The 56196-nt window shown below is 70.7% G+C and carries 55 protein-coding genes, 5 tRNA genes and 1 pseudogene; 40 read left to right on the plus strand and 21 right to left on the minus strand.

All coding sequences use genetic code 11. From position 1 onward, the window contains the following. The first annotated feature begins 106 nt into the window (after positions 1-106). Positions 107-304, plus strand: coding sequence for an acyl-CoA carboxylase subunit epsilon (locus AB0J57_RS30905; RefSeq protein WP_366131672.1), 198 nt, complete (start codon positions 107-109; stop codon positions 302-304). Positions 305-573: 269 nt separating this feature from the next. Here the strand turns inward: AB0J57_RS30905 and AB0J57_RS30910 are convergent, their stop codons facing one another. From AB0J57_RS30910 to AB0J57_RS30945, 8 genes are all read right to left on the minus strand, one after another. After that, the gene (locus AB0J57_RS30910; RefSeq protein WP_069978110.1) at positions 574-1155 is read right to left on the minus strand and encodes an ATP/GTP-binding protein; all 582 of its coding nucleotides are present in this window, start codon (positions 1153-1155) and stop codon (positions 574-576) included. Further along, on the minus strand, positions 1136-1717 hold the full coding sequence (locus AB0J57_RS30915; protein ID WP_366131673.1) for a DUF742 domain-containing protein: 582 nt from the start codon (positions 1715-1717) through the stop codon (positions 1136-1138). The genes AB0J57_RS30910 and AB0J57_RS30915 overlap by 20 nt, the downstream gene beginning before the upstream one ends. A gap of 97 nt (positions 1718-1814) precedes the next feature. After that, entirely contained in the window at positions 1815-2228 is a 414-nt protein-coding gene (locus AB0J57_RS30920) for a roadblock/LC7 domain-containing protein (RefSeq protein WP_006127847.1), read from the minus strand. 10 nt (positions 2229-2238) lie between these two features. Then, the gene (locus AB0J57_RS30925) at positions 2239-5460 is read right to left on the minus strand and encodes a nitrate- and nitrite sensing domain-containing protein (RefSeq protein WP_366131674.1); all 3222 of its coding nucleotides are present in this window, start codon (positions 5458-5460) and stop codon (positions 2239-2241) included. 340 nt (positions 5461-5800) lie between these two features. Next, complete coding sequence (locus tag AB0J57_RS30930; RefSeq protein WP_366131675.1) at positions 5801-6388, minus strand: ATP/GTP-binding protein; 588 nt, start codon at positions 6386-6388, stop codon at positions 5801-5803. Beyond that, positions 6369-6776: a DUF742 domain-containing protein gene (locus tag AB0J57_RS30935; protein ID WP_366131676.1), complete on the minus strand. Its 408-nt coding sequence runs from the start codon at positions 6774-6776 to the stop codon at positions 6369-6371. Before AB0J57_RS30935 ends, AB0J57_RS30930 begins: the two co-directional genes overlap by 20 nt. A gap of 121 nt (positions 6777-6897) precedes the next feature. Continuing rightward, positions 6898-7320, minus strand: a complete 423-nt coding sequence (locus tag AB0J57_RS30940; protein WP_338015572.1) for a roadblock/LC7 domain-containing protein — start codon at positions 7318-7320, stop codon at positions 6898-6900. Continuing rightward, the gene (locus tag AB0J57_RS30945; protein ID WP_366131677.1) at positions 7321-11013 is read right to left on the minus strand and encodes a nitrate- and nitrite sensing domain-containing protein; all 3693 of its coding nucleotides are present in this window, start codon (positions 11011-11013) and stop codon (positions 7321-7323) included. It abuts the gene before it with no gap. A 588-nt stretch (positions 11014-11601) separates the two neighbouring features. Here AB0J57_RS30945 and AB0J57_RS30950 point away from each other — a divergent pair. The 10 genes and pseudogenes from AB0J57_RS30950 (at position 11602) to AB0J57_RS30995 (ending at position 15748) form a co-directional block, all read left to right on the plus strand. Next, the gene (locus tag AB0J57_RS30950) at positions 11602-11784 is read left to right on the plus strand and encodes a hypothetical protein (RefSeq protein ID WP_366131678.1); all 183 of its coding nucleotides are present in this window, start codon (positions 11602-11604) and stop codon (positions 11782-11784) included. Between the two features lie 80 nt (positions 11785-11864). Beyond that, positions 11865-12641 (plus strand): fumarylacetoacetate hydrolase family protein, encoded by a 777-nt coding sequence (locus AB0J57_RS30955; RefSeq protein ID WP_366131680.1) that lies wholly within the window; start codon positions 11865-11867, stop codon positions 12639-12641. Further along, complete coding sequence (gene gltX, locus AB0J57_RS30960) at positions 12634-14109, plus strand: glutamate--tRNA ligase (RefSeq protein WP_366131681.1); 1476 nt, start codon at positions 12634-12636, stop codon at positions 14107-14109. The genes AB0J57_RS30955 and gltX overlap by 8 nt, the downstream gene beginning before the upstream one ends. 184 nt (positions 14110-14293) lie before the next feature. Beyond that, positions 14294-14428: pseudogene (locus AB0J57_RS30965) on the plus strand (DUF4241 domain-containing protein); the annotation flags it as partial. 10 nt (positions 14429-14438) lie between these two features. Beyond that, entirely contained in the window at positions 14439-15158 is a 720-nt protein-coding gene (locus AB0J57_RS30970; protein ID WP_366131682.1) for an HAD family hydrolase, read from the plus strand. 89 nt (positions 15159-15247) lie between these two features. Further along, positions 15248-15319, plus strand: a tRNA-Gln gene (locus AB0J57_RS30975). A gap of 39 nt (positions 15320-15358) precedes the next feature. Beyond that, positions 15359-15431, plus strand: a tRNA-Glu gene (locus tag AB0J57_RS30980). Between the two features lie 60 nt (positions 15432-15491). Then, a tRNA-Glu gene (locus AB0J57_RS30985) sits at positions 15492-15567 on the plus strand. 15 nt (positions 15568-15582) lie between these two features. Next, a tRNA-Gln gene (locus AB0J57_RS30990) sits at positions 15583-15654 on the plus strand. An 18-nt stretch (positions 15655-15672) separates the two neighbouring features. Continuing rightward, positions 15673-15748 (plus strand) — tRNA-Glu (locus AB0J57_RS30995). Between the two features lie 130 nt (positions 15749-15878). Here the strand turns inward: AB0J57_RS30995 and ndgR are convergent. Beyond that, on the minus strand, positions 15879-16595 hold the full coding sequence (gene ndgR / locus AB0J57_RS31000; protein ID WP_366131683.1) for an IclR family transcriptional regulator NdgR: 717 nt from the start codon (positions 16593-16595) through the stop codon (positions 15879-15881). Positions 16596-16784: 189 nt separating this feature from the next. On the opposite strand from ndgR, the gene leuC reads away from it, so the two are divergent. The 4 genes from leuC (at position 16785) to AB0J57_RS31020 (ending at position 20198) form a co-directional block, all read left to right on the plus strand. Then, complete coding sequence (gene leuC, locus AB0J57_RS31005) at positions 16785-18209, plus strand: 3-isopropylmalate dehydratase large subunit (RefSeq protein WP_366131684.1); 1425 nt, start codon at positions 16785-16787, stop codon at positions 18207-18209. A 6-nt stretch (positions 18210-18215) separates the two neighbouring features. Continuing rightward, complete coding sequence (leuD, locus tag AB0J57_RS31010; RefSeq protein WP_366131685.1) at positions 18216-18809, plus strand: 3-isopropylmalate dehydratase small subunit; 594 nt, start codon at positions 18216-18218, stop codon at positions 18807-18809. A 357-nt stretch (positions 18810-19166) separates the two neighbouring features. Then, positions 19167-19394, plus strand: coding sequence for a hypothetical protein (locus AB0J57_RS31015; RefSeq protein ID WP_366131686.1), 228 nt, complete (start codon positions 19167-19169; stop codon positions 19392-19394). A 141-nt stretch (positions 19395-19535) separates the two neighbouring features. Continuing rightward, a complete protein-coding gene (locus AB0J57_RS31020; RefSeq protein WP_366131687.1) occupies positions 19536-20198 on the plus strand; it encodes an HU family DNA-binding protein in 663 nt (220 codons plus the stop codon). Positions 20199-20294: 96 nt separating this feature from the next. On the opposite strand, the gene AB0J57_RS31025 is transcribed toward AB0J57_RS31020, so the two are convergent. Continuing rightward, positions 20295-20498 (minus strand): hypothetical protein, encoded by a 204-nt coding sequence (locus AB0J57_RS31025; RefSeq protein WP_366131688.1) that lies wholly within the window; start codon positions 20496-20498, stop codon positions 20295-20297. A gap of 10 nt (positions 20499-20508) precedes the next feature. Beyond that, positions 20509-21195 (minus strand): 2-phospho-L-lactate guanylyltransferase, encoded by a 687-nt coding sequence (gene cofC / locus AB0J57_RS31030; protein ID WP_366131690.1) that lies wholly within the window; start codon positions 21193-21195, stop codon positions 20509-20511. 165 nt (positions 21196-21360) lie between these two features. Here cofC and AB0J57_RS31035 point away from each other — a divergent pair, with 165 nt between their 5' ends. The 3 genes from AB0J57_RS31035 (at position 21361) to AB0J57_RS31045 (ending at position 24371) form a co-directional block, all read left to right on the plus strand. Then, positions 21361-22113, plus strand: coding sequence for a lysophospholipid acyltransferase family protein (locus tag AB0J57_RS31035; RefSeq protein ID WP_366131691.1), 753 nt, complete (start codon positions 21361-21363; stop codon positions 22111-22113). After that, positions 22110-23159 carry an NAD(P)H-dependent glycerol-3-phosphate dehydrogenase gene (locus tag AB0J57_RS31040; RefSeq protein WP_366131692.1) on the plus strand — a complete coding sequence of 350 codons (1050 nt, stop codon included), beginning with the start codon at positions 22110-22112 and terminating at the stop codon, positions 23157-23159. The genes AB0J57_RS31035 and AB0J57_RS31040 overlap by 4 nt, the downstream gene beginning before the upstream one ends. Before the next feature lie 63 nt (positions 23160-23222). Beyond that, positions 23223-24371 (plus strand): D-alanine--D-alanine ligase family protein, encoded by a 1149-nt coding sequence (locus tag AB0J57_RS31045; RefSeq protein ID WP_366131693.1) that lies wholly within the window; start codon positions 23223-23225, stop codon positions 24369-24371. A gap of 84 nt (positions 24372-24455) precedes the next feature. Here AB0J57_RS31045 and AB0J57_RS31050 read toward each other — a convergent pair whose 3' ends face one another. Next, positions 24456-24947, minus strand: coding sequence for a DUF3515 domain-containing protein (locus AB0J57_RS31050; protein ID WP_366131694.1), 492 nt, complete (start codon positions 24945-24947; stop codon positions 24456-24458). 20 nt (positions 24948-24967) lie between these two features. Next, positions 24968-25201: an Lrp/AsnC ligand binding domain-containing protein gene (locus AB0J57_RS31055; RefSeq protein WP_028802415.1), complete on the minus strand. Its 234-nt coding sequence runs from the start codon at positions 25199-25201 to the stop codon at positions 24968-24970. A 203-nt stretch (positions 25202-25404) separates the two neighbouring features. Between AB0J57_RS31055 and AB0J57_RS31060 the strand changes: the two genes are divergently transcribed. Together AB0J57_RS31060 and thiD are read left to right on the plus strand one after the other, a co-directional pair. After that, complete coding sequence (locus tag AB0J57_RS31060; protein ID WP_366131695.1) at positions 25405-26367, plus strand: thiamine-phosphate kinase; 963 nt, start codon at positions 25405-25407, stop codon at positions 26365-26367. Beyond that, positions 26367-27158, plus strand: a complete 792-nt coding sequence (gene thiD / locus AB0J57_RS31065) for a bifunctional hydroxymethylpyrimidine kinase/phosphomethylpyrimidine kinase (RefSeq protein ID WP_366131696.1) — start codon at positions 26367-26369, stop codon at positions 27156-27158. The genes AB0J57_RS31060 and thiD overlap by 1 nt, the downstream gene beginning before the upstream one ends. 137 nt (positions 27159-27295) lie before the next feature. On the opposite strand, the gene rpmB is transcribed toward thiD, so the two are convergent. Then, complete coding sequence (rpmB, locus tag AB0J57_RS31070; protein WP_064070327.1) at positions 27296-27481, minus strand: 50S ribosomal protein L28; 186 nt, start codon at positions 27479-27481, stop codon at positions 27296-27298. 241 nt (positions 27482-27722) lie between these two features. Between rpmB and AB0J57_RS31075 the strand changes: the two genes are divergently transcribed. The 9 genes from AB0J57_RS31075 to mutM all read left to right on the plus strand — a co-directional run bounded on the left by AB0J57_RS31075 (position 27723) and on the right by mutM (position 36715). Further along, positions 27723-29333 carry a DAK2 domain-containing protein gene (locus AB0J57_RS31075; protein ID WP_366131697.1) on the plus strand — a complete coding sequence of 537 codons (1611 nt, stop codon included), beginning with the start codon at positions 27723-27725 and terminating at the stop codon, positions 29331-29333. 46 nt (positions 29334-29379) lie between these two features. Continuing rightward, a complete protein-coding gene (gene recG / locus AB0J57_RS31080; protein WP_366131698.1) occupies positions 29380-31566 on the plus strand; it encodes an ATP-dependent DNA helicase RecG in 2187 nt (728 codons plus the stop codon). A gap of 69 nt (positions 31567-31635) precedes the next feature. Beyond that, positions 31636-32220 (plus strand): 16S rRNA (guanine(966)-N(2))-methyltransferase RsmD, encoded by a 585-nt coding sequence (gene rsmD, locus AB0J57_RS31085; protein WP_366131699.1) that lies wholly within the window; start codon positions 31636-31638, stop codon positions 32218-32220. 26 nt (positions 32221-32246) lie between these two features. Next, positions 32247-32729: a pantetheine-phosphate adenylyltransferase gene (gene coaD / locus AB0J57_RS31090; protein ID WP_366131837.1), complete on the plus strand. Its 483-nt coding sequence runs from the start codon at positions 32247-32249 to the stop codon at positions 32727-32729. Between the two features lie 96 nt (positions 32730-32825). Beyond that, complete coding sequence (locus AB0J57_RS31095) at positions 32826-33893, plus strand: ATP synthase F0 subunit B (protein WP_366131700.1); 1068 nt, start codon at positions 32826-32828, stop codon at positions 33891-33893. Between the two features lie 171 nt (positions 33894-34064). Beyond that, on the plus strand, positions 34065-34670 hold the full coding sequence (locus tag AB0J57_RS31100) for a DUF177 domain-containing protein (RefSeq protein ID WP_366131701.1): 606 nt from the start codon (positions 34065-34067) through the stop codon (positions 34668-34670). Between the two features lie 2 nt (positions 34671-34672). Next, positions 34673-34846 (plus strand): 50S ribosomal protein L32, encoded by a 174-nt coding sequence (gene rpmF, locus AB0J57_RS31105; protein ID WP_030496967.1) that lies wholly within the window; start codon positions 34673-34675, stop codon positions 34844-34846. 20 nt (positions 34847-34866) lie between these two features. After that, positions 34867-35769, plus strand: coding sequence for a ribonuclease III (gene rnc / locus AB0J57_RS31110; protein WP_366131702.1), 903 nt, complete (start codon positions 34867-34869; stop codon positions 35767-35769). Between the two features lie 70 nt (positions 35770-35839). Then, positions 35840-36715, plus strand: coding sequence for a bifunctional DNA-formamidopyrimidine glycosylase/DNA-(apurinic or apyrimidinic site) lyase (gene mutM, locus AB0J57_RS31115; RefSeq protein WP_366131703.1), 876 nt, complete (start codon positions 35840-35842; stop codon positions 36713-36715). Here mutM and AB0J57_RS31120 read toward each other — a convergent pair. After that, positions 36673-37065 carry a helix-turn-helix domain-containing protein gene (locus tag AB0J57_RS31120; RefSeq protein WP_366131704.1) on the minus strand — a complete coding sequence of 131 codons (393 nt, stop codon included), beginning with the start codon at positions 37063-37065 and terminating at the stop codon, positions 36673-36675. The two genes, mutM and AB0J57_RS31120, sit on opposite strands and share 43 nt — an antisense overlap. A gap of 311 nt (positions 37066-37376) precedes the next feature. Here AB0J57_RS31120 and AB0J57_RS31125 point away from each other — a divergent pair, with 311 nt between their 5' ends. Both AB0J57_RS31125 and AB0J57_RS31130 read left to right on the plus strand, forming a co-directional pair. Beyond that, positions 37377-37685 carry a helix-turn-helix transcriptional regulator gene (locus AB0J57_RS31125; protein ID WP_366131705.1) on the plus strand — a complete coding sequence of 103 codons (309 nt, stop codon included), beginning with the start codon at positions 37377-37379 and terminating at the stop codon, positions 37683-37685. Next, positions 37685-38290: a DUF2314 domain-containing protein gene (locus tag AB0J57_RS31130; protein ID WP_366131706.1), complete on the plus strand. Its 606-nt coding sequence runs from the start codon at positions 37685-37687 to the stop codon at positions 38288-38290. Before AB0J57_RS31125 ends, AB0J57_RS31130 begins: the two co-directional genes overlap by 1 nt. A 350-nt stretch (positions 38291-38640) precedes the next feature. Here AB0J57_RS31130 and AB0J57_RS31135 read toward each other — a convergent pair whose 3' ends face one another. Next, positions 38641-39873 (minus strand): XRE family transcriptional regulator, encoded by a 1233-nt coding sequence (locus AB0J57_RS31135; RefSeq protein WP_366131707.1) that lies wholly within the window; start codon positions 39871-39873, stop codon positions 38641-38643. 155 nt (positions 39874-40028) lie between these two features. Beyond that, complete coding sequence (locus AB0J57_RS31140; RefSeq protein WP_366131708.1) at positions 40029-40400, minus strand: GntR family transcriptional regulator; 372 nt, start codon at positions 40398-40400, stop codon at positions 40029-40031. 254 nt (positions 40401-40654) lie between these two features. On the opposite strand from AB0J57_RS31140, the gene AB0J57_RS31145 reads away from it, so the two are divergent. The 4 genes from AB0J57_RS31145 to AB0J57_RS31160 are packed head-to-tail and all read left to right on the plus strand — an operon-like array spanning position 40655 to position 43753. Beyond that, positions 40655-40909, plus strand: a complete 255-nt coding sequence (locus AB0J57_RS31145) for a hypothetical protein (protein ID WP_366131709.1) — start codon at positions 40655-40657, stop codon at positions 40907-40909. Beyond that, positions 40906-42321, plus strand: coding sequence for a replication initiator protein RepSA (gene repSA, locus AB0J57_RS31150; protein WP_366131710.1), 1416 nt, complete (start codon positions 40906-40908; stop codon positions 42319-42321). The genes AB0J57_RS31145 and repSA overlap by 4 nt, the downstream gene beginning before the upstream one ends. A 2-nt stretch (positions 42322-42323) precedes the next feature. Further along, positions 42324-42518 (plus strand): helix-turn-helix domain-containing protein, encoded by a 195-nt coding sequence (locus AB0J57_RS31155; RefSeq protein WP_360027661.1) that lies wholly within the window; start codon positions 42324-42326, stop codon positions 42516-42518. Further along, positions 42518-43753 carry a site-specific integrase gene (locus tag AB0J57_RS31160; RefSeq protein WP_366131711.1) on the plus strand — a complete coding sequence of 412 codons (1236 nt, stop codon included), beginning with the start codon at positions 42518-42520 and terminating at the stop codon, positions 43751-43753. The genes AB0J57_RS31155 and AB0J57_RS31160 overlap by 1 nt, the downstream gene beginning before the upstream one ends. Positions 43754-43776: 23 nt before the next feature. Here the strand turns inward: AB0J57_RS31160 and AB0J57_RS31165 are convergent, their stop codons facing one another. Beyond that, positions 43777-44634 carry a CAP domain-containing protein gene (locus AB0J57_RS31165; protein ID WP_366131712.1) on the minus strand — a complete coding sequence of 286 codons (858 nt, stop codon included), beginning with the start codon at positions 44632-44634 and terminating at the stop codon, positions 43777-43779. A 155-nt stretch (positions 44635-44789) separates the two neighbouring features. On the opposite strand from AB0J57_RS31165, the gene AB0J57_RS31170 reads away from it, so the two are divergent. The 4 genes from AB0J57_RS31170 (at position 44790) to AB0J57_RS31185 (ending at position 51097) form a co-directional block, all read left to right on the plus strand. After that, entirely contained in the window at positions 44790-45071 is a 282-nt protein-coding gene (locus AB0J57_RS31170; protein WP_366131713.1) for an acylphosphatase, read from the plus strand. A gap of 410 nt (positions 45072-45481) precedes the next feature. Continuing rightward, complete coding sequence (locus AB0J57_RS31175) at positions 45482-45694, plus strand: hypothetical protein (protein WP_126884705.1); 213 nt, start codon at positions 45482-45484, stop codon at positions 45692-45694. A gap of 218 nt (positions 45695-45912) precedes the next feature. Then, positions 45913-49467, plus strand: coding sequence for a chromosome segregation protein SMC (smc, locus tag AB0J57_RS31180; protein ID WP_366131714.1), 3555 nt, complete (start codon positions 45913-45915; stop codon positions 49465-49467). Between the two features lie 211 nt (positions 49468-49678). Continuing rightward, positions 49679-51097, plus strand: a complete 1419-nt coding sequence (locus tag AB0J57_RS31185) for a sugar porter family MFS transporter (protein ID WP_366131715.1) — start codon at positions 49679-49681, stop codon at positions 51095-51097. Between the two features lie 40 nt (positions 51098-51137). On the opposite strand, the gene AB0J57_RS31190 is transcribed toward AB0J57_RS31185, so the two are convergent. Both AB0J57_RS31190 and AB0J57_RS31195 read right to left on the minus strand, forming a co-directional pair. Continuing rightward, positions 51138-52118, minus strand: a complete 981-nt coding sequence (locus AB0J57_RS31190) for an LLM class flavin-dependent oxidoreductase (protein ID WP_366131716.1) — start codon at positions 52116-52118, stop codon at positions 51138-51140. A gap of 61 nt (positions 52119-52179) precedes the next feature. Next, positions 52180-53622, minus strand: coding sequence for a cytosine permease (locus AB0J57_RS31195; protein WP_366131717.1), 1443 nt, complete (start codon positions 53620-53622; stop codon positions 52180-52182). A 138-nt stretch (positions 53623-53760) separates the two neighbouring features. Here AB0J57_RS31195 and ftsY point away from each other — a divergent pair, with 138 nt between their 5' ends. Continuing rightward, positions 53761-54987 carry a signal recognition particle-docking protein FtsY gene (gene ftsY, locus AB0J57_RS31200; RefSeq protein WP_366131718.1) on the plus strand — a complete coding sequence of 409 codons (1227 nt, stop codon included), beginning with the start codon at positions 53761-53763 and terminating at the stop codon, positions 54985-54987. Between the two features lie 146 nt (positions 54988-55133). On the opposite strand, the gene AB0J57_RS31205 is transcribed toward ftsY, so the two are convergent. Then, positions 55134-55784 (minus strand): bifunctional DNA primase/polymerase, encoded by a 651-nt coding sequence (locus tag AB0J57_RS31205; RefSeq protein ID WP_366131719.1) that lies wholly within the window; start codon positions 55782-55784, stop codon positions 55134-55136. Positions 55785-56196 lie beyond the last annotated feature (412 nt).

The raw sequence follows: 56196 nt of genomic DNA on the forward strand, positions 1-56196 counted from the left end.
CGAGACCCGCTCCGTGCTCATCGCCTCACTCGCGATGCTCCGCACGAAGCACGCCGACCTGCCGTCCCGCAAGCACGGCAACCCGCCCCAGTAACAGGAGCCCCACGTGACCGACACCAACCTGCTCCGCGTCGAAAAGGGCCACGCCGACCCCGAGGAGCTGGCGGCCATCACCGCGGTGCTCCTCGCCCGCGCCTCCGCCCGCCCGGCGGCCACCCCGGCCCGCCGCGTCCGCTCCACGGCCGGCTGGCGCCGCCTGGAGCGCCAGCCCGGCTTCCGCGCCCCCCACTCCTGGCAGGGCTGACCTCACGGTCCCGAAGGGCCCCGCACCACTCCGGTGCGGGGCCCTTTCGCGTCCCGCCGCCGGCCGCGCCCGCGCTCGCCCGGCGCCGGGGCCCCGGGCCCCCTCGCGTCCCGCCGCCGGCCGACGAGGTCACACCGCCCGGCCACCGGCGGCCCGCGGCGCGAAGCTGCCGCGAGCCGGGGCGTGGGGGGGGAGCCCCCACAGGAAACCCCCGCTACGACAAAGGCCCGCACACCGTCAGGTGTGCGGGCCCTCGTGCGTCATGGGACCTACCGGAGGCGGGCCATCAGGGCGTGTTCCACGAGCGTGATGAGGGCGCTCTTGGCGTCGGCGCGGTGGCGGGCGTCGGTGGTGATGATCGGGGTGTCCGGGCCGATCTGGAGGGCCTCGCGGACCTCGTCCGGCGTGTACGGCTGGTGGCCGTCGAAGCCGTTCAGCGCGATCACGAACGGCAGGCCGCTGTTCTCGAAGTAGTCGACGGCCGGGAAGCAGTCGGCGAGACGGCGGGTGTCCACCAGGACGACCGCGCCGATGGCGCCGCGTACCAGGTCGTCCCACATGAACCAGAAGCGGTCCTGTCCGGGCGTACCGAAGAGGTACAGGATCAGGTCCTGGTCCAGGGTGATTCGGCCGAAGTCCATGGCGACCGTGGTGGTCGTCTTGTCGCCGGTGTGGGTGAGGTCGTCGATGCCCGCGGACGCAGACGTCATGACGGCCTCGGTACGCAGCGGGTTGATCTCCGAGACAGCGCCGACGAACGTGGTCTTGCCCACGCCGAATCCGCCCGCCACCACGATCTTCGCGCTGGTGGTTGAGCGGGCTGCACCGCCGCTAGAGCTTGCGAAGTCCACTGAGCACCCTTTCGAGCAGTGTCACGTCTGGCTGGCCGCCGGCGGACTCGTCGCCGCCGGGCTGGTGGATGGCGACAAGTCCGGCCTCCGCCAGGTCGGCGACGAGGATCCGGGCAACGCCGAGGGGGATGGAGAGGAGTGCCGAGATCTCGGCGACCGACTTGATCTCGAAGCACAGCCGGCAGATCCGCTGGTGCTCGGGCAACTGCCCTTGCAGCCGCGACGGATCGGCCGTGGTGGACACCAGCGCCTCGATGGCGAGCTGGTACCGGGGCCTCGTCCGGCCGCCGGTCATGGCGTACGGACGGACCAGCGGATTATGGGTGTTGTTGCCCGACGTGGGCGACGGCTCCGGACGCCGCCGCTGCTGCACCGGCTGGATGCGCGGCGCCTGCGGCTGGACGTAACTGGGACCCGGCTGCGGCTGCTGGTAGGGCTGCGGCTGCTGCATGCCGCCCTGACCGCTCGGTGCGGAAGGGAAGTTGAAGCGGTTCTGGGCGTTCTCACCCTGCGACTGGTGCGCACCGTCGTATGGGTGGTGTCCGCCTGGGGGTGTTGCCACTTTTCCTCCTCCGACTGCCGTTCACCGGTTCCATGTCCCTGTGGAGCCGCGCCACCGCACCCTATGGTGCGGTGGCGAGAAACGCACGGTCTGTCTGCTAGTTGAGAAGACTTCCCTGGAGTTCGGCGCGGAGGTCCGGGGTGAGGACGCTGCCCGCGCGGTCCACCAGAAGGGCCATCTCGTAGCCGACCAGACCGATGTCGGCGTCCGGGTGGGCGAGGACGGCCAGCGAGGAGCCGTCCGAGATCGACATGATGAAGAGGAAGCCGCGCTCCATCTCCACCACCGTCTGGTTGACCGCGCCGCCCTCGAAGATCCGGGACGCCCCAGCCGTCAGCGACGTCAGTCCCGACGCCACCGCCGCGAGCTGGTCGGCACGGTCACGGGGGAAACCCTCGGACATCGCCAGCAGGAGTCCGTCGGCGGAGACCACCACCGTGTGGGACACCCCGGGGGTGTTGTCCACGAAGTTGGTGATCAACCAGTTGAGATTCTGCGCCGCCTGGCTCATCGGGCTCACACTAACGCTCCTGGTTGTAGGTACTACCCGGGCCGAGGCCCGATCCGTTCGTGTCCGTTCCCGCGTTGCGTCCCTGCTGGACACCGCGCCGCAGGTTGCTCAACCTGCCACGCACGTCCTCCGGGGCACGGGAGACCTGTGGGCCGCCCTGCGGGGTCTGCTCCGCCGTCCCCTCGACCAGGTTGGCCTTGGGAACGCGCCGCGGGAGCCCGGACGGGGTGACCCCGCCGGCCTTGGGCTCGCGGAGCTTCTCGGCCCGCTGCCAGCGCTCGTCATTGGTCGAGCGCCAGCCCTCGGAACCGCTGTCCTCACTGCTGCTCTGCGAGACCCGCTGGACCGGCTGCGTCTGCTCCGCCTGAGGAACCTGCTGCTGCGGGGCCGGAGCCTTCTGCTGGCTGCCGCGGCGCGGCAGGCCGGCGTCGGTCAGCTCGTGACCGGCGCTCGGGGTGGGGCCCGAGGAGAAGCCTACGCGTTCCCGGCCGTTCGCGGGAGCGCCCTGCGCAGATTCCGATTCCGCTCCGTACCCGGAGGCGTAACCGCCCTCGTACGCGCCCTGATCGGCCCACTCGCCCTGGTGGGGCTGGGGGTCGAACTGGTTGTCGTACTGCGGCTGCTGGGTCTCCTGAGCCGGAAAACCGGATTCCGCATAGGACGGTTCAGCGTACTCGCCCGACGCGTAGTCGCCGCCGCCGTACTGGTCGTACGCGGGCTGCTGCTGGTGCTGCTGGTGCTGCTGCTCGTAGCCCTCGTAGCCGTCCTGGGCGTACGCGTCCTGCTGCTCGTACCGCTGCTGCTCGTACCCGTACTGCTCCTGGCCGCCCTGCTGCTCGTACGCGGGGGCCTGCTGCTCCTGGGCCACCTCGTCGCGGAACATGGGCCGTTCGGCCTCGGAGGCGCCGTGGAGCTGCGCGCCCAGTGCGGCGCGGCGCTCCTCGCGCATCCGGGAGCGGCCCACCGGGTCCAGCGTGGCGCCGTCACCCGACGGCTGCTCGTACCGGGAGTCGTCGAAGCCGAGCTCCGCGGCCGTACGCAGCGGGGCCGCCTCGAAGGCCTTCTGCTCCGGAATGATCTGGGAGACGGTGAAGTCGGACTCCATGGCCGGGTCGCCACCACCACCATGGGTGATCGCGTCCGGCAGCATGACCAGCGACGTCGTACCGGCCTGCTCGCCCGAGGGGCGGAGCTGGACGCGGATGCCGTGCCGGTCGGCGAGGCGGCCGACCACGAACAGGCCCATGCGCTGCGAGATCGCGGCGTCCACGGTCGGCGGGTTGGCCAGCTTGTGGTTGATGTCGGCGAAGTCCTCGGCCGTCAGGCCGATGCCCTTGTCGTGGATCTCGATCATCACGCGGCCGTCCGGGAGACGGGTCGCGGTGACACGGACCTTGGTCTGCGGCGAGGAGAACGTCGTGGCGTTCTCCAGCAGCTCGGCCAGCAGGTGCACGAGGTCGGTCACGGCCTGGCCGTGGATCTCCGACTCCGGTACGCCGGTGAGCTCGATGCGCTCGTACTGCTCCACCTCGGAGGAGGCGGCGCGCAGCACGTCCACCAGCGGGACCGGCTGGTTCCAGCGGCGGCCGGGCTCCTCGCCCGCGAGGATGAGGAGGTTCTCGCCGTTGCGGCGCATACGGGTCGCGAGGTGGTCCAGCCGGAAGAGGTTCTCGAGCTGGTCCGGGTCGGCCTCGTTGTTCTCCAGCTCGGTGATCAGGGTCAACTGGCCCTCGATCAGCGACTGGTTGCGCTGCGACAGGTTGGTGAAGATCGCGTTGACGTTGCCCCGCAGCAGGGCCTGCTCGGCGGCGAGCCGGACGGCCTCGCGGTGCACCTGGTCGAAGGCGCGTGCGACCTCGCCGATCTCGTCCTGCGAGTCGATCGGGATGGGCTGCACCCGGGTGTCGACCCGGCCCGGGTCGGTGCGGGAGAGCTGGTCGACCAGCATCGGCAGGCGCTGCTCGGCGATGCCGAAGGCGGCGCTGCGCAGCCGGCTCATCGAGGTGCTCATCTGGCGGGCCATCATCCCGGCCAGGATGAACGCGGCCAGCAGGGCGACCACGACGATGGCGCCGTTGACGATGGCGTCGGTCTTGGCGTCGCTGGAGATCTCGGCGGCCTCGTCCACGGCCTTGTTCACAAGATCCGTGCTCACCTCGCCGTAACCGTCGAACTTGGACGTGGATGCGGCCATCCAGGTCCTCGTGGCGATGCCCTTGGCCTCGAGTTCCTTGATCGCGTCCGCGTCCTCGGCGTTGCCGATCTCCTGCGCCATCGGCGCGAGGACCGAGCCGTTCTCGTCCTTCGGCAGGGTGATGCCCGCGGCCTTGAGCCGCTCGTCGCCCTCCAGCGCCCGGCGCTTCATGACCGCCTTGAGCTTGGCCACGTCCTCCTCGGTACCGCCGGAGTTGTACTCGCCGAGGGCGATCTGCTCCAGGTAGTTGTACGAGTTGAACGCCCTGCTCTGCGCGGCGAAGGTGGCGTCGTTCTTGCTCGGCCGGACCAGCATGTGCGTGCCGATCGAGCGCTGGAGCGACCCGGCCGCCTGGGCGAGCTGAATGGCGTAGACCATACGGCCGTAGGAGGTGACGTTGCCGGTGCCGAGCCCCAGCTCGTTGGAGAACTCCATCAGGTAGTGCTGGACCTTGACGTAGCCCTCTTCGGTCTGCACCGGGTCCAGGGCCTTGGAATAGGCGCCCTCGCGCAGCTTCTCGAGGTTGGGCTCCTCGGCGCGGAAGAGCTCCAGCCGGCGCTCCAGGCCCTGCCCCGACGGCATGTCCTGGACGGCCGCGTCGAACTTCTGCTTCGCGGCCTCCGTGGCCTCGTGCGCCTTGACGACGTCCTGGTCGTCGCGCCCCTTGCCGGTCAGCAGGGGTACGGCGGTGAGGTCACGCTCGTTGAGCAGCGCCTGGCCGTACTCGGAGGCGGCGCGCACGATGAGCGCCGTCTTCTCGGCGTCCTGGGCCTCGTCCCAGGTCTCGATCGACGTCTTGACCTGGAAGCCGCCCATGACGAGCCCGACGAGCACGGGAACGAGGAGGATGGCGTTCAGGCGCGTCGCCACGCGCCAGTTGCGCGGGGACAGCTTGCTGGAGCTGCCAGCGCCACCGCTGCCGCCGGAGGCGGCCGGTGGCGTTCCGGGCGTATCGGCAGGCGGCACCGCTGTGCGTGCGGGCGGGGTGAAGTTGCCCCGCGCCTGCTGCTCTGCGGCGCTTTTCGTGCTTCGCCTCACTCGACCAACAACCTCTCGGCGCCGGCACCTAGGTTGTGCCGTTTTTCTGTTCAGGGCCGTACTACTCGGGAGTTCGTCGCATTGCAGCATGTAAAGCGGCCGCGTTCCAAACCCCCCGATCGGGTCATGACCAGTGGTTCAGACCTCAGATAAAACGGGCATAAAGAGCGAGCCCCGCCAAAAGGCGGGGCTCATGTGCGCACAGCGGCACCATACGGATGCGTCTCGTGTCCGAGGCCCCGCAATTCTCTGTCGAAACGTTATGAACACCGGGGCCGACCGTGTCAAAGGACACACCAGGCCCTTGTTCGTCCCTACGACAACTGCCGTATGACCACGTCTACTTGAGGCGGGCCATCAGGGCGTGTTCCACGAGCGTGATGAGGGCGCTCTTGGCGTCGGCGCGGTGGCGGGCGTCCGTAGTGATGATCGGGGTGTCCGGGCCGATCTGGAGCGCCTCGCGGACCTCGTCCGGCGTGTACGGCTGATGCCCCTCGAAACCGTTGAGGGCCACGACGAAGGGCAGGCCGCTGTTCTCGAAGTAGTCGACCGCCGGGAAGCAGTCCGCCAGCCTTCTCGTGTCGACGAGAACCACCGCGCCGATGGCGCCGCGGACCAGGTCGTCCCACATGAACCAGAAGCGGTCCTGTCCGGGCGTACCGAAGAGGTACAGGATCAGGTCCTGGTCCAGGGTGATACGGCCGAAGTCCATGGCGACCGTGGTGGTCGTCTTGCCACCGGTGTGGGTGAGGTCGTCGATGCCCGCGGACGCGGACGTCATGACGGCCTCGGTACGCAGCGGGTTGATCTCCGAGACGGCGCCGACGAACGTGGTCTTGCCCACGCCGAATCCGCCCGCCACCACGATCTTCGCGGAGGTGGTCGAACGACCGCCTCCCCCACCGCCGCTAGAGCTTGCGAAGTCCACTGAGCACCCTTTCGAGCAGTGTCACATCCGGCGTTCCGCCGGCCTCTCCATTGCCCGGCTGGTGGATCGCCACCATGCCCGCCTCCGCCAGGTCGGCGACGAGGATCCGGGCGACGCCCAGCGGCATCGACAGCAGCGCCGACACCTCCGCCACCGACTTCACCTCACGGCACAGGTGGCAGATCCGCTGGTGCTCGGGAAGCAGGCTTCCCAGGTGGGCCGGGTCGGCCGTGGTGCTGACCAGCGCCTCGATGGCGAGCTGGTAGCGCGGCCTCGTCCGGCCGCCGGTCATGGCGTACGGCCGGACCAGCGGCTGATCGCCTTCATGCCCGTACCCGGTGTCCATGGGGACACCGTACGGATCGTGAGAGGCGGGGGGCGGGGTCATTGATCCTCCAGTGACAGCAGGTGGTCTGCCTGTCGTCTGACTGGGCCGGTGGGGGGCCGGAGGGGGCGGCCGACGATGAACAAGGCATGAGGGGGGACGGTACGGACTGGGGCGTACCGCCTCAGTGGAGCAGGCTTCCCTGGAGTTCCGCGCGCAGGTCCGGGGTGAGGACGCTGCCCGCGCGGTCCACGAGCAGCGCCATCTCGTACCCGACGAGGCCGATGTCCGCGTCCGGGTGCGCGAGCACGGCCAGCGAGGAACCGTCCGAGATGGACATCAGGAAGAGGAAACCGCGCTCCATCTCCACCACGGTCTGGGCGACGGCGCCGCCCTCGAAGATCCGGGACGCCCCCGCGGTCAGCGAGGTCAGCCCGGACGCCACGGCCGCGAGCTGGTCGGCGCGGTCGCGGGGGAAGCCTTCTGACATGGCCAGCAGGAGTCCGTCGGCGGAGACCACCACTGTGTGGGACACCCCGGGGGTGTTGTCCACGAAGTTGGTGATCAACCAATTCAGGTTCTGGGCCGCCTGGCTCATCGGTCTCAACTAACGCTCCTGCTGGTGAGTGGGGCCGGTATGGAAACTGCCCGTGGTGGAGCTGCCCGCCTGGCGCCCCTGCTGGATGCCCCGGCGGAGGTTGGTCAGGCGGCCGCGTACGTCATCAGGCGCACGCGAGACCTGCGGACCGGACTGGTGGGTGGACTCCTGCGCGGTCCCCGGCACCAGGTTGGCACGCGGGACCCGGCGGGGGAGGCCGGAGGTGGTGACGCCGCCCGCGGCGGGCTTGCGGACCCGCTCGGCCTGGCGCACCAGCTCGTCATTGGGGGAGGTGCGCCACGACGTGGCCGCGTCGGAACCCTGACCGGCGCCCTGGGCGTCGCGGCGCGGCGGCAGCGACGGTGCGGGTCGCTGCTGCGACGGCCGGGCCGGCTGCGCGGGCTGCGGTACGGCCGGGGTCGGCATGGTCTGGTCGTGGGCGGGGTACTGACCGCCGCCGGAGCCGCGCTGGGGGCGGCCCTGCTGCGGCTGCTGCTGGGCCTGACCGTTCTGGTGGAACCAGTTGGTCTCCAGCGTGTCGTACAGCGGCGTACGGCCGTCCCCGGCGCCGGGTGCGGCCGGCAGCGCCTCGGTCTCCGGGCGCCCGGCGTCGTAGTCGGGGCGGGCGAACTGGGCCGTGGAGGCGGGGTCCTGGCGGGCGTACTGCCCGGTGGTCTCCGGCTCGTCGTGGCCGCGCGGCACGTCGGCGCCCCAGCTCGTGGTCTGGGGGCGCTGCGGGCGCTGCTGCTGGGAGTGCTGGGCCTGCTGCTGGGGCTGCTGCGGCTGCTGGGCCTGCTGCTGCCCGGGCTGCTGCGGGGCGGCGCCGGGAAGTTCGGCGCGCGGCCCGCCGGCGGGAGGGAGCTGCTGACCGGCGCGGGCACCCTGATCGGCGGGGCCGTTCTGCCAGACGTCCGAGCGCGTCGGGATGCCGTTGTCGCCGGCACCCCGGCCGCCGCCGGCGCCGCCGAAGGCGCCCGCCACACCGGCGCCCTGACGCTGCGGGTCCTGCGGCTGCTGCTGGGGCTGCTGCGGCTGACCCGCCGGGCCCGCCTGGCCCGGCCGGCCCTGGCGCCCGGGCTGACCGCCCTGGCCGATGCCGGCGCCCTGGCCCATGCCGGCGCCCTGGCCGGGTCCGCCCTGACCCATGCCGCCCTGGCCGGGGCCGCCCTGGAGCCCGCCCGGTCGCCCGGCCGCGTCGTCCCGGCCGGGCAGCGCGGCCCGGGGCCCGGAGCCCGCACCGACCTGGCCACGGGCACCGCCGGCGCCCGCACCCGCGGCGGCACCCGAACCGGCGCCGAGACCCTGCCGGGCCGTGGGCGCACCGCCGGGGCCACCCGGACCGCCGGTCAGACCCGGGCGGCCGCCACCGGCCGCACCCGGGCCGCCGGTCAGCCGGCCGGCAGAGCCCGCCGGGCCCTGCGGGATGGAGCCCTGACCGCCCTGGCCGCCCTGACCGGGCTTGCCGGGAAGCTTCTTGCCGCCCTGGGCGACGTCCACCGGGAGCATGACCAGCGCGGTCGTACCGCCCGAGTCGGAGGGACGGAGCTGGATGCGGATGCCGTGCCGCAGCGACAGGCGGCCGACCACGAACAGACCCATGCGCCGGGACACCGACACGTCCACGGTGGGCGGCGAGGCGAGCCGCTCGTTGATCGCGGCGAGGTCCTCGGGGGACAGGCCGATACCGGTGTCGTGGATCTCGACCAGCACACGGCCGTCGGGCAGCGCGTGACCGGTGACCCGGACCTTGGTCTGGGGGGAGGAGAACGACGTCGCGTTCTCCAGCAGCTCGGCGAGCAGGTGCACGAGGTCGTTGACGACGCGGCCCGCGACCTCGGTCGCCGGTACGGCGGCGAGCTCGATGCGCTCGTACTGCTCCACCTCGGAGGCGGCGGCACGGAGCACGTCGACCAGCGGGACGGGCCGGGTCCACCGGCGCCCCGGCTCCTCACCCGCGAGGACCAGCAGGTTCTCACCGTTACGGCGCATACGCGTGGCGAGGTGGTCCAGCTTGAACAGCGAGGAGAGCTGGTCCGGGTCGGCCTCGCGGGACTCCAGCTCGGAGATCAGCGAGAGCTGGCGCTGGATGAGACCCTGCGAACGGCGCGAGAGGTTGGTGAACATCGCGTTGACGTTGCCCCGCAGCAGGGCCTGCTCGGCGGCGAGGCGGACCGCCTCGCGGTGCACGTCGTCGAAGGCCGCGGCCACCTGGCCGATCTCGTCCCGGGAGTGCACACCGACCGACTCCACGGACGTGTCCACGTCCTGCGGGTCGGCCTCGGAGAGCTGCTTGACCAGCTCGGGCAGCCGCTCCTGGGCGACCTTGGTGGCCGTGTCCTGGAGCCGCCGCAGCGACCGGATCATGGACCGGGCCACCACGAAGGCGCCGACCAGCGAGACGCCGAGCACGAGGAGGATCAGCGCACCGTTGATGATCGCGTCGCGCTGCTCCTCGCGGCGCAGCTCACGGGCCGTGCTGTCCATCTGACCGAGCAGGTCGGCCTCGATGGTCTTCATGGCCGTCATCTTGGAGTCGTAGGCGTCGGTCCAGTCGAGGTAACCGCGCGGCTCCTGCTGCTTCATGCCCTCGTCGCTGCGGAGCACGTGGTCGGCGTACTCGTCCGCCTTGGCGATGGAGGGGTTGTTCGGGCCGAGGGGCGCCAGGAGCTCGGTCGGGTCACCGCCCGCGGAGGTGTAGATCCTTGTGAACGACTCGAGGGCCTGCCGCTCGTTGTCCTGGGCGGCGGCGCCGTACTCACGGTCGTTCGGGTCGAGCTTGCCCTTCGACTGGTTGGTCGTCGGCAGGGCGGCCGCGATGATCGCGCGCTGGATGGAGGCGTACTCCTTGGCGGACGAGAACGCGGCCAGCGCGCGGGTCCGCTTGATCATCTCCGGGTTGCTGGTCGCCTGGGCCATGTCCTGGGAGAGGCTGAGCAGCGAGTTGATCAGACGGTTGTAGCGCTCCACCGTCTGGAAGTCCTGGGAGCCGTCCTTGTACGCGCCCTCGCGGATCGAGCCGAGGGTCACGACCTGGCTGGCGATCTGGGTCACGTTGGAGTGGATGCTCTGGAGGGCGTCGTCGCCCTGCGGGTCGCCGATGGCGGCGGTGGCGTCGAGGAATGCCTTCTGCGCCCGGTCCGCTTCCTTGCGCGGCTCGGTGACCTTGAACTCCGTCGGCGCGACGCCGTTGGAGAGCGGACCGGCCGTCAGGTCGCGCTCCTGCTGGAGGGCCTGGGCGAGGTCGGTCGCCTCCTGGGTGAGCTTGGTCAGGAGCTGCATGTGGTCCAACTGCTCCATGTCGTTCATGGATTCGTTGATACGAATGCCGCCCAGGGTGGTCGCGGCGACCACGGGGAGGGCGAGCAGCGAGACCAGTCGCGTGCTGATGCGCCAGTTGCGCAGGGCTATTCGTGAACCGGCGTCGGTGGGACTCTTCGGCGTGGCCGAGCCCTTCGCGGCCTTCGCCGCCGAGGCCTTGCCGGACTTGCCGGCCTTGCCCTTGGCGTCTGCGCCCTGCCCGGCTCCCGAACGTCCCGCACGGTCGCCACTGTCCCCGGCGGCGGCCGGTCCGTGGTTCTGGGTGTGCTGGGCCGAGGAGCCGCGGTCGGTCCCGCCGCGCGGCTCCTGCTCCGCCGCAGCTTCCCCTCGGCCCTGCCGGGCCTGGGGAGACCCGTTGCCATCCCTCTTGAAACGTCCCTGCACTAGCGTCGCAACCTCTGGACCAGGCGTCCCCCCGCGCGAACGGACAGGACGGTGTCGGCGTCGTGGAGCGCGAGCGCGCTCCAGTGGTGGTCGTGAGTGACCGGCGCAGACCCCCCTTCCTCACCGCCGCTCGGCGCTGTGTTGCGCCCCAGCGCGCCGGTCCGGAACCCGCGGCGGTGCGTGGAATTCCAGCACAGTGCCGGATCTCCAACAAGGCCGACGACCGGCACCCGAACGGGTGTCACATGCCGTGAGGACCGGGTCACCCGGCGTAGAAGTCGATCAGGGAGAAATCGGGCGTTCGCGTACGAGTCGCTGGTGGGCCCCATGGGGGAGGGGGGTGTCCCAGTCGCGATGATCAGCAGCGGAATGCTGCGTTCAGGTACGCAATGTCCGTTTACCCCACCCCCGGCGCCCGCCCGCTATGTCGGAATCATCCCCGGCTGCGTGAGCAAACTCACATATGGATCGTTGCCATCTACCGTCAATTGCGGGGAATCCCATGTTTAGCCTGACGCTTTACAAAGACGGAGCAACTGCCAACCAGGCGCCCAGGCGGCGCCCGCACACCGAGGTCTGAAACCACCGATGAAGACGACGATGACCATGCGCAGCATCGCCAACCCCCGCCGCACCACCCTGATGCACCTGGCCGACGCCGGTGAGCTCGACCAGGGCGCGCGGCCGGACCACTCGGTGGACCTCCCCGCCAGCACCGCCAACCCCCGCCGCACGACCCTGATGGACGCTCCGGTCCCGGCCGCACGGTAATAACGGCAGGTGGCATGCGCCTCCCGCGTTAGCCTGGAGCGTCAGACTCCAGCCAGCGGAAGTAAGGGGCACGGCATCCCGTGCGCATCGCCAGATTCTCCATCGACGGCAATGTCGCCTTCGGCGCGGTCGAGGGCGAAGACCCCGAAGGTCTCGTCCTCGACATCATCAAGGGTATTCCGTACGCCGACTTCGAACTCAGCGGGACCAAGGTCCCGCTGAGCAAGGTCCGGCTGCTGCCGCCCGTCCTGCCCAACAAGGTCGTGGCCATCGGCCGCAACTACGCGGAGCACGCCGCGGAGCTCGGCAACGAGGTCCCGGACGTCCCCGTCGCCTTCTTCAAGCCCACCACCTCGGTGATCGGCTCCGGCGACGCCATCGTGTACCCCTCCTTCTCCAACGAGCTGCACCACGAGGCCGAGCTCGCCGTCGTCATCGGCCGCATGTGCCGCGAGGTCCCGCGCGAGCGCGTCAAGGACGTCATCTTCGGCTACACCTGCGCCAACGACGTCACCGCCCGCGACGCCCAGCAGCGCGAGAAGCAGTGGGCCCGCGCCAAGGGCTTCGACACCTCCTGCCCCCTGGGCCCCTGGGTGGAGACCGACCTCGACCCCGCCGACGTCACGATCCAGTGCACCGTCAACGGAGAACAGCGCCAGTTGGGTCGTACGAGCGACATGATCCGCTCCATCGAGGACCTCGTCGTCCACATCACCGAGGCCATGACGCTGCTCCCGGGCGACGTCATCCTCACGGGCACCCCGGCCGGAGTCGGACCGCTCAACGTCGGCGACGAGGTCGCCGTCACCATCGAAGGCATCGGCACTCTCACCAACAAGGTGATCAAGCGTGGCTAACGCAGACGTCCGCGTACGTTTCTGTCCCTCGCCGACCGGCAACCCCCACGTGGGCCTGGTCCGCACCGCCCTGTTCAACTGGGCCTTCGCCCGGCACAACCAGGGCACCATGGTCTTCCGCATCGAGGACACCGACGCGGCCCGCGACTCGGAGGAGTCCTACCAGCAGCTCCTCGACTCGCTGCGCTGGCTCGGCCTCGACTGGGACGAGGGCCCCGAGGTCGGCGGCCCCCACGCCCCGTACCGCCAGTCGCAGCGCATGGACATCTACCAGGACGTCGCCGAAAAGCTGCTCGCCGGCGGCTACGCGTACCGCTGCTACTGCACCGCCACCGAGCTCGACGAGCGCCGCGAGGCCGCCCGCGCCGCCGGGAAGCCGTCCGGGTACGACGGCACGTGCCGCGACCTGACCGCCGAGCAGAAGGCCGCGTACGAGGCCGAGGGCCGCGAGTCCATCGTCCGCTTCCGGATGCCCGACGAGCCGATCACCTTCACGGACCTGATCCGCGGCGAGCTGACCTTCACCCCGGACAACGTCCCGGACTACGGCATCGTCCGCGCCAACGGCGCCCCCCTCTACACGCTCGTCAACCCCGTCGACGACGCGCTGATGGAGATCACCCACGTGCTGCGCGGCGAGGACCTGCTGTCCTCCACCCCGCGCCAGATCGCGCTCTACAAGGCGCTCATCGAGCTCGGCATCGCCAAGGGCATTCCCGCCTTCGGCCACCTGCCGTACGTCATGGGCGAGGGCAACAAGAAGCTCTCCAAGCGCGACCCGCAGTCCTCCCTGAACCTGTACCGGGAGCGCGGCTTCCTCCCCGAGGGCCTGCTCAACTACCTGTCGCTCCTCGGCTGGTCCTTCTCCGCCGACCAGGACGTCTTCACGATCCCCGAGATGATCGCGAAGTTCGACATCGCGGACGTCAACGCCAACCCGGCCCGCTTCGACCTGAAGAAGGCCGAGGCGATCAACGCCGACCACATCCGCATGCTGGACGTGAAGGCGTTCACCGAGGCCTGCGAGCCCTGGCTGAAGGCCCCGCACGCCCCCTGGGCGCCGGAGGACTTCGACCGGGCCGCCTGGGAGGCCATCGCCCCCCACGCCCAGACCCGCCTGACCGTCCTGTCCGACATCACGGCCAACGTCGACTTCCTGTTCCTGAAGGAGCCGGTCGAGGACGAGGCGTCCTGGCAGAAGGCCATGAAGGAGGGCTCCGACGCCCTGCTGCGCACGGCCCGCGAGAGGCTGTCGGACGCGGACTGGACCAGCCCCGAGTCCCTGAAGGCCGCCGTCCTCGCCGCCGGCGAGGAGCACGGCCTCAAGCTCGGCAAGGCCCAGGCCCCGGTCCGCGTCGCCGTCACCGGCCGCACGGTGGGCCTCCCGCTGTTCGAGTCCCTGGAGATCCTCGGCAAGGACCGCACCCTGGCCCGCATCGACGCCGCCCTGGCGAAGCTCGCCGCGTAAGCCGTACCCGTACGCGAGAGGGGGCGGCCACCGGACACCCGGTGGCCGCCCCCTCACGCGTTGTCGGGGCCCGCCCACGGGCCGGATCGTCGCCCGTGACCCCCAACCGGTCGGGTGTCCCGTGGCCACGCTCGCCGAGCCGCCGTACGCCACCCCACCCCGGCGCACAGCGGCCGCCCGCCTGGTGATCGCCTTCATGTCCGGCTGGGGCGACGGTGCCCGCCCCACCAGGGCCGGCCGCGACGCCTCCGGTGCCGTCACCCGCTTCGTCACCGACTTCTTCGTCGTGCCGGACGAGACGAAGGCGGCCGCCGCGTAGGCTCGGCCCCATGCCGATCCGCGCCGTCCTGTGGGACATCGACGACACGATCTTCGACTACGCGAGCGCCGACCGCGCCGGCATGCTGCACCACCTGCGGGCCGAGGGCCTGGTCAACGGATACGAATCCGTCGACCAGGCCCTCACCCGCTGGAAGGAGCTCACCACCCTCCACTGGCGGCGTTTCGAGGCCGGCGGCGTCGGGTTCGAGGAGCAGCGGCGCGACCGGGTGAGGGACTTCCTGGGGGAGGCGCTGACGGACGAGGAGGCGGACGCCTGGTTCCAGCGGTACATGAGGCACTACGAGGCCGCCTGGGAGCTGTTCCCCGACACCCTGCCCGTCCTGGAGCTGCTGGCGGCCGACTACCGGCACGCCGCCCTGTCGAACTCCTCCGTCCACAACCAGGAACGCAAGCTGCGCGTCCTCGGGGTGCGCGACCGCTTCGAGGTCCTGCTCTGCGCCGCCGAGCTGGGCGTCGCCAAGCCGGACCCCGCCGCCTTCCACGCCGCCTGCGACGCCCTGCGGCTGCGTCCGGCGGAGGTGGCGTACGTCGGTGATCACCCGGACATCGACGCCCGGGGCGCGGTCGAGGCCGGGCTGACCGGGATCTGGCTGGACCGGACGGGGACCGGCGGGAGACCCGAGCTCACGACGATCACGGGCCTCGACCAGCTCCCCGCCCTGCTGCGCGGCGATACCCGTTTTGGAGCCCCGGACTCCTTCGGGTAATGTTCTTTCTGCGCCGAGGGGAGCGGGCCGAAAGGCCGGAACCCGGAAGCGTAACCCGAACAAAATCCCCACCGGGGGTTGCGTTTTGGTGGCCTATGGTGTAATTGGCAGCACGACTGATTCTGGTTCAGTTAGTCTAGGTTCGAGTCCTGGTAGGCCAGCTCGCAGAGCTTATCTGCATCGCGGATCTCATCCGCAAAGCCCCCGTTGTGTAGCGGCCTAGCACGCTGCCCTCTCAAGGCAGTAGCGCCGGTTCGAATCCGGTCGGGGGTACAGATCCTTCCCGCGAGATCGTCTGGGTCGCACCCATGATCTCGATGCAGGATCGCTAGGGCCCCCGTTGTGTAGCGGCCTAGCACGCCGCCCTCTCAAGGCGGTAGCGCCGGTTCGAATCCGGTCGGGGGTACCAACTGGTCTAAACCAGTGGCCTATGGTGTAATTGGCAGCACGACTGATTCTGGTTCAGTTAGTCTAGGTTCGAGTCCTGGTAGGCCAGCGGATCTCTTTTGATCTTGCCCCCGTTGTGTAGCGGCCTAGCACGCCGCCCTCTCAAGGCGGTAGCGCCGGTTCGAATCCGGTCGGGGGTACCACAGAGGAAGCCCTCCCCAGCAGGGGAGGGCTTCTTCGTGTGCACGGGCAGGGAAAAGTGGAGAGAGACAACTCCGGCCCACCGCTGCGGCGTTGAAGCGGTGAGCCGGGAGTCGGCAGCAGGGACGAGGGTCAGCCGGCGCGCCGCAGCGCGTCCGACAGGCGGGCGGCCGCGTCGATGACGGCCTGGGCGTGCATCCGGCCCGGGTGGCGGGTCAGGCGCTCGATCGGCCCCGACACCGACACGGCGGCCACCACGCGGTTCGACGGGCCCCGTACGGGCGCGGAGACGGACGCCACGCCCGGCTCACGCTCACCGATCGACTGGGCCCAGCCGCGGCGCCGTACGCCCGACAGGGCCGTCGCCGTGAAGCGGGCGCCCTGGAGGCCCCGGTGCAGCCGCTCCGGCTCCTCCCAGGCCATGAGGATCTGGGCGGAGGAGCCCGCCTTCATGGTGAGCGTGGAGCCGACCGGCACGGTGTCCCGCAGGCCGGACAGCCGCTCCGCCGCGGCGACGCAGATGCGCATGTCGCCCTGGCGCCGGTAGAGCTGCGCGCTCTCCCCGGTCACGTCACGCAGATGAGTCAGTACCGGTCCGGCCGTGGCCAGCAGGCGGTCCTCACCGGCCGCGGCGGCGAGCTCCGCCAGCCGCGGGCCCAGGATGAACCGGCCCTGCATGTCCCTCGCCACCATCCGGTGGTGTTCCAGTGCCACGGCAAGGCGATGTGCCGTGGGTCGTGCGAGCCCTGTCGCCGCGACCAGCCCGGCGAGGGTGGCCGGACCGGACTCCAGGGCGCTCAATACCAGAGCTGCCTTGTCGAGAACGCCGACGCCGCTAGAGTTGTCCATGCAACGATATTCACGTCTCACTCTGTGAAACGCAAGTTCAATTTCTCCAGGAACTTGCCACCCTGTACGTGCGACCCGACGACCAACGGGTCTCGATGTCGACGTCCAGCACGTGAAACGTGGGTTTACGGGCGTGGGCCCACTGATCTCTAGAGGAGCCGGCTCACCACGCCGGCCGGAGGGAAAGCGATGGGTAGGACTCTCGCGGAGAAGGTCTGGGACGACCATGTCGTCCGGCGCGCCGAAGGCGAGCCCGACCTGCTCTTCATCGATCTGCACCTGCTGCACGAGGTGACCAGCCCCCAGGCCTTCGACGGCCTGCGCAAGAGCGGCCGGCAGGTGCGGCGGCTCGACCTCACCATCGCGACCGAGGACCACAACACCCCGACCCTCGACATCGACAAGCCGATCGCCGACCCCGTCTCCCGGGCGCAGCTCGAAACGCTGCGCAAGAACTGCGCCGAGTTCGGCGTCCGCCTGCACCCGCTGGGCGACGTCGAGCAGGGCGTCGTCCACGTCGTGGGACCGCAGCTCGGCCTGACCCAGCCCGGCACCACCGTGGTCTGCGGCGACTCGCACACCTCCACGCACGGCGCTTTCGGCGCGCTCGCCTTCGGCATCGGCACCTCCCAGGTCGAGCACGTCCTGGCCACCCAGACGCTGCCCATGGCCCGCCCCAAGACCATGGCCATCACGGTCGACGGCGAGCTGCCGGCGGACGTCACCGCCAAGGACCTGATCCTGGCGATCATCGCGAAGATCGGCACCGGCGGCGGCCAGGGATACGTCCTGGAGTACCGCGGCCCGGCCATCGAGAAACTCTCGATGGAGGCCCGCATGACCATCTGCAACATGTCGATCGAGGCCGGTGCCCGCGCGGGCATGATCGCCCCGGACGAGACCACCTTCGCCTACCTGAAGGGCCGTGCCCACGCACCCGAGGGCGAGGACTGGGACGCGGCGGTCGCCTACTGGAAGACCCTGAAGACGGACGAGGACGCGGTCTTCGACGCCGAGGTCGTCATCGACGCCTCCGAGCTGGCCCCCTTCGTCACCTGGGGCACCAACCCGGGCCAGGGAGCGCCGCTTTCGGCGTCCGTCCCCGACCCGGCTTCGTACGAAGACGCTTCGGAGCGCCTGGCCGCCGAAAACGCCCTGAAGTACATGGGCTTGACCGCCGGGCAGCCGCTGCGGGACATCAAGGTCGACACCGTCTTCGTAGGCTCCTGCACCAACGGCCGCATCGAGGACCTGCGCTCCGCCGCCGCCATCCTGGACGGCCGCAAAGTCGCCGACGGCGTACGGATGCTGGTCGTCCCCGGCTCGGTCCGGGTCGCCCTCCAGGCCGTCGAGGAGGGTCTGGACAAGGTCTTCAAGGAGGCCGGGGCCGAATGGCGGCACGCGGGCTGCTCGATGTGCCTGGGCATGAACCCCGACCAACTCGCGCCCGGCGAGCGTTCCGCGTCCACCTCCAACCGCAACTTCGAGGGCAGGCAGGGCAAGGGCGGCCGCACCCACCTGGTGTCGCCGCAGGTCGCCGCCGCCACCGCCGTGCTGGGCCACCTGGCCTCGCCCGCCGACCTGTCCGAAGCCCCCGCGACCGCCGGAGTCTGAGCAACCATGGAAGCTTTCACCACCCACACCGGCCGGGCCGTCCCGCTGCGCCGCAGCAATGTCGACACCGACCAGATCATCCCGGCGCACTGGCTGAAGAAGGTCACCCGCGACGGCTTCGAGGACGGCCTGTTCGAGGCCTGGCGCAAGGACCCCGAGTTCGTCCTCAACCGCCCGGAGCGGCAGGGCGCCACGGTCCTGGTGGCCGGCCCCGACTTCGGCACCGGCTCCTCGCGCGAGCACGCCGTATGGGCGCTCCAGAACTACGGCTTCAAGGCCGTCATCTCCTCCCGCTTCGCCGACATCTTCCGGGGCAACTCGCTGAAGAACGGCCTGCTCACCGTGGTCCTCGACCAGAAGACCGTGGACGCGCTGTGGGAGCTGACCGAGGCCGACCCGCAGGCGGAGATCACCGTCGACCTCCAGGCCCGTGAGGTGCGCGCCGAGGGCATCACCGCCGCGTTCGAACTGGACGAGAACGCCCGCTGGCGCCTGCTGAACGGCCTGGACGACATCAGCATCACGCTCCAGAATGAGGCGGACATCGCCGCGTACGAGGCCAAGCGCCCCTCGTACAAGCCGCGCACCCTCCAGGTCTGAGCCCCGCCCGGACCCCCCGCGTCACCCCTCCGGTGCCCCCGGCCGATCCACGGCCGGGGGCACCGTCGTATGCGGGTGCTCAACTCCGCCGAGAGAGCCGTGGGGACGATGGCCGAAAGTGCCCTTGCCCGCCCCCCAAGGGGCCATCCGGCTGACACCGCTCGCCCGCCCCGCCAAGCCCTCCTGCCGGCCCGGGAGCGGTGTGCCGGGAGGTTTCAACTGCCGTACGGGGGAAGGCGTTTACCGGTACGGCGGGGGCCGGCCGGAGGGAGCGTCCGTGGCTCCCGAAACGCCGCCGCAGCAGGCCAGTTACCCCCTACGGAGGCGACAACTCGCCCCAGATGGCACAATCGGTGCATGGAACGCGACAGCCAACTCGAGCTCTATCAGGCCGTCGCAGCCCGACTGAAAGAAGCGCACACCCGCGTGCGCGAACTGCAAGTCCCGGAGGGCGTAAGGATGACGCTGTCCCGGAAGCTGTTGGCCATCACGGCTGCGGCGAAGCACGATCTCGCAGGTGCGGCAAGGCGGCTGGACCGGTTGATGAAGGACCTCGACGAGGGCCGATTCCCTGAAGGGGACTGACACTCGAACTCCGCGGCGGCCGACTTCGTTGCGGCACTAGGGTGATTAGCCCGTTTCGTGTTTGATTTGCGGTATATATCTGCCTAACGTGCGAAAAAGCTTGAACACTTTCGTTCCGGCAATGTCTCCGAAGGGGAAGACGTGAACAAGGCGCAGCTCGTAGAAGCGATTGCCGACAAGATGGGTGGCCGCCAGCAGGCCGCCGATGCTGTCGACGCGGTGCTCGACGCGATCGTCCGTGCCGTGGTCGCCGGTGACCGGGTCTCGGTCACCGGCTTCGGCTCGTTCGAGAAGGTCGACCGTCCGGCCCGGTACGCCCGTAACCCGCAGACGGGGGAGCGCGTGCGGGTCAAGAAGACCTCCGTTCCGCGCTTCCGTGCCGGTCAGGGCTTCAAGGACCTGGTCAGCGGCTCGAAGAAGCTCCCCAAGGGTGGCGAGGTCGCCGTCAAGAAGGCGCCCAAGGGCAGCCTCACGGGCGCGCCGCCCACCATCTCCAAGGCCGTGGGCAAGAAGGCCGCCGCCAAGAAGACCACGGCAGCGGCGAAGAAGGCGGCCGCCAAGAAGGCGACCCCGGCGAAGAAGACCACCGCCGCCAAGAAGACCACGGCCAAGAAGGCCACTCCGGCCAAGAAGACCACCGCGAAGAAGGCCACTCCGGCCAAGAAGGCCACCACCGCGGCGGCCAAGAAGACCACCGCCAAGAAGACCGCGCCGGCGAAGAAGGTCACGGCGAAGAAGGCCCCGGCCAAGAAGACGACGGCGCGCAAGACCACCGCCAAGAAGACCACCGCACGCGCGCGCTAGTAAGCGGCGCAGGCCCTACAGGCCCCTCACACGCCGGGCCGGACTCCCCCGCAAGGGAGCCCGGCCCGCGGTGTGTGTGCGGGGGTCGGGCGGGGTCTAGAACGTCTGGAGCGTCACCAGCGTGATGCGCAGGGACTCGCCCTGCCCCTCCGTCTCGATCCGGACCCGCTGCCCCGGCCGCAGCAACCGCAGGCCGCCCGCGTCGAAGGCCGCCGCGGAGAAGTCCACCGGGGTGCCGTCGTCGAGCAGCACACTCCCGCTGCGGGATTCGGGGTCGTACGTGTACGCGGTCGCCTGCATGAACGGCAGCTTATCCGGCCGCCCCGTCCGCCGCGCCGACGTCCACCGCCCACCGCTCGGCCGTGCGCGGCCCCACGCCCAGCTCCACGGCGGCCAGCAGATCGTCCCCGGTGTCCACGTCCCGCCGTACGGAGCGGACGTCGTCCAACCGGATTTCCACCGCGCCCGACAACAAATGCCGGCGCCGCGACGCCCCGCCGAAAGCCGGGCGCAATTCCACTCCGGGACCCGCCGACAGCAATGTCGTACCGATTTCGGCGGCATCCGGGAGAAAAGCGCGGGGGAATTCGGAGGCGGCGGCCAGCACCCGCGACAGTTCCCCCGGCCGCAGCGCGGGAAGATCGGCGTTCAGGGTGGCCACGGGCGCGCCGGGCCGCCGGAGGCGTACCTCCTCGGCCCCGTGGGCCAGTGCGGCGTTCAGGCCGGCGGCCGGGGCGTCCGGCACGATCCGCGCCCCCAGGGCTCCCAGCGTGAGCGCCGCGACCGGGTCGTCCGTGACGACGGACACATCCCGCACCGCCGGGCAGGCCAGCGCCGCCGCCACGGTGTCCTGCGCGAAGGCCAGCGCCAGCCGTGGCCGCACCAGGGGGCCGGCGGCGCCGGCGAGCCTGCTCTTCGCCCGGACAAGGGGCTTCACCGGGACGACCAGGGACCAGGAGCCGGTCGGGTCGGTGTTCGTGGCGGGCACTCCTTCCATACGACGGCGGTTCGGCGGGCCGTGTCCGCCGGGGCTCATTGTGGCGCGGCCCCGGCGCGACCCGGAGCGCCGGTGTCCGAGGCGGGGCGTACGGTGTTCTCGACAGACCAGGGGCCTGGGGCGACACTTGACCCCCGGCAGGCCCGCCCAGAGGAAGGTGTCCGAGTGTCCCGCCGCAGAATCGGCTTCTGGTACCGCCTTGCGGCGGTCATCGCAAAACCGCCACTGGTGGTTCTGTTCAAGCGGGACTGGCGGGGAATGGAGTACATTCCGGCCGACGGGGGATTCATCACCGCCGTCAACCACAACTCGTACCTCGACCCGCTGTCGTACGCGCACTTCCAGTACAACACCGGACGAGTTCCTCGGTTCCTGGCGAAAGCCGCCCTGTTCAAGGGCTCGTTCGTCGGGACCATGCTGCGCGGCACCGGACAGATCCCCGTCTACCGCGAGACGACCAACGCGCTGGACGCCTTCCGCGCCGCTGTCGCCGCCATCGAGCGGGGCGAATGCGTCGCCTTCTACCCCGAGGGCACCCTCACCCGCGACCCCGACATGTGGCCCATGGCGGGCAAGACCGGCGCCGCCCGCGTCGCCCTGCTCACCAAGGTGCCGGTCATCCCGGTCGCCCAGTGGGGCGCCAACTTGGCGATGCCGCCCTACGCCAAGGAGAACAAGGTCCGCCTCTTCCCGCGCAAGACCCTCATCGTGCAGGCCGGTCCGCCCGTCGACCTCAGCCGGTTCTACGACAAGGAACCCACCCCCGAGGTGCTGCGCGAGGCGACCGAGGTCATCATGGCCGCGATCACCTCCCTCCTGGAGGAGGTCCGGGGCGAGAAGGCCCCAGCCACGCCGTACGACCACCGCAGGGCCCGCCTGGAACAGCGGCGCAAGGCCGCAGGGGAGGAAGCGAAGTGACACGCCCGGACACGGCAGGCCCGGCGGGCCGCCCCGGCGACGCCCCCGTCAAGGCGGCCGTCTTCGGCACCGGATCCTGGGGAACGGCCTTCGGCATGGTGCTCGCCGACGCGGGCTGCCAGGTGACCCTCTGGGGCCGCCGCCAGGAGGTCGCCGACGCGATCAACACCACCCGCACCAACCCGGACTACTTCCCGGGCACCGAACTCCCCGCGTCGGTACGCGCCACCACCGACCCCGCCGAGGCCGCCCACGACGCCGACTTCACCGTGCTGGCCATCCCCTCCCAGACGCTGCGCGGCAACCTCGCCGAGTGGGCGCCGAAGCTGGCCCCCGGCACGGTCCTGGTCTCCCTGATGAAGGGGATCGAACTGGGCACCGCCAAGCGGATGAGCGAGGTCATCCAGGAGGTCGCCGGGGTACCGGAGGACCGCGTCGCCGTGGTCACCGGCCCCAACCTCGCCAAGGAGATCGTCGCCCGCATGCCCGCCGCGGCCGTCGTCGCCTGCCGGGACGAGGCCGTCGCCCAGCGGCTCCAGGCCGCCTGCCACACCCCGTACTTCCGCCCGTACACCAACACCGACGTCATCGGCTGCGAGCTGGGCGGAGCCGTGAAGAACGTCATCGGGCTGGCCGTCGGCATCGCGGACGGCATGGGCCTCGGCGACAACGCCAAGGGCTCGCTCATCACGCGCGGCCTGGCCGAAACCACCCGCCTCGGACTGGCGATGGGCGCCGACCCGCTGACCTTCTCCGGGCTCGCCGGCCTCGGCGACCTGGTCGCCACCTGCTCCTCGCCGCTCTCCCGCAACCACACCTTCGGCTTCAACCTCGGCAAGGGCATGACCCTGGAGGAGACCATCGCGGTCACCAAGCAGACCGCCGAAGGCGTCAAGTCCTGTGAATCCGTGCTGGATCTGGCGCGCCGCCACGGCGTCGACATGCCCATCACGGAGACCGTCGTCGGCATCGTCCACGAGGGCAAGCCGCCGATGGTGGCCCTCAAGGAGCTGATGTCACGGGCCGCCAAGCCCGAGCGTCGCTGACACCGGAGAAGCGACCACTCGGTCGCTGACGCGACCGGAGGGAGCAGGTACGCTCATCGCGATATGAGCAGCGAGAACCTCCCCACCAGCCCCGGGCGCAAGCCGCGCGTGGCCGTCGTCTTCGGCGGCCGCAGCTCCGAGCACGCCATCTCCGTCGTCACGGCCGGTGCCGTCCTGCGCGCCATCGACCGGGACGCGTACGACGTGCTGCCCATCGGCATCACCACCGACGGCCGCTGGGCGCTGACCGCCGACGACCCGGAGCGGATGGCCATCGCCGACCGCGCGCTGCCGAGCGTCGCCGACCTCGCCGAGTCCGACGAGGGCAGCGTCGTCCTGTCCGTCGACCCCGGCAGCCGCGAGGTCGTCTACAGCGAGCCCGGCTCGGTCCCCAAGGTCCTGGGCGACGTCGACGTCGTCTTCCCGGTGCTGCACGGCCCGTACGGCGAGGACGGCACCATCCAGGGACTCCTGGAGCTCGCTGGCGTGCCCTACGTGGGCGCCGGTGTGCTCTCCTCGGCCGTCGGCCAGGACAAGGAGTACATGAAGCGGGTCTTCGTCTCCTTCGGCCTGCCCGTCGGACCGTACGAGGTGATCCGCCCCCGCGAGTGGGAGCAGGATCCTTCCGCCGCCCGGAAGAAGATCACCGACTTCGCCGCCGAGCACGGCTGGCCGCTCTTCGTGAAGCCCGCCCGTGGCGGCTCCTCGATGGGCATCACCAAGGTCGACGACCCCTCCGGACTGGACGCCGCCATCGAGGAGGCCCGGAGCCACGACCCCAAGGTCATCGTCGAGTCGCTGCTCAGCGGCCGTGAGATCGAGTGCGGCGTGCTGGAGTTCGAGGACGGCCCGCGCGCGTCCGTGCCGGCCTGGATCCCGCCCGTCACCGACCACGACTTCTACGACTTCGAGGCCAAGTACATCGACTCGGCCTCCGGTGTCGTCCCCGCCCCGATCACCCCGGAGCAGACCGCCGAGGTGCAGCGGCTCGCCATCGCCGCGTTCGAGGCGGCGTCCTGCGAGGGCCTGGTCCGCGCGGACTTCTTCCTCACCGACGAGGGCGAGTTCGTCATCAACGAGATCAACACGATGCCGGGCTTCACGCCGATCTCCATGTACCCGCGCATGTGGCAGGAGAGCGGCGTCAGCTACCCGGAGCTGGTCGACCGGCTCATCCAGGCCGCCCTGCGCCGCCCGACCGGCCTGCGCTAGTCACGCCCCGCCGGCCGCCCGCGCGGCCGGCGACGGCCACAGGCCGGGGACCGTGGGCTCGGGGGGCTCGTGGCGCCGGTGGGGCTACAGGCTCGGGGGGACGGTCTTCTTCACGGCGTCGGCCAGCGCGGCCAGCGGGCTGGCGTCGTGCGCGAACCGCTTGTCCATCGACACCTCCACGTACGTCTTGCGGTACGTGGAGGTGAACCGCGGCCCGTCGCCCTCGCGCTGCTCCAGCATCCAGTTCACGCCGCCCGCCTCGACCCCCTCCGCATGGGGATCGCTCATCCTGGCGGGGCGGGGGACACCGCAGCGCAGTACGATCGCCCCGTCCCCCCACCCGGCGGTCAGATCGGAACCCGGCTCCGGATCACTCCGGTCCAGTCCCGCGACGGTCTCCGGGAGCCGCTCGTGCAGCGCGCCGCAGAGAGCGGCTTCCTCCGACGGCGGGCTGGGAACCGCGACGGTCGCCTGCGCGTCCGTCGGGGAACAGCCCGCGGCCGCCAGCAGGACAGCGGCGGCCGCGACGGTGGCGGGCAGGGCGGGCAGGCGGCGAAGCCGGTGCGAAGACGTCACCGGCTCAGGGTAGACGGGGGCTACAGGTGTACGACCGGGCAGGTCAGGGTGCGCGTGATCCCGTCCACTTGCTGGACCTTGGCGACCACCATGCGGCCGAGCTCATCGACCGTGTCGGCCTGGGCGCGCACGATCACGTCGTACGGACCCGTGACGTCCTCGGCCTGGATCACCCCCGGGATCTTGGAGATGGTCTCGGCGACCGTCGACGCCTTGCCCACCTCGGTCTGAATAAGGATGTACGCCTGTACCACGGAACCTCCAGGGCGGCCACGAGGATCTTGTGGAGAAGAAAGGGACGCCACGGTACCGCGTCGCCGCGGGCAGCGGGGAGACCCGCGCGGCCGGTGGCGCGCGAGGCCGGCGCACGAAGTACCGGGTTGGCGGTCTACTTGACGGTACCTACAGCAGTGACGGGTCGCGAGCGCAACCGCACTGGGGCAGAAGGGGCACAGCGATGAAGGGCACTGTCGGCGAGTTGGGGGAGTTCGGGCTGATCAGGGAGCTCACCTCCCGGCTCACCTCCACCCCGGCGGTACGGATCGGGCCCGGCGACGACGCCGCGGTCGTGGCCGCACCCGACCGGCGTGTGGTGGCGAGCACGGACATCCTGCTGGAGGGGCGGCACTTCCGCCGTGACTGGTCCACCGCCTACGACGTCGGCCGCAAGGCCGCCGCGCAGAACCTCGCGGACATCGCCGCCATGGGCGCCGTACCGACCGCGCTGCTCCTCGGCCTGGTCGTCCCCGCGGAACTCCCGGTGACCTGGCCGACCGAGCTGATGGACGGCCTGCGCGACGAGTGCCAGGTCGCGGGCGCGGCCGTCGTCGGCGGCGACGTCGTACGCGGCGACACGATCACCGTCTCCATCACCGCGCTGGGCGACCTGCGCAACCACGAGCCGGTCACCCGGGCCGGTGCGCAGCCCGGTGACGTCGTCGCGTACACCGGCTGGCTGGGCTGGTCGGCGGCCGGGTACGCGGTGCTCTCGCGCGGGTTCCGCTCACCGCGCGCCTTCGTCGAGGCCCACCGCCGGCCCGAGCCGCCCTACCACGCGGGCCCGGCGGCCGCGGGGCTCGGCGCGACCGCCATGTGCGACGTCAGCGACGGCCTGATCGCCGACCTCGGGCACATCGCCGAGGCCAGCAAGGTCCGCATCGACCTGCGCTCCGGGCTCATCGACATCCCGACCCAGATGAACGACATCGGCCAGGCCGTCGGCGTGGACCCCATGCAGTGGGTCCTCACCGGAGGTGAGGACCACGCCATCGTCGCGACCTTCCCGCCGGACGTGAAGCTGCCGGCCCGCTGGAAGGTCATCGGCGAGGTCCTCAACCCCTCCGCCCTGCCCCAGGTCACCGTCGACGGCGCGCCCTGGCACACGCAGGGCGGCTGGGACCACTTCGGGGAGGGCGAGTGATGCCCCGGGTGATCCCGAACGTGCTGACCGTCGCCGGATCCGACTCCGGCGGCGGCGCGGGCATCCAGGCCGACCTGAAGACCATGCTGGCGCTGGGCGTGCACGGCATGAGCGTGATCACCGCCGTCACCGCGCAGAATTCGCTGGGCGTCCAGGGCGCCTGGGAGCTGCCCGTGGAGGCGGTGCGGGCTCAGTACCGCAGCGTCGTCGACGACATCGGCGTACAGGCCGTGAAGACCGGCATGCTGGCCTCCGCGCCGCTCGTGGAGGCGGTCGCCGAGCTGCTGGCCGGGACGGACGCGCCCGTGGTCGTCGACCCGGTCGGGGTGTCCAAGCACGGCGACCCGCTGCTGGCGGCGTCCGCGCTCGACTCCGTGCGCAAGCGGCTGCTGCCGGTCGCCACCGTGGCGACGCCCAACCTGGACGAGGTGGCCCAGCTCACCGGCGTGACGGTGGAGGGCGAGGACGATCTGCGGCGGGCCGCCGCCGCCGTGCTGGAGTACGGGCCGCGCTGGGCGCTCATCAAGGGCGGGCACCTGGCCGGGGACGCGGTGGACCTGCTCACCGACGGCACCCAGGAGCACTGGCTGCGGGCGCCCCGGCACGACAACCGGCACACCCACGGGACGGGCTGCACGCTCGCCTCGGCGGTCGCGGCGGGCCTCGGCAAGGGCCTGACGGTGCCGGACGCGGTACAGGAGGCCAAGGCGTACGTCACCGGGGCGATCGCGGCCGGGTTCGCGCTGGGCGGCGGGATCGGCCCGGTGGACCACGGCTGGCGCTTCCGGTAACGCGCTTAACGCGCGCGGGTACGGCAGAAAGCGCGGGTACGGCAAGAAGCGCGGGTACGGCAAAAAGCCGGTCCACCGAGGTGGACCGGCTTTCAAGGCAACCGCAGAGGCTGCGCTACGACGAACCGTCGTCGGCGTTAGCGCGAGACCTTGCCGGCCTTGATGCACGAGGTGCAAGCGTTGAGCCGCTTCGGCGTCCCACTGACCACGGCACGCACGCGCTGGATGTTCGGGTTCCAGCGACGGGACGTACGGCGGTGCGAGTGCGAGATGTTGTTGCCGAAGCCCGGCCCCTTGCCGCAGACGTCGCAGTTGGCAGCCACGGGTCACTCCAAAGACTTCAGATGCACTTACAGTGAAATCCGGCGAGCCGGAATCAGATCTGGTGACTGAAGTGGCGTTGCCGGGGGAATGGCCCGACTTTCATCGGGCAACCGGAGCAGCATACAACGACTGCCCTGGTTCAACGAAACTACCACGGTTCGCCCGGCCCCCGCCCGGGGCCCCGGCCCCGACCGGGGTCTACGCTGCGGTGCAGTCAGCGCTGCTCGAGGAGGACACCAGGTGCCGCAGACCCTGCCGCAGGCGCTCGATTCCGCAGTGGTCCGCGACTGGTGCTCACTGGCGCTGGAGGCGCTCGGCCGGGAGCGCGAGGAGATCGACGCGATCAACGTCTACCCCGTCGCGGACGGGGACACCGGCACCAACCTGTACTTGACGGTCGAGTCCGCCTCCCAGGCGGTCGAAGCCGTCTTCGCGGCCATCACGGCGCCCGATTTCGCCGACACCGTACGCGCGATGGCGCACGGCGCGCTGATCGGCGCCCGGGGGAACTCCGGGACGATCCTGTCGCAGTTGCTGCGGGGCATGAGCGAGGTCCTCGCCGAAGGCCGGGACGGAGACCACCTGGCCAGGGCGCTGCGGAGGGCCTCGGTGTCCGCCCGGGAGGCGGTCGCCCACCCCGTCGAGGGCACCATCCTGAGCGTCGCGGCAGCGGCCGCCTCCGCCGCGGCGGGCGGCCAGGACGTGGTGACCGTCGCCCGCGCCGCGTACGCGGGCGCCCGCGCGGCCCTGGAGGTCACGCCCGCCCAGCTCGCCGTCCTGGAGCGGGCCGGCGTGGTGGACGCGGGCGGGCGCGGCCTCGTCACGATGCTCGGCGCGCTGGTGGAGGCGGTCTCGGGGGAGGCACCCGCGCGGGCGCCGCGTACGCCCCGGGTGGTGGCCCCCGCCGTGGAGTCCTGCGCGGACGCCGGGCCCGCCTTCGAGGTCATCTACCTGCTGGAGGCCGACGACACGGCCGTGGCCCGGCTCCGGGAGCGGCTCGACTCGCTCGGCGACTCCCTGGTCGTGGTGGGCGGCGACGGGCTGTGGAACGTCCACGTCCACGTGGACGACGCGGGTGCGGCGGTGGAGGCGGGCGTCGAGGCGGGGCGCCCGTACCGGATCCGGATCACCCACTTCGGTACGCTCGGTACGGCCGGCACGTCCGGCACGGAGGCGCCCGAGGAGCGGGCGGGGCGCGCCGTGGTGGCGGTACTGCCCGGTGAGGGGCTCGCCCACCTGTGTGCCGAGGCGGGCGCCACGACGGTGCTGGCCCGGCCCGGCGAGCCGCCGGCCAGCGGCGAGCTCGTCGAGGCCATCCGGCGCGCCCACGCGCGCGAGGTCGTCCTGCTGCCGAACGACGCCGCCCTGCGGCACACCGCGGCGGCGGCGGCCGAACAGGCGCGGGCGGAGGGCATCCGGGTCGCCCTCGTCCCGACGCGGGCCGCCGTCCAGGGCATCGCCGCCCTCGCCGTCCACGAACCGGACCGGCGCTTCGACGAGGACGTCGTCGCCATGACCGCCGCTGCGGGCGCCACCCGCTACGGCGAACTGGCCGTCGCCGAGCACCAGTCGTTCACCTCGGCCGGCGTCTGCCAGGCGGGCGACGTGCTGGGCCTGATCGACGGCGACGTCGCCGTGATCGGCCACGACGTGGCCACCGTCGCCGAGACGGTCCTGGACCGGATGCTCTCGGGGGGCGGCGAACTGGTCACCCTCGTCCTCGCGGACGACGCGCCCGAGGCCCTCGCGGACCGCCTGGAGACCCACGTACGCGAAACGCACCTGGCGGTCGACACGGTCGTGTACCAGGGCGGCCCGCAGGCCCCCCTGCTGCTGATCGGCGTCGAGTAGCGCGTCCGTCCACAGGTGCGCCCGCCTGTCAGTGCCGTGGTGTGCAATGGGAGACGTGTCAGCTCTCGACGAACCACTGAAGAAGCAGCTCGGCGCCGCCACCGCCAAGGTGATGGCCGAGCACCTCGACCTGCACACCGTCGGTGATCTGCTCCACCACTACCCCCGGCGGTACGCGGAGCGCGGCGAGCTCACCACGCTCGCCGACCTGCCGCTGGACGAGCACGTCACGGTGGTGGCCCGGGTCGCGGACGCGCGCGTGCTGACGTTCAACAGTGCCAAGGGGCGCGGCCAGCGCCTGGAGGTCACCATCACGGACGGCAGCGGACGGCTGCAGTTGGTCTTCTTCGGCAAGGGCGTCCACAAGCCGCACAAGGACCTGCTGCCCGGCACACGCGCGATGTTCGCCGGGAAGGTCTCCGTCTTCAACCGCAAGACGCAGCTCGCCCACCCCGCGTACGAGCTGCTGCGCGGCGAGGACGGCGAGAGCGCCGTGGACTCCTGGGCCGGGGCCCTCATCCCGATCTACCCGGCCACCACCAAGCTGGAGTCCTGGAAGATCGCCAAGGCGGTCGACGCGGTGCTGCCCAGCGCGGCGGACGCCGTCGACCCGCTGCCGCCGGCGCTGCGCGAGGGGCGCGGCCTCACCGGCCTCCCGGACGCCCTGCGCAAGATCCACCGCCCGCGCACCAAGGCCGACATCGCCGACGCCCGCGAGCGGCTCAAGTGGGACGAGGCGTTCGTCCTCCAGGTCGCGCTGGCCCGGCGGCGGTACGCCGACACCCAACTGCCCGCCGTGGCGCGCAAGCCGGTGCCGGGCGGACTTCTGGACGCCTTCGACGCCAAACTGCCGTTCACCCTCACCGAGGGGCAGCAGAAGGTCTCCAAGGAGATCTTCGACGACCTGGCCACCGAGCACCCGATGCACCGCCTCCTCCAGGGCGAGGTGGGCAGCGGAAAGACCATGGTGGCGCTGCGGGCGATGCTCGCCGTCGTGGACGCGGGCGGCCAGGCCGCGATGCTCGCCCCCACCGAGGTCCTCGCCCAGCAGCACCACCGGTCGATCACCGAGATGATGGGCGAGCTGGCCGAGGGCGGCATGCTCGGCGGCGCGGACCAGGCCACCAAGGTGGTGCTGCTCACCGGCTCCATGAGCGCCGCCGCCCGCCGCCAGGCCCTGCTCGACCTGGTCACCGGCGAGGCCGGCATCGTCATCGGCACGCACGCGCTGATCGAGGACAAGGTCCAGTTCCACGACCTGGGCCTGGTCGTCGTCGACGAGCAGCACCGCTTCGGCGTCGAGCAGCGCGACGCCCTGCGCGGCAAGGGCAAGCAGCCGCCGCACCTGCTCGTCATGACCGCCACCCCCATCCCGCGCACGGTCGCGATGACCGTCTTCGGCGACCTGGAGACGTCCGTCCTGGACCAACTGCCCGCCGGCCGCTCGCCGATCGCCAGCCATGTCGTCCCGGCGGCCGACAAGCCGCACTTCCTGGCCCGTGCCTGGGAGCGGGTCCGCGAGGAGGTGGAGAACGGCCACCAGGCGTACGTCGTCTGCCCCCGCATCGGCGACGAGGAGGACGAGAAGAAGAAGGCCAAGGAGGGCGACGCGGACAAGCGGCCCCCGCTCGCCGTCCTCGACGTCGCCGACCAGCTCGCCAAGGGTCCCCTCGCCGGTCTGCGCGTCGAGGTGCTGCACGGCAGGATGGCCCCCGACGACAAGGACGCCGTGATGCGCCGCTTCGCCGCCGGGGACACCGACGTCCTGGTCGCGACGACCGTCATCGAGGTCGGTGTCAACGTCCCCAACGCCACCGCCATGGTGATCATGGACGCGGACCGGTTCGGCGTCTCCCAGCTCCACCAACTGCGCGGCCGGGTGGGCCGTGGCTCGGCCCCGGGCCTGTGCCTGCTCGTCACCGAGATGCCCGAGGCGAGCCCGGCCCGCCAGCGGCTCAACGCCGTCGCCTCCACCCTCGACGGCTTCGAGCTCTCCCGCATCGACCTCGAACAGCGCCGCGAGGGCGACGTGCTCGGCCAGGCCCAGTCCGGTGTCCGCTCCAGCCTCCGCATGCTCGCCGTCATCGACGACGAGGAGGTCATCGCGGCCGCCCGCGAGGAGGCCGTGGCGGTCGTCGCCGCCGACCCCGAGCTGGAGCACCTCCCGGAGCTGCGCACGGCCCTGGACGCCCTGCTCGACAAGGAACGGGAGCAGTATCTGGAGAAGGGCTGAGCGGTGCACATGCCGCCGGAGCCCATATCGTGGAGTCACCAGCATTCACAGGACGGCTAAGGACCTCAGATGACCCGCGTGATCGCCGGTGCGGCCGGCGGACGCCGCCTGGCCGTGCCGCCGGGCAACGGCACCCGCCCGACCTCCGACCGGGCACGGGAGGGGCTGTTCTCCACCTGGGAGGCGCTCCTCGGGACGCTCGACGGCATCCGGATCGCCGACCTGTACGCCGGGTCCGGCGCCGTCGGCCTGGAGGCGCTCTCCCGGGGCGCCGCCCACGCCCTGCTCGTCGAGGCCGACCAGCGGGCCGCCCGCACGGTCCGCGACAACGTCCGCGGGCTCGGCCTGCCCGGCGCCGAGGTCCGCACCGGCAAAGCCGAACAGATCGTGACAGGACCGGCGCCCTCGGACCCGTACGACATCGTCTTCCTGGACCCGCCGTACGCCGTCTCCGACGACGATCTTGGCGAGATCCTCCTCACACTCCGCACCAAAGGCTGGCTCGCCGACGACGCGCTCGTCACCGTGGAGCGCAGCACCAGGGGCGGGGAATTCGCCTGGCCGGACGGTTTCGAACCGCTACGGGCCCGTCGCTACGGCGAGGGAACGTTTTGGTACGGTCGCGCCGCCTCTACGTGCGAAGACGCACGATGACCGGTTCGGAGAGCGAGGGACTTCAGTTGCGCCGCGCAGTCTGTCCGGGGTCGTTCGACCCCATCACCAACGGACACCTCGACATCATCGCCCGCGCCTCCAAGCTGTACGACGTCGTCCACGTCGCGGTGATGATCAACCAGTCCAAGAAGGGCCTGTTCACGGTCGAGGAGCGGATGGAGCTCATCCGCCAGGTCACCAGCGAGTACGGCAACGTCAAGGTGGAGTCCCACCACGGCCTGCTGGTCGACTTCTGCAAGGAGCGCGACATCCCCGCCATCGTCAAGGGGCTGCGGGCCGTCAGCGACTTCGACTACGAGCTCCAGATGGCCCAGATGAACAACGGCCTCTCGGGCGTCGAGACCCTCTTCGTCCCGACCAACCCCACGTACAGCTTCCTGTCGTCCTCCCTGGTCAAGGAGGTCGCCGCCTGGGGCGGTGACGTCTCCCACCTCCTGCCGCCCGTCGTCCACGAGGCACTGGTCAAGCGCCTCGGCGAGAAGTCCTGAACTGACAGCCCGTCACCCGGTGTCGGGCCGCGGCCGACTGGCCTTACAGTCGTCCCGTCCGTCTCCAATCCGGCTTTAGAGAGTGGCGAGCACACGGTGGACGTGCAGAAGAAGCTCGACGAGATCGTCGAGACGGTCGCGAGCGCCCGTTCCATGCCCATGTCGGCCTCCTGCGTGGTCAACCGCGCCGAGCTGCTCGCGATGCTCGACGAGCTGCGCCAGGCCCTGCCCGGCTCACTGGCCCAGGCCCAGGAGCTGATCGGCGGCCGTGAGCAGCTCGTCGAGCAGGCCCGCCAGGAGGCAGAGCGGATCATCGAGGCCGCCCACGCCGAACGCGGCTCGCTGATCTCCGACACCCAGGTCGCCCGCCAGTCCCAGGAGGAGGCCGACCGCATCCTCGCCGAGGCCCGCCGGGAGGCCGAGGAGATCCGCGCCGAGGCCGACGACTACGTCGACTCCAAGCTCGCCAACTTCGAGGTCGTCCTCACCAAGACCATCGGCTCGGTCGACCGCGGCCGCGAGAAGCTCCTCGGCCGGGGCCCCGGCCTCGACGACCAGGGGTACGCGGACGAGGACGCCCCCGAGTACAGCGCCGACCCCCAGACCCTGATCCGGCGCGCGGACGAGTACGTGGACGCCAAGATCAGCGCCTTCGAGGCCGTGCTGACCAAGACCCTGGAGGCGGTCGGGCGCGGCCGCCAGAAGCTGCACGGCCGGATCGCCACAGACGACCTGGGCGCCCACATGGCCGCCCAGGACGCGGCGGGCGGCGCCCGGCAGCACACCAGCGACGCCGACTACCTGGCGGGCCTCGCCGAGCTGGCCGACCCCGAGCCGGGTCGGCAGCAGCCCGTACAGCCGCCCGTGCAACCGCCCATGCAGCCCGCCGCGGCCCACGTCCCGGCCCAGCAGCAGCCGGACCCGTACGGGTACCAGCAGCAGGGCGCCTACGGCTACCAGCAGGACCCGTACGCGTACCAGGGCTACGACCAGGGCCAGGGCTACGCCCAGCAGCCCCAGCAGCCGTATGCGTACGAGCAGCACCAGCCCCAGCAGCCCCAGACCGCCGCGCTCGACGAGACCAGCTTCTTCGACACGAGCATGATCGACCTGGATCAGCTCCGTCGGTACGAGCAGGGGCACGGGCAGGGACAGGGGCACTGACCGGCCCGGATTGGGCTGTGAGCGAAGCGTCCAGTATCCTGGCTCTTCGGTCGCGAGTACGTCCGCGATCTCGGCTGCCCGCTTCGTCTCCAGATCCGAACGGGCCGGCCCCCACACGATCCGAAAGCAGGAAGAGCCCTGAGTACGCGCCTCGACCACCGCAACCCCCTCGTGTTCGACACGCACGAGCTGGGTCGGCGTCCCGGTGCCCTCCAGCGGCTGTCCCGCACGGTCGAGGCCCCCGCGGACCTCGGTATCGACGGGGTCATCGGCGTGCCGCAAGGCTCGCCCGTCGAGCTGGACCTCCGCCTCGAGTCGGTCATGGAAGGGGTGCTTGTCACAGGCACCGCCCGTGCGTCGGCCGAGGGGGAGTGCGTAAGGTGTCTGGAGCCGCTGCGCCAGGATGTCGCGGCGGACTTCCAGGAGATGTTCTCGTACCCCGACACCGACGACCGGGGCCACCGCAAGGCGGCCGCGGACGACGATGCCGAGGACGACGAGGACATGACCCCCCTCGAGGACGGCATGTTCGACCTCGAGCCCGTGCTGCGTGATGCGGTGGTGCTGTCACTGCCGATGCAGCCGGTGTGCCGGGAGGACTGTGCAGGACTGTGTCCCGAATGCGGGATCAACCTGAACGAGAACCCGGACCACCACCACGACGCCGTCGACATCCGTTGGGCGGCACTGCAGGGACTCGCCGATTCACTCGGGACCGGCGAGAAGGACAACATGAGCGGCGCCGAAGCGGGCGTCGACGAGAAGCAGGAGAAGTAGCCGTGGCTGTTCCGAAGCGGAAGATGTCGCGCAGCAACACGCGCCACCGCCGGTCGCAGTGGAAGGCTGCGGTCCCCACCCTGGTTTCGTGTGAGCGTTGCCAGGAGCCGAAGCAGCAGCACATCGCGTGCCCGAGCTGCGGCACGTACAACAAGCGCCAGGTCCTCTCGGTCTGAGCGGGCTGGTGAGAGGCACCGTGTCTAGCCACAAAACGGCGGATGACGCCAAGAAGCAGGCGGAGAACACGGCCTCGTCCCACACGCTTCTGGAAGGGCGGCTCGGGTACCACCTCGAGTCCGCCCTTCTGGTGCGTGCGCTGACCCACCGTTCGTACGCGTACGAGAACGGCGGCCTGCCCACCAACGAGCGGCTGGAGTTCCTCGGGGACTCCGTGCTCGGCCTGGTGGTCACGGACACGCTGTACCGCACCCACCCCGACCTGCCCGAGGGCCAACTGGCCAAGCTGCGGGCCGCGGTGGTCAACTCGCGTGCGCTGGCGGAGGTCGGCCGCGGCCTCGACCTGGGCTCCTTCATCCGGCTCGGCCGGGGCGAAGAGGGCACCGGGGGCCGGGACAAGGCGTCCATCCTCGCCGACACCCTCGAAGCGGTGATCGGCGCGGTCTATCTCGACCAGGGCCTCGACGCGGCGTCCGAGCTGGTGCACCGGCTCTTCGACCCGCTGATCGAGAAGTCCTCGAACCTCGGCGCCGGCCTGGACTGGAAGACCAGCCTCCAGGAACTGACCGCGGCCGAGGGCCTCGGCGTTCCGGAGTACCTGGTCACCGAGACCGGACCGGACCACGAGAAGACCTTCACTGCTGCTGCCCGCGTCGGTGGTGTCTCGTACGGCACCGGCACCGGCCGCAGCAAGAAGGAAGCGGAGCAGCAGGCGGCGGAGTCCGCCTGGCGGGCCATCAGGGCCGCCGCGGACGAACGGGAGGCGGCGGCGAAGGCCGCGGCCGAATCCGGCTCGGACGCCGGAGTCGTCGCCGGCTCCGGAGCTGAAGAGGCCGCCGACACCTCTTCGGTCACCGAAGCCGCGTCCGAAGCCCCGTCCGAAGCTCCTCAGACCCCGGCCACCGACACGGCCACGGCCTGAGCTTCTTCCTTCCGGCCCCGCCGTACCCAGGTACGGCGGGGTCTTCCCCATGACCCCGTAAAGGAGCGCCGTGCCCGAGCTGCCCGAGGTCGAAGTCGTCCGGCGCGGCCTGGAGCGCTGGGTCAGCGGACGGACCGTCGCCGAGGTCCGGGTCCTGCACCCGCGTGCCGTACGGCGGCACCTCGCGGGCGGTGAGGACTTCGCCGCCCGGCTGAAGGGGCACCGTTTCGGCGCCGCGCGGCGGCGCGGCAAGTACCTGTGGCTGCCGCTGGAGGACACCGACGCCTCCGTGCTCGGGCACCTCGGCATGAGCGGCCAGCTCCTGGTGCAGCCGGAGGACGCGGCCGACGAGAAGCACCTGCGGATCCGTATCCGCTTCGACGACGAACTGGGCACCGAGCTGCGCTTCGTCGATCAGCGCACCTTCGGCGGGCTCTCGCTGCACGAGAACACCCCCGACGGGCTGCCCCAGGCCATCGCGCACATCGCCCGCGACCCGCTCGACCCCGACTTCGACGACGCCGCCTTCCACACCGCGCTGCGCCTGCGCCGTACGACGGTCAAGCGCGCCCTGCTGGACCAGTCGCTGATCAGCGGCGTCGGCAACATCTACGCGGACGAGGCGCTGTGGCGCTCCCGCCTCCACTACGACCGCCCCACCACGAGCCTGACCCGCCCCCGCTCCGCCGAGCTGCTCGGGCACGTACGGGACGTGATGACGGCCGCGCTCGCGGTCGGCGGCACCAGCTTCGACAGCCTGTACGTCAACGTCAACGGCGAGTCCGGGTACTTCGACCGCTCCCTCGACGCCTACGGCCGCGAGGGCGAGCCGTGCCGGCGGTGCGGCACCCCGATGCGCCGCCGCCCCTGGATGAACCGCTCCAGCTACTACTGCCCGCGCTGTCAGCGCCCGCCGCGCATGACGCCGCCGCGCACCTCGTCGTAACGGTCCCTGGCCGCCAGGACCTCCGGCATCCGGCCCTCGACCAGCTCGATCAGCCCGAGGAGCCGCTCGGCGACGTCCCGCCCGAGCGGCGTCAGCTCGTAGTCGACGCGCGGCGGGTTCGTCGGCCGCGCGTCGCGACGCACCAGGCCGTCCCGCTCCAGGGCGTGCAGCGTCCGGGAGAGCATCTTGTCGCTCACCCCGTCCACCCGCCGCCGCAGCTCGTTGAAGCGCGAGCCGCCCTCGTACAGCGCGCCCAGGGTCAGGCTGCCCCAGCGGCCCGTCACGTGCTCCAGCGTGCCGCGCGAGGGGCACAGCCGGGAGAACACGTCGAACGCCGGGCGGTCATCCATGTCCGTCAGCGTACTGCGGGCGCCCTCAGCCGGTCAGAGACCGTTCAGGGACCGTTCCGAGATCGCTCGGAGGTCGCTCGGAGGTCGCTCAGAAGCCGAAGAAGTGACCAGCTAGATCTCTGACCAGTGGCCATGTGAACGATCAACGGTGCCACCTGCGGATTGGCTGTCGCCGGTTGTCACCTCTGGTCGTCGCTGAGTGCCCTTTGACGGCCCCACGACGGCCCAAAGGCTCTGGGTACTGATCGAAACCAAGATGAGCTGGACCGTCGGGCTTGCACCTCGTAATCTACATAGGTAGAGTAAGAGGTATGCGGAAGACTCACGCCTTGATCCAAGTGATCCTGGCATTGCTGGAAGATCCCGAGGGGCGCCACTGGGGATACGAGCTGTCGAAGCAGGCTGGCGTTCGGTCTGGGGTTCTCTATCCCATGCTCAGGCGCATGCTGGAGGATGGCTGGGTGGAGGACGGCTGGGAAGATCCGTCTGAGATCAGCGACAAGCGGCCTCCGCGTCGTTACTACAAGCTGACCGGGGAAGGGCAGGTCGCAGTAGCCGCGATCCTCGGTGAGGCTCGGCGCGATGAGCGATTCCGTGCCCTTGTAGGGAGGCCGGCCTAGTGGTCACTGAGCTTGTCGATGCCATGACTTCGTGGCCGCTCCTTATCGCAGCGCTCGTCGTCTTCGGCTTTGCGCCCGGGGCTCTGCTCCGCCTCATCGTCCTCGCCTTTGAGCGGGACGATCCACGTCGTGCTGAGCTGCGCGCGGAGCTTAGCGTCGTGCCTCGCGTCGAGCGCCCGTTCTGGGTGATGGAGCAGCTTGAGGTTGCTCTCTTCGACGGCCTGTGGCCTCGTTTCGTCTGGGCCGCGAGTGGTCGCGTGATCGACCGCTGGCACCTGGCCTCAGGCGTCAAGTTCAATCGGCTGTACCCCCAGAGCTTCTGGATCCCCTCTGCTGAGGAGAAGCAGGCCCTTAGGCCCGGCGTCCCGGTGAAGCTCATGTTCAACATGCGGAATGGCTGGGGCGAGCGCATGTGGGTCGAGATCGTTGCGATCAAGAGGCGCAAGCTCATCGGCGTCCTGCACAACCAGCCTATGGGGATCCCCCGGCTTGATCACGGGGACAAGATTCACTTCAAGTTCGATCACATCATCGACATCGACTGGGACGAGAACGCCCTGTGTCATCGCGCGTCTAGTGATGTGGACCTGCCGCAGGAAACGTAGGTCGGCGGAGCGGCTTTGGGCGGGAGCTGCCATGGGACGAGTGATCATGGCCCCGTAAGCTGATGGCGCGTCGGGCAGTCTGTGGACCTGCCCGGTAAAGCACGACGTTGGGGCCATGATCTTAGAGGCTCGCCCCATGGTGGCTGCCTAAAGCCGTGGAGCCGACCGGCCCCAGCCACAGAGGGCTACCGTCTTGCATCTGGCGTGTTCGATCTAGCCGCGCGGACCGGCGTAGCCGGGGCCCGGAGCGGGGCGGAGACAGGAGCGTCGGGCCCCGGCGGTGAGCCGGGGCCGCGCGCGGCGAGCGAGAGCGAGCCGCCTTGATGAGGTAGAGAAACCTGTAACAGGCCCTAGCTGGCTCGGGAGAGTGCCGTCAGGTGATCCAGGTACTCACGGCCTGCCGCCTCGCTGGCGTAGTCCCGATTGACGATGGCCGCCAGCTCTCGGCTGACCATGAGGAGCGAAGGTAGAGAGCGACGGTCGCCCTTGAGCGCCCATTCGCCGTAACTGATGGCCTGGTCAAGATCGCCCTGTCGGGCAGCGACCACGCCCAGGGTGATCCGCGCTTCCGCCATGCGCATGGGCGAGCGCTCGGAGCCGTCGAAGTCGGTCCCGGCCCGGATCACCTCGTGGGCAAGGTTCTCGGCGAAACGGTCCTCGCCCAGTAGGCGGTAACAGTCCATGGCGTAGAAGTCGAACTTCGCCGGGTCCACCACGAAGTGGTGATCAAGGTTCTCGGGGTAGGGCATGCCCTCCAGGAGCTTCCTCCCCCTGTCCAACGCCACCTCCGTCTGACGACGGTCCCCCAGCCGCGCCCACCCCTTGGCCTCCTGCGCCGCGAGCTGCACAGCCACCCCATGGTTGGGCGACGCTTCGGTACCGGCCTGGGCCGCTGCGAGGATGCCGCGATAGTCGCCCGTCGTGAGCGCGAACCATGCCCGCATCTCGTGTGCCCATCCGGAGATCTCCGCGTGTCCGGCCTCGTGGGCTAAAGACAGAGCGGCCCGGCGCGTGCTTTCCGCCGCCGCGCGATCACCCATGTCGTACTCGACGCAGCCGATCAGCAGCGCCAGCCAGCCAGACAGGGCGAGCACCTCCCGGTGCTGGGCCAGGGTGAGCCTCTGCGACTGGAGCGCGGCAACCCGCTTGAGCCACTGACGTCCTTCGGTCACAAGCTGGGCGCTCGGCAGGTACGGGTACTCCGAGCAAAGGCGATCAGTGGTGATCCGAAGAGCATCGAGAGTCGCATTGTCGACGTCGGACGCCTGCAAGCGGCTGATGATGTCCAAGGTCTCCATGCCGCTCGCGGCAGCAACCTCGGCATTGCCATCCCGCCGACCAGCGACCGGGAAAATCGCGTGCGTCACCGTGCCGAACGTGGCCGCGATGATCGGCTGGTAGAACTCGCTCGGCATGACTTCGCCGGACTCCCACCGCTTCCACTGCCGCACCATGCTGGAACCCTCGGGCAGCGGCTTCGGCGCGTGCGCTCGCAGAGCTGCCACCACTTCGGCTTGCGACCACTGGCGGGCCTCCCGCTCAGAGGCGAGTCGTCGCGCCCATGCCGGCCGTTCGTCGCTCATGTGCTGCCCTCCCATCGAACTGCTTGCTTCGAGTCTGGCACCCAGGGAGCCGGTGACACGGGGGGTGACAGGGGGTTGGCACCAGGGCTGTCCCCCAGTGACACCACGCCTGTCCCTAGTGGGCGAGCGGCACGCCACGCATGGTGGATCACGTGTCAGGCGCTGCCCGTGTGCTCGACCCGCTTCTCCAACTCGGCCACGCGGGCCGCAAGTCGTCGAATCTCGGAGTGGATGGCGTTGATCTCATCTCGGTTAACCGGCCCACTGGCCTCTTGCCCAGTTGTGGCACCGCTCGGCGGGGACTGTACGAAGTACCCACGGGTGGGCACCGAGACGATCACGCCCTCATCAGCGAGCACCTTGAGCGCATTGCCTACGGTCACCGTCGTGACCTGGAACCGGTCCGCTAGCTCTCGAAGCGACGCCAGCCGGTGTCCCGCCGGAAGCTGCGCTTCGGCGATCTCGTCCCGCAGCGCGTCGGCGATCTGCACCTTCTTGGGCCGGGGGTCGTGGGCATCAACGGTCATGCGCCGAGCGTATCGAGGACTCCGACATAGCACAGCCTATGGCGCGCTATCTCTTGTGATCTAGCTTGCTATATAGCAAGCTATGCCATGCGGCGCTGCCGCAAAACCCGGAGGGCGACGCTCCTACCGCCAAGCAGATTCGCCGCCCTCCTTCGTCCCCGAAGGGAGCTTCCATCATGCCCGCGTCTCTGATCGCTCCGCATCTCGCCTCGACCGCTGTCTCTGAGGTGTGTGAGGACTGCTGCGGCTCGCTCATGACGGTCGACGACGGATCGGTGACTGGTGTGGTCGACGCGGTGATTCCGTGCGGCTGCACCGATCACCTGTACGGCCACGACGGCGGCTGTGGGTGCCGGATCGTGGAATGGCCGTTCAACGGCGGTCACACCGGCTGGGTGCCGCTCTCCCGTGAGGAGATCCGCCATCTTCCCGAGGACGCGCCTGTGTACCGGGCCTGCCCCGAGCACAACACCGCCGCTCGTCGCCTCGCTCCGGCGGTGGCCGCGTGACCCAGTTCCCCGTCCCCCCGGCCGCCGTTGCTGACGTAGCGGCGGCCGTGGGCACCGACCCCACGACCCTGGCCGACCTGCTGCGGGTGGCCAATACTCCGGGCTTCGACCGGTGGCAGGAGCAGATCCGGCGTACCGGTGGCTGCTCCGATCCGATCCGCCTTCAGGGCTGGACCATCACCAAGGACCGGTCTACCGCCGAGACGCTGTACTCGTACTCGACCGAGTCAGAGCCGGGTGGGCGGCTTCGTGTCGCGTGCGGGAACCGGCGCGCCTCGCGCTGTCCGTCGTGCGCGTGGATGTACGCGGGGGACACCTACCACCTGATCCGCGCTGGGATCACCGGAGACGAGAAGAAGGACGTCCCAGCCACGGTTCGGGATCACCCGCGCGTCTTCGCCACCCTGACCGCCCCGTCCTTCGGGCCCGTGCACAACCGGCCCTCCTCCGGCCGGTGCCGCTGCGGCGTCCAGCATCGTGAGGACGATCCCGCGCTCGGCACCGCGCTCGATCCGGAGCGCTACGACTACGCCGGAGCTGCCCTGTGGAACAACCACGCCGGGCAGCTCTGGCAGCGCTTCACCATCTACCTCCGCCGCGAGATAGCCGCCCGCGCCGGGATCTCTCAGCGGGCCTTGGCCGACGTCTGCAAGGTGGCCTTCGGCAAGGTCGCCGAGTTCCAAAAGCGCGGGGCCGTGCACTTCCACGCGGTCGTACGGCTGGACGGGCCGGACGGTCCCGGCACCGAGCCCCCGGCCTGGGTCACGGTCGCGCTGCTCGATGACGCGATCCGCGCCGCCGCTGCCCGCGTCCGCGTCCTGGTCCCGGCCGCCGGCACCCACCCGGAACGCGAGCTGCGGTGGGGAGCCCAAGTCGACGTCCAGCCCATCGGCGGCCTGGCCGACGACGAACTGACCGAGCAAGCCGTAGCCGCCTACGTCGCCAAGTACGCCACCAAGGCCGCCGAGACCACCGGCACCATCGACCGCCGCATCGGCGAGCTGGCCGAGCTGGACCGGATCGACCTGCCCGACCACACCCGCCGCCTCATCGAAGCCTGCTGGCACCTGAACGACGCCTACCCGGACCGGCTGCTGGCCCACTGGTCGCACATGCTCGGCTTCCGAGGACACTTCTCCACCAAGTCCCGCGCCTACTCCACCACCCTCGGCGCGCTCCGCCAGGTCCGCGCCGACTACCGCGCCCGCCAGGAACGCCAGGCCCGAGGACTGCCCGAGGACCTCGACGACGCGGAGAGCTCCACGCTGGTGCTCGCCCACTGGACCTACGCCGGGCACGGCCACACCCCCGGCGAGTCCTGGCTCGCCCAGACCATCGCCCGGGACATCAGGCAGGGCCGTGAGATCGCGCGCGAAGTGAAAGCCGAACTGGACACCGAGGGCGAGTGGTGACCATGAAGCGACCGCTGCCCGAGCGCTATCTGACGCCCACAGATCTCGCCGATCTGCTCGGTGTGCCGATCGAGACCGTGTACCAGTGGCGCCGTAAGCGCACCGGTCCGCGCGGCTTTCGCGTCGGTCGGCACCTCCGCTACGACCCCGAAGACGTTCGCGCCTGGGTTGAGTCGCTCATGGAAGGGGCCGCCTGATGGCCGGACACGTTCAAGATCGCTGGTACAAGACGACGACCTGTCCTGACGGCAAGTCCGTCAAGGTCAAGAGCGACCGCTTCGGCGTCGGCATGCGCTACCGCGCCCGCTACATCGGGCCGGACGGCACGGAGAAGAGCAAGAGCTTCCCGGACAAGCAGAAGCGCAAGGCCGAGACCTGGCTGGCCAGCATCGAAGCCGACATGTCACGTGGCGACTACATCGCGCCCGAGGCAGGCAAGGTGACCTTCGAGCAGTACGCCACCCAGTGGATCGGAACCCAGATAACGGACCCGGCCACACGCGAATCCGTCGAGATGCGGTTACGACTCCACGCCATACCGCACCTTGGAAAGCGGCCCTTGGGCTCGTTCAACCCGACGCACCTTCGTCTCTGGATGCGGGCGCTTGAAGAAGCTGGCCTCTCGGCGGCCTACCGACGCAGCATCTTCGCCCACGTCTCGACGGTGTTCACCGCTGCCGTTGAGGACCGGATCATCAGGGCGAACCCGTGCAGCGCCCGGTCCGTCAAGGCTCCGCGGCTCGATCCCCGCAAGGTCAAGCCCTGGCCTGCGGAGCGTGTGATGGCGGTCCGAGCGGCCCTGCCCGAGCGGTACCAAGGACTGGTGGACCCGGCTGCTGGCTGCGGCCTGCGTCAGGGTGAGGTGTTCGGCCTGGCCGTTGAGGACGTCGACTTCCTCGGCGGCCTGGTCCATGTGGTCCGGCAGGTGAAGCTGCTGCGCAATCGACCCGTGTTCGCGCCGCCGAAGGGCGGCAAAGAGCGGGACGTCCCTCTCCCCGAGTCCATAGCTTTTGCGCTCGCCGGTCACCTGACGCGCTTCCCGGCCGCTGAGGTGACTCTGCCCTGGAAGACCTTGGACGGCCCTCCGTTCACTGCCGCCCTCATCTTCCGAAGCCCTGAGGGGCTGGCCCTCAACCGCAACCGGTTCAACGACCGTGAGTGGCGCCCAGCTCTCCGCGCTGCCGGCATACCCACGGGGCGGGACAACGGCATGCACGCGCTACGGCACTTCTACGCATCCGTACTGCTCGACGCGGGCGAGAGCATCAAGGCTCTCAGCGAATACCTGGGCCATCACGATCCCGGCTTCACGCTGCGGACGTACACGCACCTGATGCCGTCCAGCCAGACCCGTACACGGGCCGCCGTGGATGCGGTCTTCGGGTCCGCAAGGGCTACGGATGACGGCCCGGAGACGGCCCAGCAGGGCTGATAGCGCTCTGACCAGCGCTTATCTCAAAAGCCGAAGTTCTGCGTCCACCAGGGGCCGCCCTCGGCGAAGTGCACTCCCACGCCGAGCCGGGTGTAGTCGCAGTTGAGGATGTTGGCGCGGTGGCCGTCGCTGTTCATCCAGGACTCCATCACGGCCTCGGCGTCGGCCTGGCCGCGGGCGATGTTCTCCGCGGCGAGTCCCTGGACGCCCGCCTTGGCGGCGCGGTCCCAGGGCGTCGCCCCGTCGGGGTCGGTGTGGGAGAAGAAGCCGCGCTCGGCCATGTCCTCGCTGTGCGCGCCGGCCAGCGCCGCGAGACCGCGGGAGGCCTGGACCGGGCTGCACCCCACCTTGGCGCGCTCGGCGTTGACGAGGCTGAGCACCGCGGCCTCGGCGGCCTCCTCACGGCCGGTGTCGGCGGCGGCAGCGGCGGAGGAGGGGACGGAGGGCGTGGCGGGGGCCGGGACCGACGGGGCCTTGGGGCGCTCGACGGTCCGCTCCGGCGTGGGCGTCGCGGTCTTGGCGGCCGTCTTCTTCGGGGCCGGTGCCGGGGCCTTCGTCTTCTTCGGCGGTGCGGAGGAGGACGGCTTGGACGGCGTCGGCGAGGGGGCCTTGGAGGGGGCGAGCGTCCGCTCGGCGCTCCGGCTCGCGGCCGTCGAGGGGCGCTCGGTGGGAGTGGCGCTGGAGCCGCCCTGGGTGTTCAGGTCGGGGGAGCTTCCGGCGTGTACGCGCTCGTTCGAGCCGCTGCCGCCGATGGTGAAGGTGTCGCCACCGGGCAGCAGGCCGGAGGCCACGGCGACGGCGCCGACCGCCATCGCGGCGGAGGCGCCGAGCAGCCCGGTGCGTACGGGCACCGCGGCCCGCTTCTTCCGGTGGCGTCCCATCTGCTGTGCCTTCCTGCTTCGACGTCTGGTCAGGACATCAAGGTCACTCGGTCACTCACTCGCCCGAACGGGTGAGGCTCATTTCGTCGGGACTGTACGCCATGACGCGTGGGGGAGAAGTGCTCCGAGTGCAATTGGCCGGTTAGCGTGCAGCCATGAACGAAGACGCACGGCTCACCGCCTGGGTACGCGGCCGAGTGCAGGGAGTGGGCTTCCGCTGGTTCACCAGGGCAAACGCCCTGGAGATCGGAAGCCTCACCGGGTTCGCCCTCAATCTGGAGGACGGCAGGGTGCAGGTCGTGGCCGAGGGCCCGAGTGAGAATTGCCACCGTTTGCTGGAGTGGCTTCGCTCGGGCGACACACCCGGGCACGTCGACGGCGTCACCGAGATCTGGGACAACCCCCGCGGCGGCTACGACGGCTTCGAGGTCCGCTGACGATCTTGGTCCGGCGCCGGTCACGGCCGGTGGGCCGGGGGTCCGCGGAACTGCCGTGGGCATGTGCGTACGGCAGAAATGGCCTGGTGGTTGCCAAGAACCGCTTGTCATGCCAGGCTGCGCGGGTAAGGGTGATCCAAAGGATCCCCGAGTACCGTCTCCACGCCCCTGGGCACCGCAGAGAGAGGCGCCGCCGCACGATCCGCGGCCGCAGCCCCCGGTTGCCCCTTGATGCGGGGCGTGATCGTGTTGACCGTCAAACTTTTTGGTGAGACTCTGGAAGCCCCGCGCACCTTAGCTGTTTGGCAGTGAGAACCGCAGCGGCACCAAGCACTGCCGGACACCGCGGGTGCGAACCCTCACGACCCACACCGCTTCGGTCGGTCACTCAGTGTGGAGGACCAAAAGTCATGGCAAAGGCGCTTCTCGGTTATGTCGGCGGTTCCGACCCGCGACTTCTCGCCGAGATGCGACGGCTTCAGCAGCGCGTCCAGGACCTCGAGTCCGAGCTCGTACGGATTCAGTCCGAGAACGATGCGCTGAACGCGGCCGCCGCACACAGCGAGTCGTTGCTCGACGGCATCGACATCGACGTACCCAAGGCGGAGCCTGCGCTCACCTGATCCCAGCCCCCGTCGGCAAGCCCGTATCGCCACCGCATCGGCACGTGACGGTCACGGGCAGGGTGAGAAACACTCTCGCGAGATATGCAAGGGACGCTTCGGCGTCCCTTCTTCTTTTCCTCCCCGGCCACAATGTGATCTTCCACCTGATCCTTAACCTCTGATGTGCCCTGCACATTCATGGGTCAAACGGGAAGCGGCAGGTAGAGTCCGGGGGCGTGCACCTCAAGGCCCTGACCCTGCGCGGCTTCAAGTCGTTCGCCTCCGCCACCACCCTCCGGTTCGAACCGGGAATCACGTGCGTCGTGGGACCGAACGGCTCGGGCAAGTCCAATGTGGTGGACGCCCTCTCCTGGGTCATGGGGGAACAGGGAGCCAAGTCGCTGCGCGGCGGCAAGATGGAGGACGTCATCTTCGCCGGGACGACCGGCAGGCCACCGCTGGGCCGCGCCGAGGTCTCCCTCACGATCGACAACTCCGACGGCGCGCTGCCCATCGACTACGCCGAAGTCACCATTACCCGGATCATGTTCCGCGGCGGCAGCAGCGAATACCAGATCAACGGCGACACCTGCCGGCTGCTCGATATCCAAGATCTGCTCAGCGACTCCGGTATCGGCCGCGAAATGCACGTCATCGTCGGGCAGGGCCAGCTCGACTCCGTCCTGCACGCCGACCCGATGGGCCGCCGGGCGTTCATCGAGGAGGCCGCCGGCGTCCTCAAGCACCGCAAGCGCAAGGAGAAGGCGCTGCGCAAGCTGGACGCGATGCAGGCCAACCTCGCGCGCGTGCAGGACCTCACCGACGAGCTGCGCCGCCAGCTCAAGCCGCTCGGGCGGCAGGCGGCGGTGGCGCGGCGGGCCGCCGTCATCCAGGCCGACCTGCGTGACGCCCGGCTGCGGCTGCTCGCCGACGATCTCGTACGCCTCCAGGAGGCACTGAAGGCCGAGATCGCCGACGAGGCCGCGCTGAAGGAGCGCAAGGAGCGGGCCGAGGCCGAGCTGAAGGCCGCCCTCGCACGGGAGGCGGAGCTGGAGGACGAGGTGCGGCGCCTCGCGCCCAGGCTCCAGCGCGCCCAGCAGACCTGGTACGAGCTGTCGCAGCTCGCCGAGCGGGTGCGCGGCACGATCTCGCTGGCCGACGCGCGCGTGAAGAGCGCCACCGCCCCGCCGGTGGAGGAGCGGCGCGGCCGCGACCCCGAGGACCTGGAGCGGGAGGCCGCCCGCATCCGCGAGCAGGAGGCCGAGCTGGAAGCCGCGCTGGAGGCGGCCGAGCGGGCCCTGGAGGACACCGTCGCCCACCGCGCCGAGCTGGAGCGGGAACTCGCGGTGGAGGAGCGGCGCCTGAAGGACGTGGCCCGGGCGATCGCCGACCGCCGCGAGGGCCTGACCCGGCTGAGCGGACAGGTGGGCGCCGCACGCTCGCGTGCCGCCTCCGCGCAGGCCGAGATCGACCGCCTGGCCGCCGCCCGCGACGAGGCACAGGAGCGGGCGGTCGCCGCGCAGGAGGAGTACGAGGCGCTCAAGGCGGAGGTCGACGGGCTGGACGCGGGCGACGCCGAGCTGGCCGACCTCCACGAGGCCGCCAAGCGCGAGCTGGCCGACGCCGAGGCCGCCCTGAGCGCCGCCCGGGAGGCCGCCACCGCGGCGGAGCGGAAGCGGGCCGCGACCCAGGCCCGGCACGAGGCCCTGGCGCTGGGCCTGCGCCGCAAGGACGGGACGGGCGCGCTGCTGGCCGCCACCGACCGCCTGGCCGGCCTGCTGGGCCCGGCCGCCGAACTGCTCACCGTGACGCCCGGGTACGAGGTGCCGGTCGCCGCCGCCCTGGGCGCGGCCGCCGACGCCATCGCGGTACGGGACCCGGCGACGGCCGCCGAGGCGATCCGGCTGCTGCGCAAGCAGGACGCGGGGCGCGCGGCCCTGCTGCTGGGCGGGCTGCCGGGCGGCGCCGAGGGCGACGTACGCGAAGAGGGCCGGACGTACGCCGTGGACCTGGTGCGCGGGCCGGAGGAGCTGATGCCCGCCGTGCGGCGCCTGCTGCGGGACGTCGTGGTCGTCGCCACCCTGGAGGACGCCGAGGACCTGGTGTACGCCCGCCCCGGGCTCGTGGCCGTCACCGCCGAGGGGGACCTCCTCGGGGCGCACTTCGCGCAGGGCGGGTCGGCCGGGGCGCCCAGCCTGCTGGAGGTGCAGGCGTCCGTCGACGAGGCCGCCGCCGAGCTGGCCGAGCTGGCCGTACGGTGCGAGGAGCTCGCCGCCGCGCAGACGGAGGCCACCGAGCGCCGCCGTGCCTCGGCCGCGCGGGTCGAGGAGCTGGCCGAGCGGCGCCGGGCGGCCGACCGGGAGAAGTCCTCCGTCGCGCAGGCCCTCGGGCGGCTCGCCGGGCAGGCACGCGGCGCCGCGGGCGAGGCCGAGCGGACCGCCGCCGCGGCCGCCCGCGCCCAGGAGGCCCTGGAGAGGGCCACCGAGGAGGCCGAGGAGCTGGCCGAGCGGCTGGCGGTCGCGGAGGAGACTCCGGCCGAGGAGGAGCCCGACACCTCGGTGCGCGACCGGCTCGCCGCCGACGGCGCCAACGCCCGCCAGACCGAGATGGAGGCCCGCCTCCAGGTCCGTACGCACGAGGAGCGGGTCAAGGGCCTGGCCGGCCGCGCCGACGCCCTCGACCGGGCCGCCCGCGCCGAACGGGAGGCACGCGCGCGTGCCGAGCAGCGCCGCGCCCGGTTGCGCCACGAGGCCGAGGTCGCCACGGCCGTCGCGTCCGGCGCCCGCCAGCTCCTCGCGCACGTCGAGGTGTCGGTGGTGCGGGCGGAGCGGGAGCGGGCGGCCGCCGAGGCGGCCAAGGCGGCGCGCGAGCAGGACCTGGCGGCGGCCCGCGCCCGGGGCCGGGACCTGAAGGCCGAGCTGGACAAGCTGACGGACTCGGTGCACCGGGGCGAGGTGCTGGGCGCCGAGAAGCGGTTGCGCATCGAGCAGTTGGAGACCAAGGCGCTGGAGGAGCTGGGCGTGGAGCCGGCCGGGCTGGTGGCCGAGTACGGGCCGGACCAGCCCGTTCCGCCGTCCCCGCCCGCCGAGGGGGAGGAGCTGCCGGACGACCCGGACCACCCCCGTAACCAGCCGAGACGTTTCGTCCGCGCCGAGCAGGAAAAGCGCCTGAAGTCGGCCGAACGGGCGTACCAGCAGCTCGGGAAGGTGAATCCGCTGGCGCTGGAGGAGTTCGCGGCGCTGGAGGAGCGCCACCAGTTCCTCTCCGAGCAGTTGGAGGACCTGAAGAAGACCCGTGCCGATCTTCTTCAGGTGGTGAAGGAGGTGGACGAACGCGTCGAGCAGGTCTTCACGGAGGCGTACCGAGACACGGCCCGGGAGTTCGAGGGTGTCTTCGCCCGGCTCTTCCCGGGCGGCGAGGGACGCCTCGTCCTGACCGACCCCGACAACATGCTCACCACGGGCGTGGACGTCGAGGCGCGCCCGCCGGGGAAGAAGGTCAAGCGGCTGTCGCTGCTGTCCGGCGGGGAGCGGTCGCTGACGGCCGTGGCCATGCTCGTGTCGATCTTCAAGGCGCGGCCGAGCCCGTTCTACGTGATGGACGAGGTCGAGGCGGCGCTCGACGACACCAACCTCCAGCGGCTGATCCGGATCATGCAGGAGCTCCAGGAGAGCTCCCAGCTCATCGTGATCACCCACCAGAAGCGGACCATGGAGGTCGCGGACGCGCTCTACGGCGTGTCCATGCAGGGGGACGGCGTCTCGAAGGTCATCAGCCAGCGCCTCCGCTGAGCTGCCCCAGGGCAACAGCTTCAAGTACTGAACGCAAGGCAACACGCCGTAGGTCCAGATTCATCGACCAAAGACTCTTGACTTCGAAACTTGAAGGAATAGTCTCTGCAACGTTGCTTTTACCTTCAAGTGGTGGGCGGCGTGAAGTTGTGCGCCACTTGAAGGGCTCGCCCCCCATGCCCGGCGACGGCGCCGGGTACCAGGAGTTCACGTGACCAGCACAGCGCAGCCGCCGGCGTCGGGGGCCCGAGAGGCCCATCCCGACCACCTCGGCCATGTCATCTTCATCACGGCGGCCGCCGCGATGGGCGGATTCCTCTTCGGCTACGACAGCTCCGTCATCAATGGCGCCGTCGAGGCCATCCGCCACCGGTACGAGATCGGCTCCGGCACCCTCGCCCAGGTCATCGCCATCGCCCTGATCGGCTGCGCCATCGGCGCCGCGACCGCCGGCCGGATCGCCGACCGCATCGGCCGCATCCGCTGCATGCAGATCGCCGCCGTGCTGTTCACCGTCAGCGCCGTCGGTTCCGCCCTGCCGTTCGCCCTCTGGGACCTCGCCATGTGGCGCGTGGTCGGCGGCTTCGCCATCGGCATGGCGTCGGTGATCGGCCCCGCGTACATCGCCGAGGTCGCCCCCGCCGCCTACCGCGGCCGGCTCGGCTCCTTCCAGCAGGCCGCCATCGTCGTGGGCATCGCCGTCTCCCAGCTCGTCAACTGGGCCATCCTCAACATGGCCGACGGCGACCAGCGCGGCGAGATCGCCGGCCTGGAGGCCTGGCAGTGGATGCTCGGCGTCATGGTCGTCCCCGCCGTGCTGTACGGCCTGCTCTCCTTCGCGATCCCCGAGTCGCCCCGCTTCCTGATCTCCGTGGGCCGTCACGACAAGGCCCGGGAGGTCCTCTCCGAGGTCGAGGGCAAGGGCGTCGACCTGGACGCGCGCGTGGCCGAGATCGAGACCGCCATGCGCCGCGAGCACAAGTCGACCTTCCGCGACCTGCTCGGCAGCCGCTTCGGCTTCCTGCCGATCGTCTGGGTCGGTATCGGCCTGTCCGTCTTCCAGCAGCTCGTCGGCATCAACGTCGCGTTCTACTACTCCTCGACGCTGTGGCAGTCGGTCGGCGTCAACCCGGAGAGCTCGTTCTTCTACTCGTTCACCACGTCGATCATCAACATCGTCGGCACCGTGATCGCGATGGTCCTGGTGGACCGGGTCGGTCGTAAGCCGCTCGCCCTGGTGGGCTCCGCCGGTATGGCGCTCGCCCTCGCCTTCGAGGCCTGGGCCTTCTCCGCCGACCTCGTCGACGGCAAACTGCCCGCCACCCAGGGCATCGTCGCCCTGGTCGCCGCCCACCTCTTCGTGCTCTTCTTCGCCCTCTCCTGGGGCGTGGTGGTCTGGGTGTTCCTCGGCGAGATGTTCCCCAACCGCATCCGCGCCGCCGCACTCGGCGTCGCCGCCTCCGCGCAGTGGATCGCCAACTGGGCCATCACCGCGAGCTTCCCGTCCCTGGCCGACTGGAACCTCTCCGGTACGTACGTCATCTACACGGTCTTCGCCGTGCTCTCCATCCCCTTCGTGCTCAAGTACGTGAAGGAGACCAAGGGCAAGGCGTTGGAGGAGATGGGCTAATCCCCGCTGCCCCTCTCCTCGATACGAAAACTGCCCCGGTTCAGGCCCCGACGGCCTTGAGCCGGGGCAGTACGTGTTCGCCCAGCAGATGCAGGGAACGCCACCCCTCGTCCACCGGCATACCCCCACAAAGAGGGTGGAGTACGAGGCTGTCGGCGCCCAGCGCCAGGCACTCCTCGGGCGTCACCACCCGGTACACCCCCTCCGCCCGCAGCTCCTGCACCGTCGTCGCCCGCGACCGCACCGCCGAGCGGACCGCCCCCGACTGCCAGGACGCGTACGTCCGCGCCTCGTGCAGGAAGTGCTCCCCGTGCTCCGCCCAGGTGCGGTCCGGGTCCTCCGACAGGTGCAGCAGCGGCACCGACGCGGCCGGCATCATGCAGAAGCCCTCCGTCCCGTACGCGGCGCGCTGTTCGTGGTAGTACGCCTCCAGCTCCGGCAGGTGCGCGCTCGGGAAGAACGGCAGGCCCAGGCGGGCGGCGCGGCGGGCGGCCGGCCGGGACGAACCGCCCACCAGCAGCAGCGGACGCGGCCGCGTGTACGGGCGCGGGGTGACCCGTACCGTACGCCCCTGGTACGTGAACTCCTCGCCGGTCCACGCCCTCAGCACCGTCTCCAGCAGCAGGTCCTGGAGCTCGCCGCGCCTGCCCCAGTCGACGCCGTGCGCCGCGTACTCCTCCGGCCGGTAGCCGATCCCCGCCACCGTCACCAGCCGCCCCTTCGACAGCAGGTCCAGCACGGCGACCTCCTCGGCCAGCCGCAGCGGGTCGTGCAGCGGGCCGATCACCGCCGAGACGGTGACCGAGATCCGGCGGGTCGCCCCGAAGACCGCGCCGGCGAAGACGAAGGGGGAGGGCAGCCAGTTGTTCGCGGCGCCGTGGTGCTCCTCCGTCTGGATGGTGTCCACGCCTATGCCGTCGGCGTACGCGGCCATCTCCAGCGCCGCCCGGTAGCGGTCGGAGAGCGCCTCGGGGGTCGCCCCGGGCGCGACGAGGTTGAACCGGACCACTGTGAAGGCCATGAGAAGTCCCCCTCCGCCGGACGACTGAACGCGGCGAAGGGGGACGTTAGCTGACGTGACGTCAGATGGAAACAGTGACGGCTTCCGGCTCGGAAGCAGCCGTGCCGGCTGCCTGGGCCGTACGCGGCAGCACGGCGTACAGCACCGCCGCCACCACGATCGTCACCAGCCAGCCCAGACCGTTCGCGCCGATCCACGAACCCGCGAGCGGGCCGGCGAACCAGTCGACCTTCGTGAACAGCAGGCCCACCACCAGCGCCACGCCCCACGCGGCCATGGCCTGCCACGCGAAACCGCCCCGGTACCAGTAGGCGCTCGTCCGCGTGGTGTCCATCAGCGCCGCACCGTCGTACGACGTCCGCCGCAGCATGTCCACGCCGAACACCCCGATCCACGCCGAGAACGCCACCGCCAGCAGCGTCAGGAACGAGATGAACGAGCCGATGAAGCTGGTCGCCACCACCATCAGCAGGAAACCGAAGACCAGGCTGATCACCGCGTTCACGCTGACCGCCCAGGCGCGCGGCACGTTGATGCCCAGCGTCTGCGCGGTGAACCCGGCCGAGTACATCGACATCGAGTTGATCAGCAGCATGCCGATCAGCGCGATCACCAGGTACGGCACCGAGATCCACGCCGGCAGCAGCTCACCGATGAACGACACCGGGTCCTGCGCGGACGCCAGGCTCGGCGTCGACACCGCCATCACCGCGCCCATCAGCACCATCGGCAGCACCACGATCCCGGCTCCGCCGACCGTGGAGGCGACCATCGCCCTGGACGACGCCGTACGCGGCAGATAGCGGGTGAAGTCGGGGCCGGAGGGCACCCAGCTGATGCCGCCCGCCGCGATCGTGCCGATGCCCGCGATCATCATCGCCGTCGAACCGGCCGGCTTGGCGAAGACCGCGCTCCAGTCGGTGTTGGCGACCAGATAGACCAGGACGAGGACCGAGAACGCGCCGAAGAGATACGTCGACCACTTCGAGCACACGCGCAGCGCGTTGATGCCGAGCCCCGAGACCAGGAAGGTCGCCGCCACGAAGAGGAGCAGGGTGACGATGATCAGCGGGGTGTTGCTCTTGATGCCGAAGAGCAGATCGAGAACGGTGAGCACGGCGTACGCGCCCGTGACCGCGTTGATCGTCTCCCAGCCCCAGCGGGCCACCCAGATCAGCGTCCCGGGGAACAGGTTCCCGCGCTGGCCGAACACCGCCCGGGACAGCGCCATGCCGGGCGAACCGCCGCGCTTGCCCGCGATCGAGATCACACCCACGATCCCGTACGAGAGGACCGGCGCGGCGATCGCGACGGTCAGCACCTGCCAGAAGTTCAGGCCGTTGAAGACGATCAGGCCGGCGCCCATGGTGAGCAGCAGCACACTGATGTTCGCCGCGACCCAGGTGGGGAACAGCTCCCGGATGTGACCGGTGCGCTCGGCATCGGGGACGGGCTCGAGACCGCGGGTCTCTATCGCGCCTTCGGATTCGGAGGCGTGGGGCATGGATCAGCTCCGTGCGGGAAGAGGGGGATTCCCCGCATCGTACGTTCCTGTCCATAAAGGTCCAAACAGGGGCCTTGGTCCCGAGTGCATGCTCCGAGACCGCTCGACGGGGCGGTCGTGGCCGATACTGGACGGGTTATGGAAATCGTCATCCTTGCTGTAGTCATCGCTCTGGTCGCGGTCGGCGCGATCAGCGGCCTCGTGGTCAGCAGCCGCAAGAAGAAGAAGCTGCCGCCGCCCCAGGCGCCGTCGAGCACGCCGACCATCACCGCTCCGCCCGCCGAGCCGCACGTCGGCGAGGAGGCGGAGACACCGCGGGAGGAACCGCGCCGCACCATCGAGGAGGTGGACCTCCCGACGGCCGAAGAGGCCCTGGAGGCCCCCGCCGCCGTCGAGGACCCGCTCGTCGCGGCCCCGCCCGCGCCCGAGATCGAGGTCCCGGAGCCGACCGCCGGCCGGCTGGTCCGGCTGCGCGCCCGGCTCGCCCGGTCGCAGAACAGCCTCGGCAAGGGCCTGCTGACCCTGCTGTCGCGCGAGCACCTCGACGAGGACACCTGGGAGGAGATCGAGGACACCCTCCTCACCGCCGACGTCGGCGTCACGCCGACCCAGGAGCTGGTGGAGCGGCTGCGCGAGCGCGTGAAGGTGCTCGGTACGCGTACGCCCGAGGAGCTGCGCACCCTGCTGCGCGAGGAGCTGCTCACCCTGGTCGGCACCGACCTGGACCGCACGGTCCACACGGAGAGCGACCTGGACACCCCGGGCATCGTCATGGTCGTCGGCGTCAACGGCACCGGAAAGACCACGACCACCGGCAAGCTGGCGCGGGTGCTGGTCGCCGACGGCAAGTCGGTCGTGCTCGGCGCGGCCGACACGTTCCGCGCGGCGGCCGCGGACCAGCTCCAGACCTGGGGCGAGCGGGTCGGCGCGCGCACGGTGCGCGGTCCGGAGGCGGGCGACCCGGCGTCGGTCGCCTATGACGCGGTGAAGGAAGGTATCGCCGAGGGCGCCGACGTGGTGCTCATCGACACGGCGGGCCGGCTGCACACCAAGACGGGTCTGATGGACGAGCTCGGCAAGGTCAAGCGCGTCGTCGAGAAGCACGGCCCGCTGGACGAGGTCCTGCTCGTCCTGGACGCCACGACCGGCCAGAACGGGCTGGTCCAGGCGCGGGTCTTCGCCGAGGTCGTCGACATCACCGGCATCGTGCTCACCAAGCTGGACGGCACGGCCAAGGGTGGCATCGTCGTCGCGGTCCAGCGGGAGCTGGGCGTCCCGGTGAAGCTGGTCGGCCTGGGCGAGGGCCCGGACGACCTGGCCCCCTTCGAGCCGGAGGCCTTCGTCGACGCCCTGATCGGGGACTGACGCGGCGGTACGGACGCCATCGGCCGGGGCGGCACCTCCACGAGGGGGTGCCGCCCCGGCCGCGTTCCCGGCCTATCGGGTTTTCAGGTCGGCGGATTTACGGCCTGACGCCTTCACGGTCTGGCGGGTTCACGCCACGGCCGGACTCACATGCCCGACCGGTGGCAGATGTACGCCAGCGTGCCCAGCAGCAGGCGGGCCTGGGGCGGGGCGCCCACGTCGAGGGCCGGGGGACGGAGCCAGCGCGAGGGGCCCAGGCCCGCGTGGTCCGACGGCGGGGCCGTGATGTGGGCGCCCCGCCCCAGGCACCGCAGGTCCAGGTCGGCGTCGTCCCAGCCCATCCGGTACAGGAGCTGCGGCAGCTCCGCCGCCGCGCCGGGCGCCACGAAGAACTGGGCGCGGCCCGTGGGCGTGACGCACACCGGACCCAGCGGCAGACCCATCCGCTCCAGCCTGACCAGCGCCCGGCGACCGGCCGTCTCCGCGACCTCCAGCACGTCGAAGGTGCGCCCGACGGGCAGCATCAGAGCCGCGCCCGGGAACCCGGACCACACCTCGGTGACCGCGTCGAGCGTCGAGCCCGCGGGCACCTCGGGCGCGAAGTCGAGCGGATGCGCGCCCGGGGCCGTACAGTCCGGGTCTCCACAGGAGCACCGGCCCGACGCGGCCCGTGCGCCCGGGACCACGTCCCAGCCCCACAGGCCGGTGTACTCCGCCACAACGGTGCACTCCGTGGCGCGGGCGCCGCGCCGCCGCGAGCCGGACAGGATGCGGGTGCCGCCGATCGTGAAGCCCATGTCCCCTCCAACGGTGGAACTCGCCGGTGGTTACGACCCGGAGCGCCGCCGTGACGCTCCGTCGCGGCCTTACCCCAACGGGCGGCGCGCGGTGGTGCGCTTGGTGGTGCGATCCGTAGTGCGCGCCTCCGCGCGCTACGGTCCGCCGACTCCCGATCGTCGTAGTGTCAAGTGAATCGCGCCTGGCGGCGACAGAGTTCATTCGAAGGGGTGGCGAATGGTGGCGTTTATGGAAACGGCCTCGCCGACCCGTGATCGTAGGATTACTTTCAGTGCACGAACCCAGGGTAGCGACCGCCCAGGTGGGTATGCCGGAGGCAAGCCGGTTCACTGTTCGAAGAGTTCAACCTCCGGACGGGCGGCGACAACTGACGGCATTCTGATAAAGGTTCGCGCAACAGCGACTCGGCGG

It is taken from the genome of Streptomyces sp. NPDC049837 (assembly GCF_040674455.1).
Taxonomy (GTDB): Bacteria; Actinomycetota; Actinomycetes; order Streptomycetales; family Streptomycetaceae; genus Streptomyces.

Excerpts from the sequence above, each read along its gene's own strand:
- AB0J57_RS30920 (WP_006127847.1), bottom strand. The coding sequence starts at position 2,228 with ATGAGCCAGGCGGCGCAGAATCTCAACTGGTTGATCACCAACTTCGTG.
- AB0J57_RS30935 (WP_366131676.1), bottom strand. The coding sequence starts at position 6,776 with ATGACCCCGCCCCCCGCCTCTCACGATCCGTACGGTGTCCCCATGGAC.
- AB0J57_RS30950 (WP_366131678.1), top strand. The coding sequence starts at position 11,602 with ATGAAGACGACGATGACCATGCGCAGCATCGCCAACCCCCGCCGCACC.
- AB0J57_RS30970 (WP_366131682.1), top strand. The coding sequence starts at position 14,439 with ATGCCGATCCGCGCCGTCCTGTGGGACATCGACGACACGATCTTCGAC.
- ndgR (WP_366131683.1), bottom strand. The coding sequence starts at position 16,595 with ATGGACAACTCTAGCGGCGTCGGCGTTCTCGACAAGGCAGCTCTGGTA.
- leuC (WP_366131684.1), top strand. The coding sequence starts at position 16,785 with ATGGGTAGGACTCTCGCGGAGAAGGTCTGGGACGACCATGTCGTCCGG.
- leuD (WP_366131685.1), top strand. The coding sequence starts at position 18,216 with ATGGAAGCTTTCACCACCCACACCGGCCGGGCCGTCCCGCTGCGCCGC.
- AB0J57_RS31015 (WP_366131686.1), top strand. The coding sequence starts at position 19,167 with ATGGAACGCGACAGCCAACTCGAGCTCTATCAGGCCGTCGCAGCCCGA.
- AB0J57_RS31025 (WP_366131688.1), bottom strand. The coding sequence starts at position 20,498 with ATGCAGGCGACCGCGTACACGTACGACCCCGAATCCCGCAGCGGGAGT.
- cofC (WP_366131690.1), bottom strand. The coding sequence starts at position 21,195 with ATGGAAGGAGTGCCCGCCACGAACACCGACCCGACCGGCTCCTGGTCC.
- AB0J57_RS31045 (WP_366131693.1), top strand. The coding sequence starts at position 23,223 with ATGAGCAGCGAGAACCTCCCCACCAGCCCCGGGCGCAAGCCGCGCGTG.
- AB0J57_RS31060 (WP_366131695.1), top strand. The coding sequence starts at position 25,405 with ATGAAGGGCACTGTCGGCGAGTTGGGGGAGTTCGGGCTGATCAGGGAG.
- thiD (WP_366131696.1), top strand. The coding sequence starts at position 26,367 with ATGCCCCGGGTGATCCCGAACGTGCTGACCGTCGCCGGATCCGACTCC.
- recG (WP_366131698.1), top strand. The coding sequence starts at position 29,380 with ATGGGAGACGTGTCAGCTCTCGACGAACCACTGAAGAAGCAGCTCGGC.
- rsmD (WP_366131699.1), top strand. The coding sequence starts at position 31,636 with ATGACCCGCGTGATCGCCGGTGCGGCCGGCGGACGCCGCCTGGCCGTG.
- AB0J57_RS31120 (WP_366131704.1), bottom strand. The coding sequence starts at position 37,065 with ATGGATGACCGCCCGGCGTTCGACGTGTTCTCCCGGCTGTGCCCCTCG.
- AB0J57_RS31125 (WP_366131705.1), top strand. The coding sequence starts at position 37,377 with ATGCGGAAGACTCACGCCTTGATCCAAGTGATCCTGGCATTGCTGGAA.
- AB0J57_RS31135 (WP_366131707.1), bottom strand. The coding sequence starts at position 39,873 with ATGAGCGACGAACGGCCGGCATGGGCGCGACGACTCGCCTCTGAGCGG.
- AB0J57_RS31140 (WP_366131708.1), bottom strand. The coding sequence starts at position 40,400 with ATGACCGTTGATGCCCACGACCCCCGGCCCAAGAAGGTGCAGATCGCC.
- AB0J57_RS31145 (WP_366131709.1), top strand. The coding sequence starts at position 40,655 with ATGACGGTCGACGACGGATCGGTGACTGGTGTGGTCGACGCGGTGATT.
- AB0J57_RS31155 (WP_360027661.1), top strand. The coding sequence starts at position 42,324 with ATGAAGCGACCGCTGCCCGAGCGCTATCTGACGCCCACAGATCTCGCC.
- AB0J57_RS31160 (WP_366131711.1), top strand. The coding sequence starts at position 42,518 with ATGGCCGGACACGTTCAAGATCGCTGGTACAAGACGACGACCTGTCCT.
- AB0J57_RS31165 (WP_366131712.1), bottom strand. The coding sequence starts at position 44,634 with ATGGGACGCCACCGGAAGAAGCGGGCCGCGGTGCCCGTACGCACCGGG.
- AB0J57_RS31170 (WP_366131713.1), top strand. The coding sequence starts at position 44,790 with ATGAACGAAGACGCACGGCTCACCGCCTGGGTACGCGGCCGAGTGCAG.
- AB0J57_RS31175 (WP_126884705.1), top strand. The coding sequence starts at position 45,482 with ATGGCAAAGGCGCTTCTCGGTTATGTCGGCGGTTCCGACCCGCGACTT.
- AB0J57_RS31190 (WP_366131716.1), bottom strand. The coding sequence starts at position 52,118 with ATGGCCTTCACAGTGGTCCGGTTCAACCTCGTCGCGCCCGGGGCGACC.
- AB0J57_RS31195 (WP_366131717.1), bottom strand. The coding sequence starts at position 53,622 with ATGCCCCACGCCTCCGAATCCGAAGGCGCGATAGAGACCCGCGGTCTC.
- ftsY (WP_366131718.1), top strand. The coding sequence starts at position 53,761 with ATGGAAATCGTCATCCTTGCTGTAGTCATCGCTCTGGTCGCGGTCGGC.
- AB0J57_RS31205 (WP_366131719.1), bottom strand. The coding sequence starts at position 55,784 with ATGGGCTTCACGATCGGCGGCACCCGCATCCTGTCCGGCTCGCGGCGG.